The sequence below is a fragment of the Microcoleus sp. AR_TQ3_B6 genome, assembly GCF_036702785.1.
Lineage (GTDB): Bacteria > Cyanobacteriota > Cyanobacteriia > Cyanobacteriales > Microcoleaceae > Microcoleus.
The window spans coordinates 1-57,671 of record NZ_JAUBVJ010000045.1 but is presented as its reverse complement, the minus strand read 5'-3'; the positions used below and the strand labels follow the sequence as shown (position 1 = coordinate 57,671).

General features: G+C 45.5%; 48 protein-coding genes and 2 pseudogenes (1 of these 50 running past the window's edge). 22 read left to right on the top strand and 28 right to left on the bottom strand.

Annotation, left to right across the window (positions count from 1 at the left end):
* On the top strand, nt 1-590 hold the 3' portion of the coding sequence (locus QUB56_RS20995; RefSeq protein WP_332957813.1) for a hypothetical protein. Its footprint begins 172 nt before the window's first position; 590 of the gene's 762 nt are visible here — the last part of the coding sequence; the start codon falls outside the window, past its left edge; it ends in the stop codon at nt 588-590.
* Nucleotides 591-881: 291 nt separating this feature from the next.
* Here QUB56_RS20995 and QUB56_RS20990 read toward each other — a convergent pair whose 3' ends face one another.
* The 9 genes and pseudogenes from QUB56_RS20990 to QUB56_RS20955 all read right to left on the bottom strand — a co-directional run bounded on the left by QUB56_RS20990 (nt 882) and on the right by QUB56_RS20955 (nt 13,951).
* Nucleotides 882-3,794 (bottom strand): NHLP bacteriocin export ABC transporter permease/ATPase subunit, encoded by a 2,913-nt coding sequence (locus tag QUB56_RS20990; RefSeq protein ID WP_332957812.1) that lies wholly within the window; start codon nt 3,792-3,794, stop codon nt 882-884.
* Between the two features lie 2 nt (nt 3,795-3,796).
* Nucleotides 3,797-6,055, bottom strand: coding sequence for an NHLP family bacteriocin export ABC transporter peptidase/permease/ATPase subunit (locus QUB56_RS20985; RefSeq protein ID WP_332957810.1), 2,259 nt, complete (start codon nt 6,053-6,055; stop codon nt 3,797-3,799).
* Complete coding sequence (locus QUB56_RS20980) at nt 6,042-7,490, bottom strand: NHLP bacteriocin system secretion protein (protein WP_332957808.1); 1,449 nt, start codon at nt 7,488-7,490, stop codon at nt 6,042-6,044. The genes QUB56_RS20985 and QUB56_RS20980 overlap by 14 nt, the downstream gene beginning before the upstream one ends.
* Before the next feature lie 110 nt (nt 7,491-7,600).
* Complete coding sequence (locus QUB56_RS20975) at nt 7,601-8,485, bottom strand: GNAT family N-acetyltransferase (protein ID WP_332957806.1); 885 nt, start codon at nt 8,483-8,485, stop codon at nt 7,601-7,603.
* Nucleotides 8,486-8,545: 60 nt separating this feature from the next.
* Nucleotides 8,546-8,995, bottom strand: a pseudogene (locus QUB56_RS20970) (aspartyl/asparaginyl beta-hydroxylase domain-containing protein); the annotation flags it as partial.
* A gap of 244 nt (nt 8,996-9,239) precedes the next feature.
* Nucleotides 9,240-9,539, bottom strand: a complete 300-nt coding sequence (locus QUB56_RS20965; protein WP_332957804.1) for a Nif11-like leader peptide family RiPP precursor — start codon at nt 9,537-9,539, stop codon at nt 9,240-9,242.
* 258 nt (nt 9,540-9,797) lie between these two features.
* Nucleotides 9,798-9,959, bottom strand: a pseudogene (locus tag QUB56_RS20960) (IS701-like element ISPlag1 family transposase); the annotation flags it as partial.
* A gap of 305 nt (nt 9,960-10,264) precedes the next feature.
* Nucleotides 10,265-10,375, bottom strand: a complete 111-nt coding sequence (locus QUB56_RS37350) for a transposase (RefSeq protein WP_445243377.1) — start codon at nt 10,373-10,375, stop codon at nt 10,265-10,267.
* 210 nt (nt 10,376-10,585) lie between these two features.
* On the bottom strand, nt 10,586-13,951 hold the full coding sequence (locus QUB56_RS20955; protein ID WP_332957803.1) for a type 2 lanthipeptide synthetase LanM family protein: 3,366 nt from the start codon (nt 13,949-13,951) through the stop codon (nt 10,586-10,588).
* A gap of 557 nt (nt 13,952-14,508) precedes the next feature.
* Here QUB56_RS20955 and QUB56_RS20950 point away from each other — a divergent pair.
* Complete coding sequence (locus tag QUB56_RS20950; RefSeq protein WP_332957801.1) at nt 14,509-15,942, top strand: transposase; 1,434 nt, start codon at nt 14,509-14,511, stop codon at nt 15,940-15,942.
* Nucleotides 15,943-16,025: 83 nt separating this feature from the next.
* Here the strand turns inward: QUB56_RS20950 and QUB56_RS20945 are convergent, their stop codons facing one another.
* Nucleotides 16,026-17,195 carry a DUF7005 family protein gene (locus tag QUB56_RS20945; protein ID WP_332957799.1) on the bottom strand — a complete coding sequence of 390 codons (1,170 nt, stop codon included), beginning with the start codon at nt 17,193-17,195 and terminating at the stop codon, nt 16,026-16,028.
* 210 nt (nt 17,196-17,405) lie between these two features.
* Here QUB56_RS20945 and QUB56_RS20940 point away from each other — a divergent pair, with 210 nt between their 5' ends.
* The gene (locus QUB56_RS20940) at nt 17,406-17,726 is read left to right on the top strand and encodes a ParB N-terminal domain-containing protein (protein ID WP_332957823.1); all 321 of its coding nucleotides are present in this window, start codon (nt 17,406-17,408) and stop codon (nt 17,724-17,726) included.
* Nucleotides 17,727-17,964: 238 nt separating this feature from the next.
* Here QUB56_RS20940 and QUB56_RS20935 read toward each other — a convergent pair whose 3' ends face one another.
* The 4 genes from QUB56_RS20935 to QUB56_RS20920 form a co-directional block, all read right to left on the bottom strand.
* Nucleotides 17,965-18,627, bottom strand: coding sequence for an AraC family transcriptional regulator (locus QUB56_RS20935; protein WP_332957797.1), 663 nt, complete (start codon nt 18,625-18,627; stop codon nt 17,965-17,967).
* Between the two features lie 281 nt (nt 18,628-18,908).
* Complete coding sequence (locus QUB56_RS20930) at nt 18,909-19,208, bottom strand: hypothetical protein (protein ID WP_332957795.1); 300 nt, start codon at nt 19,206-19,208, stop codon at nt 18,909-18,911.
* Between the two features lie 333 nt (nt 19,209-19,541).
* Nucleotides 19,542-20,006 (bottom strand): MgtC/SapB family protein, encoded by a 465-nt coding sequence (locus QUB56_RS20925; RefSeq protein WP_332957794.1) that lies wholly within the window; start codon nt 20,004-20,006, stop codon nt 19,542-19,544.
* 37 nt (nt 20,007-20,043) lie between these two features.
* Nucleotides 20,044-20,700: a hypothetical protein gene (locus QUB56_RS20920; protein ID WP_332957793.1), complete on the bottom strand. Its 657-nt coding sequence runs from the start codon at nt 20,698-20,700 to the stop codon at nt 20,044-20,046.
* A gap of 47 nt (nt 20,701-20,747) precedes the next feature.
* Between QUB56_RS20920 and QUB56_RS20915 the strand changes: the two genes are divergently transcribed.
* Nucleotides 20,748-20,900 carry a hypothetical protein gene (locus QUB56_RS20915; protein WP_332957791.1) on the top strand — a complete coding sequence of 51 codons (153 nt, stop codon included), beginning with the start codon at nt 20,748-20,750 and terminating at the stop codon, nt 20,898-20,900.
* Between the two features lie 185 nt (nt 20,901-21,085).
* Here the strand turns inward: QUB56_RS20915 and QUB56_RS20910 are convergent, their stop codons facing one another.
* Both QUB56_RS20910 and QUB56_RS20905 read right to left on the bottom strand, forming a co-directional pair.
* Nucleotides 21,086-22,054 carry a BadF/BadG/BcrA/BcrD ATPase family protein gene (locus tag QUB56_RS20910; protein ID WP_332957790.1) on the bottom strand — a complete coding sequence of 323 codons (969 nt, stop codon included), beginning with the start codon at nt 22,052-22,054 and terminating at the stop codon, nt 21,086-21,088.
* Between the two features lie 72 nt (nt 22,055-22,126).
* Complete coding sequence (locus QUB56_RS20905) at nt 22,127-22,483, bottom strand: zinc ribbon domain-containing protein (protein WP_332957789.1); 357 nt, start codon at nt 22,481-22,483, stop codon at nt 22,127-22,129.
* Nucleotides 22,484-22,696: 213 nt separating this feature from the next.
* Here QUB56_RS20905 and QUB56_RS20900 point away from each other — a divergent pair, with 213 nt between their 5' ends.
* Complete coding sequence (locus tag QUB56_RS20900) at nt 22,697-23,023, top strand: phasin family protein (RefSeq protein ID WP_332957788.1); 327 nt, start codon at nt 22,697-22,699, stop codon at nt 23,021-23,023.
* 256 nt (nt 23,024-23,279) lie between these two features.
* Nucleotides 23,280-23,876: an FKBP-type peptidyl-prolyl cis-trans isomerase gene (locus tag QUB56_RS20895; protein ID WP_332957786.1), complete on the top strand. Its 597-nt coding sequence runs from the start codon at nt 23,280-23,282 to the stop codon at nt 23,874-23,876.
* A 344-nt stretch (nt 23,877-24,220) separates the two neighbouring features.
* Here QUB56_RS20895 and QUB56_RS20890 read toward each other — a convergent pair whose 3' ends face one another.
* From QUB56_RS20890 to QUB56_RS20875, 4 genes are all read right to left on the bottom strand, one after another.
* Entirely contained in the window at nt 24,221-26,833 is a 2,613-nt protein-coding gene (locus tag QUB56_RS20890) for a replicative DNA helicase (protein WP_332957784.1), read from the bottom strand.
* Nucleotides 26,834-27,416: 583 nt separating this feature from the next.
* The gene (gene rplI / locus QUB56_RS20885) at nt 27,417-27,875 is read right to left on the bottom strand and encodes a 50S ribosomal protein L9 (protein ID WP_332957781.1); all 459 of its coding nucleotides are present in this window, start codon (nt 27,873-27,875) and stop codon (nt 27,417-27,419) included.
* Between the two features lie 33 nt (nt 27,876-27,908).
* Nucleotides 27,909-28,070: a hypothetical protein gene (locus QUB56_RS20880; protein WP_332957779.1), complete on the bottom strand. Its 162-nt coding sequence runs from the start codon at nt 28,068-28,070 to the stop codon at nt 27,909-27,911.
* Nucleotides 28,060-33,165, bottom strand: a complete 5,106-nt coding sequence (locus QUB56_RS20875; protein WP_332957778.1) for a PAS domain-containing protein — start codon at nt 33,163-33,165, stop codon at nt 28,060-28,062. The genes QUB56_RS20880 and QUB56_RS20875 overlap by 11 nt, the downstream gene beginning before the upstream one ends.
* A gap of 640 nt (nt 33,166-33,805) precedes the next feature.
* Between QUB56_RS20875 and QUB56_RS20870 the strand changes: the two genes are divergently transcribed.
* Nucleotides 33,806-34,645 (top strand): glycosyltransferase, encoded by an 840-nt coding sequence (locus QUB56_RS20870; RefSeq protein ID WP_332957777.1) that lies wholly within the window; start codon nt 33,806-33,808, stop codon nt 34,643-34,645.
* A 2-nt stretch (nt 34,646-34,647) separates the two neighbouring features.
* Here the strand turns inward: QUB56_RS20870 and gloB are convergent, their stop codons facing one another.
* A complete protein-coding gene (gene gloB, locus QUB56_RS20865) occupies nt 34,648-35,421 on the bottom strand; it encodes a hydroxyacylglutathione hydrolase (protein ID WP_332957774.1) in 774 nt (257 codons plus the stop codon).
* Between the two features lie 227 nt (nt 35,422-35,648).
* Between gloB and QUB56_RS20860 the strand changes: the two genes are divergently transcribed.
* The 13 genes from QUB56_RS20860 (at nt 35,649) to QUB56_RS20800 (ending at nt 49,543) form a co-directional block, all read left to right on the top strand.
* Nucleotides 35,649-35,852, top strand: coding sequence for a hypothetical protein (locus QUB56_RS20860; RefSeq protein WP_332957773.1), 204 nt, complete (start codon nt 35,649-35,651; stop codon nt 35,850-35,852).
* A gap of 200 nt (nt 35,853-36,052) precedes the next feature.
* Nucleotides 36,053-37,054 (top strand): UDP-glucose 4-epimerase GalE, encoded by a 1,002-nt coding sequence (gene galE / locus QUB56_RS20855; protein WP_332957770.1) that lies wholly within the window; start codon nt 36,053-36,055, stop codon nt 37,052-37,054.
* A gap of 91 nt (nt 37,055-37,145) precedes the next feature.
* Nucleotides 37,146-38,069: an alpha-1,2-fucosyltransferase gene (locus QUB56_RS20850; RefSeq protein WP_332957768.1), complete on the top strand. Its 924-nt coding sequence runs from the start codon at nt 37,146-37,148 to the stop codon at nt 38,067-38,069.
* 31 nt (nt 38,070-38,100) lie between these two features.
* Complete coding sequence (locus tag QUB56_RS20845) at nt 38,101-38,937, top strand: hypothetical protein (protein ID WP_332957765.1); 837 nt, start codon at nt 38,101-38,103, stop codon at nt 38,935-38,937.
* Nucleotides 38,938-38,943: 6 nt separating this feature from the next.
* Nucleotides 38,944-39,183: a hypothetical protein gene (locus QUB56_RS20840; RefSeq protein ID WP_332957763.1), complete on the top strand. Its 240-nt coding sequence runs from the start codon at nt 38,944-38,946 to the stop codon at nt 39,181-39,183.
* Between the two features lie 38 nt (nt 39,184-39,221).
* Nucleotides 39,222-40,379, top strand: a complete 1,158-nt coding sequence (locus QUB56_RS20835) for a glycosyltransferase family 4 protein (RefSeq protein ID WP_445243378.1) — start codon at nt 39,222-39,224, stop codon at nt 40,377-40,379.
* 86 nt (nt 40,380-40,465) lie between these two features.
* On the top strand, nt 40,466-42,556 hold the full coding sequence (locus QUB56_RS20830) for an ABC transporter ATP-binding protein (protein ID WP_332957758.1): 2,091 nt from the start codon (nt 40,466-40,468) through the stop codon (nt 42,554-42,556).
* 99 nt (nt 42,557-42,655) lie between these two features.
* Nucleotides 42,656-43,852 carry a glycosyltransferase family 4 protein gene (locus QUB56_RS20825; protein ID WP_332957755.1) on the top strand — a complete coding sequence of 399 codons (1,197 nt, stop codon included), beginning with the start codon at nt 42,656-42,658 and terminating at the stop codon, nt 43,850-43,852.
* Between the two features lie 214 nt (nt 43,853-44,066).
* Nucleotides 44,067-45,041 (top strand): glycosyltransferase family 10 domain-containing protein, encoded by a 975-nt coding sequence (locus tag QUB56_RS20820; RefSeq protein WP_332957751.1) that lies wholly within the window; start codon nt 44,067-44,069, stop codon nt 45,039-45,041.
* A 128-nt stretch (nt 45,042-45,169) separates the two neighbouring features.
* A complete protein-coding gene (locus tag QUB56_RS20815) occupies nt 45,170-46,207 on the top strand; it encodes a DUF2278 family protein (RefSeq protein WP_332957748.1) in 1,038 nt (345 codons plus the stop codon).
* Nucleotides 46,208-46,416: 209 nt separating this feature from the next.
* Nucleotides 46,417-47,391: an Npun_R2821/Npun_R2822 family protein gene (locus tag QUB56_RS20810; RefSeq protein ID WP_332957746.1), complete on the top strand. Its 975-nt coding sequence runs from the start codon at nt 46,417-46,419 to the stop codon at nt 47,389-47,391.
* 99 nt (nt 47,392-47,490) lie between these two features.
* On the top strand, nt 47,491-48,363 hold the full coding sequence (locus QUB56_RS20805) for an Npun_R2821/Npun_R2822 family protein (RefSeq protein WP_332957821.1): 873 nt from the start codon (nt 47,491-47,493) through the stop codon (nt 48,361-48,363).
* A 157-nt stretch (nt 48,364-48,520) separates the two neighbouring features.
* Nucleotides 48,521-49,543, top strand: a complete 1,023-nt coding sequence (locus QUB56_RS20800) for an Npun_R2821/Npun_R2822 family protein (protein WP_332957744.1) — start codon at nt 48,521-48,523, stop codon at nt 49,541-49,543.
* Between the two features lie 3 nt (nt 49,544-49,546).
* On the opposite strand, the gene QUB56_RS20795 is transcribed toward QUB56_RS20800, so the two are convergent.
* The 6 genes from QUB56_RS20795 to QUB56_RS20770 all read right to left on the bottom strand — a co-directional run bounded on the left by QUB56_RS20795 (nt 49,547) and on the right by QUB56_RS20770 (nt 54,858).
* Nucleotides 49,547-50,497, bottom strand: a complete 951-nt coding sequence (locus QUB56_RS20795) for an NAD-dependent epimerase/dehydratase family protein (protein ID WP_332957743.1) — start codon at nt 50,495-50,497, stop codon at nt 49,547-49,549.
* Between the two features lie 212 nt (nt 50,498-50,709).
* Complete coding sequence (locus tag QUB56_RS20790) at nt 50,710-51,084, bottom strand: hypothetical protein (protein WP_332957742.1); 375 nt, start codon at nt 51,082-51,084, stop codon at nt 50,710-50,712.
* Complete coding sequence (locus QUB56_RS20785) at nt 51,051-51,281, bottom strand: hypothetical protein (RefSeq protein ID WP_332957740.1); 231 nt, start codon at nt 51,279-51,281, stop codon at nt 51,051-51,053. The genes QUB56_RS20790 and QUB56_RS20785 overlap by 34 nt, the downstream gene beginning before the upstream one ends.
* A gap of 58 nt (nt 51,282-51,339) precedes the next feature.
* The gene (locus QUB56_RS20780) at nt 51,340-53,016 is read right to left on the bottom strand and encodes an AarF/ABC1/UbiB kinase family protein (RefSeq protein ID WP_332957738.1); all 1,677 of its coding nucleotides are present in this window, start codon (nt 53,014-53,016) and stop codon (nt 51,340-51,342) included.
* 76 nt (nt 53,017-53,092) lie between these two features.
* On the bottom strand, nt 53,093-53,215 hold the full coding sequence (locus tag QUB56_RS20775) for a hypothetical protein (protein ID WP_332957737.1): 123 nt from the start codon (nt 53,213-53,215) through the stop codon (nt 53,093-53,095).
* Between the two features lie 485 nt (nt 53,216-53,700).
* Complete coding sequence (locus QUB56_RS20770; protein WP_332957735.1) at nt 53,701-54,858, bottom strand: DegT/DnrJ/EryC1/StrS family aminotransferase; 1,158 nt, start codon at nt 54,856-54,858, stop codon at nt 53,701-53,703.
* Nucleotides 54,859-54,985: 127 nt separating this feature from the next.
* Here QUB56_RS20770 and QUB56_RS20765 point away from each other — a divergent pair, with 127 nt between their 5' ends.
* Together QUB56_RS20765 and QUB56_RS20760 are read left to right on the top strand one after the other, a co-directional pair.
* Nucleotides 54,986-55,765 carry an ABC transporter permease gene (locus QUB56_RS20765; protein WP_332957734.1) on the top strand — a complete coding sequence of 260 codons (780 nt, stop codon included), beginning with the start codon at nt 54,986-54,988 and terminating at the stop codon, nt 55,763-55,765.
* A gap of 171 nt (nt 55,766-55,936) precedes the next feature.
* The gene (locus QUB56_RS20760; RefSeq protein ID WP_332957732.1) at nt 55,937-56,584 is read left to right on the top strand and encodes a Uma2 family endonuclease; all 648 of its coding nucleotides are present in this window, start codon (nt 55,937-55,939) and stop codon (nt 56,582-56,584) included.
* 304 nt (nt 56,585-56,888) lie between these two features.
* Here the strand turns inward: QUB56_RS20760 and QUB56_RS20755 are convergent, their stop codons facing one another.
* The gene (locus QUB56_RS20755; protein WP_332957730.1) at nt 56,889-57,359 is read right to left on the bottom strand and encodes a hypothetical protein; all 471 of its coding nucleotides are present in this window, start codon (nt 57,357-57,359) and stop codon (nt 56,889-56,891) included.
* Nucleotides 57,360-57,671: the final 312 nt, after the last annotated feature.

Below are 57,671 nucleotides of genomic sequence, written 5' to 3'. Positions count from 1 at the left end.
GCAATGCTAACTTTACTCAACTCGAACAAGGAATAGCTCATGACCAATTTATCCAGCAGATCTTGAACGAACAACTTGAGGGTTCCGCAATTTTTGTCGATCCAGATATATGTTTTTGGGAGAATGTAGAAGGATGGAGTTTTGAACAACTTATGGCAGGGCGACTAATTCCCAAGTATGCCTGCGAGTATACTGGTTGCATTACGCATCTTCGACTGCATACTTCTTTCTTGTGGATATCCAATGTGTGCGTTTTGCGCGAGCAGTTAAAAAATCTGCGTTCTCAGTACTTTGAGTTCGAGCCTTTCCGTCCAGTGATGTTTAAAGCAGAGGGCATTTGGCAACGTTTTGATACTGGCGGAACTCTGTACGCTGCCCTATCAGAGCAAATGTATGCCTTTACAGAAAAAGAACTCCAAGCTTATGACCATCTCTTTTGCGGAACTCACTTCCAAAGGGTTGCCTCAAAACTCAATCCTTACTATGCCTTCATGCTTATAGGACTACACAAAGCGGTTCAGCAGGATCACACCAAACTAAAGGATGCTTGGAAAATGCAAGATGATTACTTTAACTCTCTAGCAGTTTGAGAATTAGTGCTAAGCCGATGGTTAAAAAGTTAAACTATTTTTACTCGATTCCTCCTAGTTTTCTTAAAAAAGGGGAATTCGGCTCAAACTTCCTTTTTTAAAAGAGATTTAGAGAGATTTCAGCAGAACTTACATAGATGCACGATAGGTAGGCTGCCTTGCAAAACAGCCTACTCTATAAAGTGCGTTTAACGGCTTCTTTTACCTCAGTCCGGCTCCTCTAACCTTAACGAGAAATTTAGAAAAAAATGTCTAAGTTTGAAAACCGCGCATCCCCACGCACAACACCAGCTACACCATCTGCCGAGCCATCAACTGGGCGAACAGCCCCTCCTGAGAAGCCAGTTCCTCAAAACTGCCCTGCTGCACGAGCCGACCGGCTTTGAGTACATAGATGCGGTGAGCATTGCGGATTGTACTCAGCCGATGGGCAATCACTATCCGGGTAACTTGCTGCTTATCTAAACTTTCACTAACAATTGCCTGGGTTCTGTTATCTAGAGCGCTGGTAGCCTCATCAAATAGCAAAATGCGGGGTTTCAATGCCAGAGCACGAGCAATGAGCAGCCGCTGCCGTTGTCCCCCAGAGATATTGCCACCGCCTTCACTAATCACAGTATGCATTTTCATTGGCATGGCTGCGATCTCATCAGCTAACCCAGCCATACGAGCGGCTTCCCAGGCTTCATCCTGTGTAATCTGAGCACCGCAAGCGATATTCTCGAAAATGGAAGTTGATATAAGCCGACCATTTGGTAAGACGACGCCCATCTGTCTGCGTAGTGCCTCAACATCTAAGCTAGACAGGTCTTGACCATCGTAGTAAATCGCACCAGCCTCGGGAATTTCAAACCCCAGTAGTAATCGGAAGATGGTCGATTTACCACTTCCAGAGGCTCCTACAAGTGCAATAAACTCCCCAGGCTCCGCATAAATACTTACGTCATCCAGGGTCAGCGGTCCATCACTCCGGTAGCGGAAGGTAACATGCTCCACAACAATTCTGCCTATGAGCTTGCCAGGATTCGCTTTACTTAGATCTACTTCCGGTAGGGTTCTCAGAATTGGCTGGGTGCGTTTCCACTCAGGGATTACTTGCATAGCTTCAGTAGCTGTATTGCTCAGGTCTGTGGCTCCTCTAATAAAATTGCCAAAGGCTGTGTTGAAAGCCAGGAAAGTGCCAAGAGATAGTCCGGTAGCTCCTGAAGTCTGAGTCTGATCGAACAGGCTAATAGTAAACCAGAAGAGTACTCCAGAAGTCAGCGTGGGCATCACTGTATTGAACAGCGCAACACCATCTTCAACTTGCTGCTTACTGAGTTCGAGCTTAACTTGCTGACTGTAGTTTTTACTCCAAAAGGCGAAGGCACGCTCCTCAGCACCAGCAACACGCAATTTGGAAATCCCATTGACTAACTGCACCGTCTGTCCAAAGATATTTCCCCGTACTTCCAGTAGCGGACGAACCTTTCCGAGGACAAGTACACCAAAGACTGTGGTGACTGCGATCGCGACTATTGCGACACCAACAGCAACTAGGGCTAATTTGACGTTGTAGTAAAACAACTGCCCCAAGTAAAACAGTGCGAAGAGGCTGGTAATGAGATTTATCAGAGTCTTGCCACTGAGTTGGCGACGGATTGTACTAATTGATGATACGCGGGATTGAAGGTCACCTGTTGTGTACTTCCGGAAAAAGGATATCGGCAGCTTCAGCAGCCGATCCCATACTGCAGCCTGAGTAGAAGCGTCCCCAGCCGTTTCTATCCGCAGCATAGCGAACCCCTGAGCTAGTTGAAATAGCGCCGCCCCCAAGGCAGCAACCAACAGCCCCAATCCAACTTGCAGCAATAGCCCCCTGTCGCTATCTGGAATCGCGTTGTCAATTATAATCGCAGTAGCTTGGGGGGTGAGCATTCCTAGAAGTGTGACAGCAATGCCAGTAAATAAAATGACAAGCAAGTCCCTCGCACGTCCTTTGAGTGCGAACCGGAGTAGACCCAAAGCTGTGAGGGCTTTATCGGGTAAAGAGCGATAAAATGTGTAGGCAACTGGAACCAGTGTCGAGGCTCTATGCTCATCTACAGGAACGCGGGTTTGCTCGACAGGGTCAAAGATTTCATAGCGAGTCGCAGAAACTGGCAGCAGCGCTACTGGTTGGTTGTCCTGCTGCGTGTAGGCGACTAGGGGACCACAATCCTTTTCCCACCAGTTGTCCCGTAACAGAACCTGCCGCATTCGGATGCGTGAAGCTCGTACAATTGCCTCTAAGGGCTCCTTTACCCGCTTGAGGTCTTCTGACCTAGCCGGGGGTTGGATTTTCACCCCCATAACCCTTCCCACCGCACCAGCAGCGACCAACAAAGGCGAGCCTTCTAGGATAAAGTCCTCGTCTTGGGAATTCAGGCTCGATGCTAGTTCCCCTAGAGCCTCGGCTGTGACTTGATGATTGAGACGTTGGCGATCGCGCAACCGCTGCTGTTCTTCCTCTGCTTCCTGCCGATCTAAAAGGTCAATGCACCGCATGAGTTGAGTATGAAGCTGGGACAACCCCCCAAACAGAATATCTAGGTTCCGGAAATCGGTTGTGGTTTCCGTGACAAGCTGAACTTCCTCCACGGCTTCTAGCCACATTCTGTCACTGAGGGGAAAAGTTCCTACTGCGGTTGTCAGAGTCAGTTCTTCAAACCCCATCCAACGGACAGTCCCTTGCTGAATCTGGACCCAACAAATAACACCTGATTCAGGCTGGAAAGTCTGACCATTGCTCAGAGAAAATTGTGCCCCTCCCTCAGCCCTCACCTGAATCGCTGGCGTTGCAATATCAGAGAGTACTGTACCGAGTTGCCCAAGCCAACCTTCTACCCAGGCGATCGCTCTAGCATCGACCTTGGCTACTAACTCGCCGAAACATTCCTGATTAACCTGGAATACTTCTGTCTCCCCGATCGGCACTGCCAAAATTTGGCGGTCTTCATTAAAATCGTTGACACATATGCCAAAAAATGCATTTCCCTCGCTAATACTGAAGAGATAACGGCGAGTCCCCTCTATAACACTATCTTTAACCGTGACGGCAAACAACGCCATAGAGCCAGACTGAACCAACCAAACCTTCTGCGGGTCATCCAGCAGTATCGGCTCATTGCCCTTAACTCGGTACAGTTGACCTTGTAAGTCTTTAAAATTAGCTTGATTAACCATCTCTATGCTTCCTGGAGTGCTTCACCTTCAGTGCTGATCAACTGCGAGTACACACCTTCCACTTGCCACAATTCTTGGTGGGTGCCTCGTTGTACCACCTTTCCTCGTTCCAGGACGATGATTTCATCACAGTCCCGAATCGTGCTTAATCGGTGTGCCACAATTAAGCAGGCACATCCCCGTCGCCGCAGATTCTCGTCAATTATTTTTTCCGTCTCCGCATCCAGGGCGCTGGTGGCTTCATCCATGATGAGTATGGAGGGGTTGTTCACCAAGGCTCGGGCTATTTCCAGCCTTTGTCGCTGACCCCCACTCAAATTGGCCGCACCTTCTATCAGCTCTGCATCATATCCCCCAGACATCGAGACAATCACATCGTTAATCGCCGCATCCTGGCAAGCTTGCATCAGGTTTTTATCCGGTACTGTGGCATCCCATAGAGTTAAATTTTCCCTGACGGTTCCGCCAAACAGCAGAATATCTTGCTCCACCATGGCGATGGAGTTAGTGAGTACCTGATGCGGAATCTGGTCCGTGGGTTGACCATCAAAACGAATTTGTCCCACCCACGGTTCATAAAGTCCGCTTACCACTTTGGCAATGGTGGACTTGCCACAACCGCTCCTACCTACCAAGGCTACTCGTTCTCCGGGTTTAATGGAAAGGTTAAAGTTTTCAATCAGGGGAGGCTCTTGGCGGCTATAGCCAAATGTGACGTTTCGCAACTCGACATATCCTTGCAGACGTGAAGAGGCAAATTCAATTGTTCCATTCTGCTCCTTCTGAATTCTGCCTTCTACTTGCGGATCGATCGGGTTTCGCAATACGTCATCCAAGCGAATCAAATTGCCCTCCAGTTCTTGAAGGGTACTACCGAAACTGACGAGATTGTTGACAGGCTGCTGGAAGCTCTGCATCATACCTTGAAAGCCTACAAGCATGCCGATGCTGAGATGCCCATCCATCACCCGCAAACCGCCCACAGCTAACAAGAGCATAGACGAAAGGGCGGACAAAAGCGCGGGTAATACTGAGAAGGTCTGGTTCGTAACCTGCAGTTCCTGCTGAGAATTGATAGCCTTGGTGTAGTAACCTGACCACCGGGAAAAGAACTCCGACTCTAACCCAGATGCCTTAATAGTTTCTATATTTTGGAGAGCGGCAATGGACACGCCCGCAGCTTTGCCATAGTCTTGTATCAATCGCTGATTAGCGTCTACTCGCTGACGGGAGATTAACTGCAAGGTTAAGATATTCACGACACCAAAGCTGACCACAATCAACGTCAGTACCCAGTCATACTGGAGCATGACTACGGCGTAAAAAAACACCATGACCGCATCAATCGAGGTAGTCACCAAGCGCCCCGATAGGACATCAGCGACTTGGTCGTTGAGACTGGCGCGATTGCTGATTTCTCCAGCAAATCGTTGGGCGTAATAACTAACAGGTAGGCGCAGGATGTGCCAGAGAAAGCGGCTGGACATCCCTACAGCCAGCTTGATCTTCATACGGCGCAGGTAACGCAATCGCAGTAGCGTCAGCCACCCCTGGAGTACCGCTGTAATCGCCATTCCCAGGAGCAGAGGACGCAGCCACTGTTCCCGTTGCTGCACTAGGATTTCGTCTACAAATACCTGGCTGAACACGGGTACCGCCAGCCCGACAAGGGCCAAGAAAAATCCTGCAATTACGCAGTAAATCAAGGCACCAGTAGTGCCCTGTAGCCGTTCCCACAACGATAGAATCAGGCTAGGCTTGCGACCCCCTTTCTTGAACTCCAAGCTGGGTTCCAGGACCAGCACCACTCCGGTATACCCCTCGTCAAATTCCTGTAAGGAAACAGTTCGAGGCCCACTGGCTGGGTCATTGAGATAAACCCGCTGTTTGCGAAATCCCTCCACGACCAGGAAATGGTTGAAGTTCCAGAAGACAATATAGGGAGGGCGCAAGTCTTGCAGTTGCTCCAGTCCCTTCTTATAACCTTTCCCCTCAAGTCCATAGGCTCTGGCAGCTTTCACGATGTTGGAAGCCTTGCTGCCATCGCGGGAAACTCCGCACTCTCGACGAAGTTCTAGCAGGGGTACAATCTGACCGTAGTAACCCAAAATAATTCCTAAGGCAGCGGCACCACATTCTACTGCTTCCATTTGGAGGAGTGTGGGGGTTTTTACCTGCCGCCCACTTTGGCTTTTGAGCAGTTTTTTTAGCTGCTGCAAAGGCTTAATTAGTGCCACTAATAAAGGATTAGTTGATTCCACTGGCAGACCTCAGTATAGGGAAAACATACGAGATGGGAGCCCGTTCTTCCACCTTGACTCGAACAACAGTGGTAGTTCCTGAAGAGATTTTCAAGTTCGGTCCCCTGGAAGAAGACCACTTGTAGCCGGTAAAACTAGTGGGATCCAGCCCTAGGTCAGTTTCTACTTGTATTAGTCCCTTCTCCTTGTCAGACACCAGACCTTCTACTACTTCTGGGTTGCCCACGATAGTAGCGGCTGCTTCCTTTGTGACTGGAAATGATGAGACAGTCGTGACGCTGCCCAGGATGCCGCCGAAGCGTTCCCGCTTGACGGTATTGGGCGTAATTTGGAGCTTCATACCCGGTTGAATTTTCTTACCGTCCCCAACCGGAAAATAAGTTATACCAACCAGCTTGCTGGATGCATTCTCCTCCTCTATATTCCCCAAGCGGGTTCCCGCATCGACGACTTGGCCAGGCGTAACAGTGATTTCGAGAATGCGTCCGCTGTGTTGACTGATAATCTGGCTGGTATTGCCTAGGTCCAGTTCCAGCTTGCCAATCTCTCGCTTAACTTCTTGAATCTCTTTTTTCCGTGCAGTTAAAGTTTCTAAATCTTGTTGAGCCTGGGTAGCTTGTTTGCTGTCCAGTTCTTTCAATTGAGATTGGAGCTCGGAGATTGTACTGAGGTTTTCACGATAAGCCTTTTCTTGTTCAGCTTCTTTAACATCTAGTTGCTTTAACTGGGCTTGGATGTCAGCAATTTTTTCGAGGTTTTCCAGGTATTCCTGTTTTGCCTTCAGCGCATCATCACTTGTAATCGCTCCTTCTTTCTCGAAAAGCTGTCTGCGGATTTCCATTCTCTGCTTGAAAAGGCCAGTCAAAGCTTGGGTTTTCTGGAGGCGATCCTGCAAGCCTTGGCGTTCCTGCCCAATAGAGACATTGCCTTTGGCTTTAAGGACAGGCGTCACGACTTGAAGTTCGCGAATGCGTTGCTGAAGGTACTTGCGCTGCTGTTGCATCGACTGTTTATCCTCTTCGAGCCGTATACCTTGGAGCGAACCGGCTGCTTGGTTTTGTGAGTTTAGTTCCACCAGTTTTGCCCGCTGCTGTTGCAGTTGCTTTTGAAGTTCAGCTTGGTTCATCGTTCCCAGTACCTGACCTTTTTTGACGACATCCCCAACTTTGACATTTAGAGCCATTAACTGCCCTGAGCTTGTCGATTGCAGCGGTACAACTTTGCGCGGATAAATTAGTACCCCTTTACCCTCTACGGTAATGGGAATGCGGCCATAAACACTCCAGATCCCAGCTATCACTACTAAAAAACCCAAAGACGTTAGAGTTAGCCAGCTTTTGGGACTGACTACCTGCATTAGTTGGTCTAGTCTTTCAGGAGAAGATAAACGCTCGATTGATTCTTTTCGGAATAGACCGCGCTTTTGATTTAACATCTACTATTACGCTCGTGTTACTAAATTAATTTAATAATTGGGCTACTGGCAACGGATTTCTTATCCTTATTATTTGGATTTTGAGTTATGGCTAGCTATTGAGACGGTTCCTATTTCAATAATTTAAAAGTACCTTTGGTTTCGCCAATAGAAGCCAAATAAGGAGCCCACCGATGTTTTACAAAGTTCACCATAGACTCATGAGCTACTGGAACAGTCCAAATTACGTTGGAAATCTTTGCTTGCAATTGAAGTTTAGCAGCTTCAGCATATAGGGAAATAATCCGCCCCATTTTCTGCAAATCCTTCCTCACAAAACTACAGGTGTAGCGGATGGTGTCTGGGGAAAGGCGATGGTTAATCATCCATCCTACTACCTGCCCTTGATAACGTAAACCTAAGCTAGTTATGGGTTCCAAATCCTTTTCGTATTGGAAGGGAATTAGGTCTTCAGGAATCCAGGGCTGAGTTTCCTGCTGCTGTTGGATTGCTTGTCGCTCTTCTTGAGTGATTTCCAGCCAAGGGAATATACTGTATGAGGAAGGAATTTGACTGTATCTCTTCATCCAAGGTGCTTCTATTATTGTCTCTACTTGGCCTTTGCATATCAGCATCCGGGGGTGGGGATATGTCCAGTTGCATTTCTGGAGCAGGCGTTCTAGAGCAGGCGTTGTGGACTTTCCGGTGATGTAGGACAGCTTAGCTTTTGTACATCCTCTCTGGGATAGCTCTTCTTCTAAACGGGTAAGTAGAGCTGTTCCGATTCCAGCACAACGCTGTGCGGGTTCAACAAATATGGAGAGAACCTCGGCAAAGCTATCATCCTCCCGAATTCCAGCGAGGGCTAAACCAACGGGTTGCTCTAGGTAAGAAGCCGCGAGCGCAATAACAGACTTTTGTGAATCTATACTCCGTAGCACATACCGGAAGGCCGGGAAGGTGAATTTCTCATACTTGACTGCTGTTGAGTCATTCAAAACATTGAGTGTATACATTTTCTGCGTGTATTAAATAAATGTGGATTCACTAATACGCTAATAGAAGCAGTAAATCACTTAGTTGAGGCAACTTTGAAAGTTAGCCTTTTTGAAGTCAATCAGCCAAACTATTCTGGGATGGTAGCTGCGATTCCAAGCTTCATGCTCAACATTATCATCACAAATCAAGCACTCGCCTTCCGTCCAGTTCTTCGTTTGACTACCCACTCGGATGCCACAACCATTGGGAACAATTAAACCCAAATGACAACGGAGTACAAGTTTTGAGTATCCCTCATGAGGGACAATATGAGTTTCTGGTGCTAGGGAAGAAAAGGCTGCTGTGGTTATTCCAGGAATAGACTCTACTAACTTCGTTGTTTCTGGACACAAGCTGCAGTTATCCTCTACTTTCTTCCCAAAAGCATACAAACCAAAAACATTCCAGCCGTGGTTATAATGAAACTTTTCTGACCAAAGCATAAAGTTTTTTGGTTGCAGCCGGGTTAACTCTTCTTTAATAACTAGCCAGTTTGACTCTAGACTCTCTGTAAATTAAAAACCAGTAGTCTCGTAAAACATTTCTCTTTCCTAACCTGACCTTGAGCTGAAAACTCATCAAGTCCAATCATTAGTTTGCAGTTAAGGTAATGAGTAAATTACTTGGTGAAAATTACCAATAAACAAATTACCCATTACCCGATGCTATTTTCGCCAGGCTATACTAGAGCTCTTCACCCGTTATATTGGCAGGAGCAGTAAAAGGTTGACCCTAGCAAAGGGAATTCGTCCAACAATCCTTACTTATGATACAAATCGTGGTTAGGGCTCCCGGGCAGGGTTTCCCCCCAGCTACGGCTTCCAGCTCCTCGTTGCTGAGTTCGGCATTTTCCTCCTGACTCTTCTGATTTAGAAAAGCGTCAACATCCTTAACACTGAAGGTGTAGCCATTTTCTTGACCTAGCTGCACTGCTAGTTCATTAAAGCTTTCCCTGTCTTTAGCTGCCCCTAGCTGCTCTTGCAGTTGTTGATTAGTTTGTACAAAGGTGTAGAACTGTTCTAAGTTACTCATGATTTTTTAAGCCTCGTAAAGATTTTATTTTCCTAACAGCACAGAATCTAAAAAATCTAATTCGATATAGTCTTTTTTGTGTTCTCTGCTGAACTCCTAGCTTATATTAGTCAGGATTGTTTTATTAATCCATTACATATTTGTTGATATTAATCACATATCTGTTGATCTTTTTAGGAGCAGGACTTACGGAACTGTCACAGTAAGCGCCAGCTTAACTTACGCCGGGCTGATGGGTATGAACCAGTATTTAAGCTGCTAAATTAGGTAGAGCAAGAGGAATCCAGGCTTGAGTTGGTAGACAGTTTGCCCAGTTGTATAGGCTAAGTCTTTCAGCCGTAACCCAACCAGCATGGCGCAGCTAATGTGATTTCTCTGAATCTGTGCATTGCGACAATGGCAAGATTCCACGCCAGTTATACCAATTCTCTGTAAAGATGCGCTTAATAAATAAGTAGAGACAGTTTCAAGTGCCAAGGGCAATCACTCAAAACTGGGAAAGCGATCGCTTTCGGAGCCAAGCAATCCACGAAAACAGGGAAAGCGATCGCTTTTCGAGCCAGGGTAACCGCTGGCCGTCTAGGTGTGAGCGCCAGGATCTTAGCGATTTTCAATAGCTGAGCTACAGCCACTTAGAGCCGTTATGATGAAATCCCAACTGGTGAGGGAAGCAATGACAGTGGGGGGGGAGCTGTGCAAGGATGCCATAAACCTGGTGACGCAACTCATCCTGTGCTGTGACAGTTTTCCCAACGTAACTGAGCTTTGACGTACTCCCATAACCGCTCAATTGGATTGAGTTCCGGGCTGTGAGCTGGCTGGCAGATGGGAATCAAGTTTTCTGGCCAATCCAGTTAAGGAAATTGATATAACAAGGTGCTATTTCAAAACCAACTTCATACCTATCCCACCTGCTACCTGACCCCTAGTACTTGAGTGTTGAGCCCGTGTGATTTCAAAACCAACTTCATACCTGTCCGGTCTGCTACTCATGTGGCTGGGCTAGACTATTTTGTCCAAACTCCAATAACACTGGTGCAATAATTTTATTCCCATAGCAGGACAGAGGGCAGGGCTTCTGGGTAAGCTAACCGCAGCAATTGGTAGCCAATGCCAGCAGATCCTTGAAAGAAACAAGGACTAAACACAGAGTCTGGCATGTCACCAAACAACTGATACTTCCCTGTTTGTGTTGCTCGCTGCACCACCATAGCTGCGAGTTCCCGGGCAGTTTGATACCACTGGGGACTGTTAAGCTTTTGTCCCGCCACTAGGAACACTTCAGTACGCCCCAAATGGCCGCAGCAGAGATTATCTGTACCCTGCAAGCCAGTCTTGTGAGTAGTGCCCAAAGCAACTTCTATATCAGTGAGAATTTGCTCTGTCTGATAAATCGACACTCCCCCCAAGCGCCCTAAACCAATACCAGGAGCACCATGACACCAACTTGACCAAAAAACTGATGGTGAAGCAGACTCATAAACGACAGAGGCTTCCTGCCAGTTAAGAGCGGTAGGGTTAAAAAAACTATCTTCATAGACGATCGCATTACGAGCCGCATCTAAATAAGCGCTATCCTGGGTTACTGCATACAGACGCAACAATGAGTAGGCAATGCCAGCAGCACCGTGGGAGAAACCAGTCATGGGCTTGGGGGTTGCGGTTTTCAAGATATAGGCTTGGTGACAATAATCTAGTAAGTGCTGACCGCAGGTAATTGCTCGTTCCAAGACCGCTGAATTTTCTGTTTTTTGATACAGTGCCAATAGTCCTAAAATTGCTCCTGCTGAACCCCATAGGAGTTCAAACTTGTCATCGGCAGCAATCAATTCCCGTGTCATTAAGTTAGCAGCTGTTTGTGCATCTTCGTACAGCTGCGGTAACTCCAGGAATTGGCTGATTTTGACTAGAGAATAGATAATAGAAGCAACTCCTGTACCGCCACCAATGCCCATATCCTTAGCTGCGCTTTGGGCAGTCTGGGTATCGGACGTTTGCAAGAATTTTTGTAATGGCTGTATCGCTCTCAAAGCTAAATCCCGGAACTGGGTGTTGCGCGTAACTTTAGCTAAAGCTGCTAGAAATAAAGCAATACCGCAGTTGCCATCGTATAAACTATAGCCCAAGGGCATCACTTGGAAACGCAGGGCCTTGGGAACAAAGGTCAAATTAATCCAGCTAAGGCTGCCATCAGCACCAGTGATAGCTCGGTCTTGAATTTCAACAGCAATGTTCTGCGCCTGCTGTAGTAACTGTTCGGATGTCAAAAGGGAAGTGGGATACTTTCCTATATCTCCTGCGGTAGAGTTACCCGGAGCGGTTGGCTCAGCCCGCGCTACTCTTGCATAAAAAGCCAACTGAATAATCGCCACTTGTTGCGCCAAGTCAGTTTCATCCAACTGTTGCAGCTTAGTCAGGACTTGGGACAAGCAGGGTTCCTTAAAATACTCAGGTATAATTTGCTCTGAACTAAGGGGGAGAGCATCACTATCAGTCGTGGCACTAAAGTAGGGAATATCCAACTGTCCCATTGCCTTTAGTTCTGCTGACAAAATCTGCCAAGCCTTGGGTTTGTCCTCAGCCGTCAGAAAAGCCCGACTCAAAATGTCTACTTCCATACTCCAGGAAAGCCCATGTCGGAGAAATTCTGGAGCCATAGCCTTGTAGAGAACCTTACTATAAACTTTCGTAGGGCGAAAAAGGAATCGCACCTGCTGAGAGCCAAATGCAGCAAGGGGACTATCAGGCGCTAGTAGTGCTTTCCGCTGTTTCATCAGGAAGCGATACATCTGCTCAAACCCAGTGACTAACTCATCAATATAGTTGTTAGGCGACAGTGCCACCCCGTTCAAAACAGGTATATTTGCTGCAAGACGTCTGTGCATCTTCTCGTACCCCTGCTGCATATCATCCGTGTTGATAAATCTCCATACGGGCATCGGTATTGGTGCTGCCTGAATATCTACATTGCCCAAAGCGCTGAGATCGTAGGCGAGGGACGTATTGACACCAAATTCCCACATCGGTAACAGCCCTGTGCGTAGGACTGAATCAAATAGTTGATTCGTCGCCACTAAAACTGCGCTTTCGTCTAGGATATCTGTGATCGAGCTGGCTTCGTGCTGCATCACAGTTTCCATATCAACCAGCACAAAATGTTCGCCGCAGGCAATTAAATTATCACTGTGACAGTCATTTCCTCCCAAGATATATAGCAGGCACACCAACATCCCCGCTCGTGTGTAAAAACGCTGTGCTGCTCCCTCTTCCTCACAGGGCTGTTGCTCTACATATTCCACCCAGCCGTAGGTTCCTTGATTCAAAACCTTGATGACTTTGAAGGGTAAAGCAAGACGATCAAATCCTTGTGTTATTTCCGATGAAAAGTTTTCATTACACCACTCTAATAGCTGACAATATGTGACTTCTAAACCTAAATCTTTAGGTTTGTAGATTACCTTGAGACTTGATTCAAACGTTAGGGCAATAACTGAGCGTCCCTGATTGTGTACGTCAGACAGAGTCGATTTAATTTCTATTACTTTACCGGGCTCATTACGGATAATCTGCCCTTCAAGAGATTCCGAAGGAGTGAAGGCTTGTTGAATTAATGATAAATCAGCATTGAGTCTCTCCAAAAATTCTCCTGTTGCTTCTACCCAAAAATCTATGGCTGTTGCTATTAACCTGCCTAAAACAGGATATTTATGGAAAAACGCCAGCATTCCATCGGACAATAACCTCTGTACAAAAGCATTGTATAGGGACTTACTAGACGTACCTTCTGTCTTCTTTATTACTAGATTAAGTAAGCTTTGTCCCAGGGGACGAGAATGAAAGCATTCAAATTCCAAAACTTTTGCACTGATATGAGACAATCTTTGGAGTAAAGCCTCCTCCATACTCAGGTAGGCTGGTTCAATGAGCACTTTCAACGGTAAATAGTCTGGGGATAATGACACAGAACCCAGACGCTTGAGTAACTTCTGCCTCGCCACAAAAATCAGGGGTAGCAGTACATCTTCAAAGGGATAAGGATTTTCGGGAGCAATCGGGCTTGGGGATATATCGTTTAAGCTAAATTCTGAGACTGTTTGCACAATCTCAGTTAAAGTGGTTGCCCAATTTGGCAAGGCTTGACTATCCAAGACTGGCACTGTTCCTAGTACTTGACGCACTCTCTCAATATTCCACCCATTCCACTCGAGGCGCTTCTGAAATTTTTTCCAGTCCCCCTGGGCAACAACTTTACACCAGTGGGCTAGGCGTGTGTTAGCTTCCTCTTCATTCACTTGGGTGAAGTTTTCTTGGATATGCTCATCGCTGAGGCGTTCAAATAAAAACGATGCTTGGCTAACAATTTGTGATATGTCTGATTGAGTGGTTGTTGTCTTAGATGGAGTGGCTGTCACGTGTAAATTCTCCCTAACCTAGGTTGTACAATGCAAATCCCACCAGTTGGTTGATATATAGTTCAAGCTAATTTTACAGGGCTTAACTACTAAATGCTCTACTATTTAAGGATAGGAGGCTCAACATTTGAATACAATGGATAATTTTTCGGAGATACTCTTAATTTTTTCGATCTCTACAGTTTCCGCTTCCGTCTTGCCCGAAACGTTTCGGGTAATCTGGCCTTTTACCAGGTTAGTCTAATGCTTTGCTTGTCACCCCGTCAGCTTTTCAGGAGTTCCTGGGTAAACCGCGTCGCGTCCATTCAAGGGCGATCGCTTGTCTGGTTTTGACGAGCTGTTCAATTTCACAATTATTTAACTACCAGCCGGGAAGTCCCTCTGTGTATTTAGAGGGGATAAATCTGAGCGCTCTCGTTGTACCCCAAATAAATCACAGTAGGGATGAGAGGCGCGTCGGTTGTCGCGGCCGGAAACCGACAATTATATTGTAATTAGTATTGTGTTTTGTGCACAGGTTTACTATACTATAATAAGGTCGAAAAAGGAAGTTTCTGATGCAATTAACGTATAAATACCGCCTCAAACCCACAAAAGCCCAATTGACGACCATCGAAAAACATCTAGAACTCTGTCGTAGACAATACAATTATCGACTAGGCGAAAGATATAGGTGGTGGGAGTCTACGAGAACACCAATCAATGCTTGCCCTTTAACTGCATCTATCATCCCTATTGAGGAAATTTATCAAAATATTCCCTTAACTAGAACACAAACTAGAGATGGTAGAAAAAAAGATGAACAGGGCAATCCTTTGACTAAGAAAGGTGATGTTTTCTCAAACATTGAAGGCGGTTACGTTCAATGGCAAACGATACAACTATCCGACTTGAAAAATACTAAGAAACTACTTTCTGAATACAAAAGCTTGGATTCTCAAGTTTTGCAGGATGTGGTGAACCGAGTGGAAACTTCTTTCTCAAATTTTACAACACCGGACAAAAACGGTAATCGTAGGGGTAAACCAAAATTCAAAGGTTCCCACTACTATAAATCTTTTACTTATCCTCAATTAGATAATCTCGATATTATCAAGGATGAGCAAAATAGAATTTGTATTGACCTTGCGAAAATAGGTCAAGTACCAATGGTATTCCATCGTTCAATACCAGCAGGTTTCAAGGTTAAGACTGGAACGGTTATCCCAGAAGCGGATGGGTGGTATGTTTCCCTAACGCTAGAAGATAAAACAGTTCCAGTAACGGTTGTAGAAATTCAACCGACCGAAGAAAACAGTCTTGGTATTGATTTAGGAGTCACCAATTATGTCTACACGTCCACTGGCGAAAGGATCGAAAATCCCAGGTTTTTGAGGAAGTCTGCTGAGAAGTTAGCAAGACTTCAATCGAAGCTGGCTAATAGAGTCAAGAATTCTAAACCTTGGCAAATTATCAAGAGCAAGATTTCCAAACTCCATCAATTTGTAGCCAGGGCAAGGCTGGATTTTCAATTCAAGGCAGCACATGAACTTTTTGATAAGTGTGAGGTTTTGATTGTTGAAGATTTGAGCATTAAGAATTTGACTAGACGTGCCAAGCCGTATACCGCTTTTGATGAGGGAAATTTGGTCTACTTGCCAAATGGTCAAGCTGCCAAAAGTGGATTGAATAAATCAATGCTTGATGCTGCTCACGGTCAGTTCGCTACTGTTCTCGAATATATTGCTTGGAAACTAGGTAAAAGCGTTTTGTTTATCGACCCCAAGGGAACTTCTCAGCATTGTTGGAATTGCCTCAATAAAGTACCGAAAGAATTGTCGGAGCGGTGGCATTCTTGTCAGTGTGGAGAATCTTTGGATCGAGATGAAAATTCAGCCAAGCTTATCAAAAAGATTGGACTGAGTTACGAAAGTGGCGGGGGAACTTCGTCACTCAAAAAAGCCTTTGCAAAAAAGGAAAAAGAAGCCTGCGGTCTAACTGTACTCAGTTGACCGTCAGGTTCGTTCACACTCCGTATATTTTAAAGAGCAAAATAGGGCCTCCAATTGCCTCAAATTCCAAAATCTTGAGGCCTCTATGCACCCTTAGTTGTCTGCAATTGCTCTAAGGTTTTTTGGATGCGAAAGCTTGCTTCTTGGGACGCCAATTCTTCCAAAGTCAAGCCGATTAAGCTCATCAACATCAGGGGTTGAAAACTGGTCTCTCTCAACTCGCTTGTATGCTCAGCCTCAAAGCCCTCCAAATTTTCTGCGGCAACCTTTACCAAGGCCTGTAAAATCTTAAAAGCCCCATCCGAAAGCGGTGGCTCACCCCGGTAGTTTTGCAGCCTGCCTCCCTCTCGGTAATGGGGAAACGACTCTAACCCCAGGAAGCGTAAGAACCAGTCAGCCCGATAGTACCCTATGGCCGTTACAATACCCCTGTAGTCGGCGATCAGTTCATCGAGCAGATTGTTTCGCATCGAGTTAAACAAGCGACGTGTAAAGTAGTGGGTACATTCATGTTCCAGCCGAATCGCTAGAGATAAACGCTGCCACTCCGGTTCCTTTAGTCCCATGTCGCTGGCTGAAACGTCGCTATAAGGACTGTCACTCAAAATAATAAACCGATCCTGATAAAGCTCCTTCCGGGGGATAATCCGCTTAAACTCCTCTGCCCAACTACTTGCGGAGCAATTACCAGAATTTCGAGCTTCCCATTGTTGGCGATACTGGCGAATCCTGTCCCAGTTGTTGAACCCGCTTACTGTGCACGCTCCCATAGAAGCAGGGACAGGCTTAGGTTCATTGTGCATTGCGATCGCCTGTACCAGAGAAACAAAATCCTCCCGGTTCCCAGCAAGCACAACCGGGATGGCTCCAGCTAGGCTTTGATGCACCATCAACTGAAGTTTGTCAGGCTGCCTCAAAACTAAACCCGTCGCCTCTGCCATACCATCCACCGAAACCCCCCTACGAGTGGCAAAGCGATATGCCTCAGTCTGGCTGATACCCTCCTGGATGGCAAACCGAAGCTGCACCAGTTTCTCTGACAGCACCTCAAATACCCCTACAACTCTTGCTGCAACGGCATATTCCTGCCAGGCAGCCACATGGGCTTCGGGTGCAAGCGGAAACTTGACAGGATGTTTTAAACCACTGCGTTCAAAGACATTTTGATTGTAGGCAAGCAGTTCCTCTGTCTGGGAGGCACTCGCACCATAGGAGGCCAGCACACTTTTCCGAAATTCCTGTTGTTTGTTCATAGGCGATCGCCTGCCATGAGTACCTTTCTTATATCAAGCGACACCCCAACAATCTGCTCAGCAATTCCTTTCATCGTCTGACTGATAGGATGCTCAGAGTAGGGCAGGCAAAAGATACCGATAGAAATTAAGGTTTCTTCATTGAGATCGGGGTGAGTGTCAATGAACAAGTAATCCAACTTCAGACAGTCCCCTGCTGAGCACTCAAAGCTGAAAAATGTAGCTCTATTTGCTGAATCCGAGTCAGAGTCGGTTCCTTCCACGCTGCCCCTTGACAAAATTACTTGGCCCCAGACACAGTCTAGGCGTTACTTTGACCCCCAAGCAATGCAGTCTTTGGTGGAGTCGATTAAAAGCGAAGGCATTCTCCAGCCCCTATTAGTCCGACCTGTGGGTAAGAAGTATGAGGTAGTGGCCCGAGAGCGACGGTATCGAGCGGCTCTTGAGGCTGGACTAACCAAAGTGCCTGCAACTATTCGGGAGATGACTGATGACCAGGCAATTCAGTATGCCCTAGTTGAAAATCTGTAACGGGAGGATTTAAATCCCGTTGAGGAGACTGAAGGAATACTAAGCCTTCTGTCCCTCCGACTGCAATATGACATAGCAAACGTGACCTCGCTCCTCTACCGAATGGAAAATGAGGCTAAAGGAAAGATTACCCGAAACGTTTCGGGTAAGACGGAAACGGAAACTGTCGAGCAAGTATTTGCCTCTTTATTCATTTCTACCTATAAGTGTATAGAATACCTAAACAATTACCAATGTCTTATCTTTCGATCAGTTCTCGCTTATCTTTCGATGATTTTGTAGCAGCTAGGTAGTCATGAGCTGTGCCATCCTCGTCAAATCCTCCTATATAAAGCTTGATAGACTTAACAGTGTGAGAAGAATTAACGTAACTGCTATTGCTCTTCTTCCAAGCTTTCGGAGCCATGCCGTAAAGCTGGTGAAACTGACGGAAGAAATGACCCACATTCTGATAGCCCACTGCTGTAGCAATCTGCTCTACTGACTGGTCAGACTCTAGGAGTAAGGAGCGTGCCGCTGCCATTCGGCGATCGACAATCCATCGGTTCACCGTCTGTCCGGTCTGACATCGCACTAAGTTGGTTAAGTAAGCTGGGGAGTAACCAACTGCCTTAGCTACATCAGACAGCCCAATCGGTTGGTGATAATTTGCTTCAATAAAGTGGAAAACATCCTTCAGGTGAGGGCAAGCAGGAAAGAGCGACTGGAAACCTGGCGGTTTGGCTGTCTCACCAGGGAGTAGTGATGGAACTCGTTGGGACTCAATAGCGCACCCCTGTCTGAGGGCGGCTTGTTTTTCCAGTAGGTCTGCGATCTCTCTGAGTAATTCTTCAGCCGTAGAAGGTTTGGTGGGATAGTCATCTCCTTCCAAATCCATTTCTATCACTAAAATCTTTTTCATTGCCGCTCTTTATATAAGGATTTCACGCACCTTGACCTAAAGCTTAATTTAGCGACAAATTTTCTGTATCTGTCTCTGGTTTTACTCTCCTGGGTTTTACATGCAAGATTAAGTTGTTTCCCTGGGGGGGTGACAAAGATGGCTAATATCTAGACTAAATCAGACTTGTAGCTCTCATCCCCCGTTGATAAAATTGGCGCTTAGTCGGGGTTAATGTCATTAACTCTTGAACCTCTCCGGCATATTTTTCCAGGTATGTTAGCCATTATTGGCTATCTAAATCACTCCCAAAGGTACGCCATCGAGAATGCTTTTTTTTGTTCATTATCACGAAGAATATACTTTTTTACCTGTTTCATTTTCCGAGTTTGTCCTGGCACGAGCGCACTACTATAGGCTAGTGCTATTAATAAAAATAAGACCATCAGTCGCTGAGATTTTAAGCCTGTTCCCTCTAAATAATAGCCTCCACTTTTATAATCTCGGAACATTTGTTCAATTCCCCTCTGCTTCTGATAGGCAGCGTGAAGCGAAGCTATCCCGTAGGGAATCGCACTTGTGAGCGCTCCTAAATTCGTCATAAGAAAGGCTCCGTGTCCCTACGGCGGGGATAGAGCTAATATTATGTACCCTCAAGCGACCGCTATCAAATTGGTTCCTAGTGAGGACTTTAGTCCTCATAAAACTCCTTCGGACTTCCGTCGTCAGTACAAACTTTATAACGGTTATTTTACCAGACATTATATAATGACCGAAAGCATCCAGGATACAAGCCCCCCATTCATTCCTTCGCAGACTCAGGATCCAGAAATAAAAAACGTGTATCCGATGAAACTTGCCTAACGTATTTATCCGTAGGGTCAATGCTTCAATCTAAAATCTAAAATCTAAAATCTAAAATCGATTGACTGAGACTATTTCCGACTCCGACGCTCTAACTTTTTAATTACTCTCAGAACAAACAGCGACATTAAAGCGCCAATTAATGCCAGTTGCCACAACCCGCATCCTGCCGCAGTTCCTAAAGCTGCTGACACCCAAATAGCGGCGGCAGAGGTGAGGCCGTGAACTTCTACTTTGCCTATTTCCTGTTGACTTTGCCGCAGGATTTCTCCGCCTCCCAAAAACCCAATCCCGGCAGCAATGCCTTGAATTACGCGCTCTATACCATCTCGTCCGTTTTCATTTGTACCCATTGCCAGCGGTATTAAAACAAACAGTGCAGAACCCATACTTACTAGCATATGAGTTCTCAATCCCGCTGGTTTGTTTCTGAGTTGGCGCTCCCATCCAATAATTCCGCCAACAAACATGGCTAGGCACAACCTTAACAGTATGCCTAGCCAATTATCGGGAGACCACAAGTTAGCGATCGACAATGTTTTACTGCAAATAATTAATCAGAAGATCCCAATATTAGCGGAGTACGATGTCCGATCGCAATCTTACTGCCAAATCTTGTTCTGGGCGAATCACGATCACGTCAACGCTGCGCCGCCCCAACAATGCTCCAGCTAAAGCGCCAATCCCAGCGCCTCCCAATACTTCTTCAGTCGCGATCGCTTTGTCGCCGGTAATGCCTGCTAGTGCTGCTGCTGCTGCTGCACCCAATGCTGCACCTTGTGCTAATGAACCTGTGCTACTACCTTTTTGGACTCTTTCGGTTCTGGTAATAATTCCTGAAGTTCCGTCAATCCGATAGCGTTGGCGGCGGCTGATAATTAACTCTCTGGCAACAAATTGACTGCCAATTTGATTGCCTCTTCTGACAGGTTGCAATGCCCCGACTATCTGGCTGCCTGCTGGGATTAATACTCTGCCTCGATCTGTGCGGATGTCTCGCGCTACTGTTAAAGTTAAAGGTGCAGTTTCTTCGCGGGTGACAACTATTTTGTCTTTTTCATAGCTAACTGGAATTACACTGCCCGACGGAATTCGGATGCTATCAAATTGTGAAGTTCGTTGTTGAGCTTCTGCGGGATTAGCTACCACCAGCGGCGCGCTGGTTCCAACTGTAATGCCCAGTGCGAGGATGGCTGCTGTTGCTGAACGCCATGTGTGAGAAGTAATCATATGAATTGTCTCCTTGCTGCGGTTTTGGTTTACTTAGGAACGCACTAATGCTAAATTTGTTTCTGGTTTCGCATTCATCTGATGTTTTAATTATGGCAGGCTGGAATTCTACAAGTTGGGAAGATAAGGTAGATAATCCAGAAGTTGAAAATTTGGAAAAATCGAGAAAATCCGCAAGACAGGGGCGATCGGGAAGATAAGGTAGATAGTCAATCGATTTTAGATTTTAGATTTGAGATTTTAGATTGACCCCACGGATAAATGCGGGGGCTTGAGGATTTTCGATTTGAGATTTGGGATTGATTCCACGGATTTATCACGTGGCGGGTACCACCTTTGAAATTCGCTTGTCAACAGCCAGCAGTCAGCAGTCAACAGTCAACAATTAATTGTTGAGAGCGTTTAAGGCTAACAATCCAGCACCGAAAGCTGGTTCGTATCGGGGCGAAATTACCTTAGCTTTTGGGGCGTGAGCACTTATTGCTGCTTCAAACCGACCCCGGCAATTTGCTTCGCCACCCCACACACCTCCTACGAGCGCAATTTCAAATTCTTCTGTTTGGTTAAATAGCGCTGAAATGGCTATTTTTGTTGAAGAGGTTAATTCTGCCACAGCACTATTGATAATGCCGTCAGCGACGCGATCGCCCTCTGCTGCGGCTCGATCGACAATCGGTGCCAAAGCTGCAATTTCTTTCACTCCCCAACCGCGCCGGTAAACGATTTCTACCAATTCTTCTAGGTGATTTAGGCCTAAATGGTTTTGAAATTTTTCCGCAAGTGCTGTAAACTCTCCGCGTCCGTCATAGAACTTCAAAGTAGCTTGCAAACCCTGAATGGCGATGTCATATCCGCTGCCTTCATCGCCTAAAATATATCCCCAACCGCCGACTCGTTTAGTTTTACCTTGACTGTTTTGCCCGAAAACAATCGAACCGGTTCCTGAAATAACGGTGATACCCACTGGATAGCCGGTGCCGCCAGCAAGTGCGATCGCGCAGTCGCTGCAAATTACTATATTTCTGGGCAGGAATGATTGGGTTACTGGCAAAGTATTCGTCAACTGCAAGTTCTGCACTACAAATTGCACCATTTCAATATCTTTTGGACGCCCGACGCCTGCTAGTCCCAGACCAATTGCTTCTATGTTGAGGTTGCCTACAGCCTCGTCGATATTAGCGGACATAACTGCTCGTTCGATCGCCAATTGGAGCGATTGTTTTGCTGCCTCAATTCCCAGCGTTTGATAATTTGACGGCCCTGCTTCACCCCGTCCCAAAACAACGTGGTTTTCGTCCATTAAGATGCAGATAGTTTTAGTGCCGCCGCCGTCGATGCCCAATACGTAACTCATTAATAATTTACAGAATAATAGAGCAACCCAGATTAACAGAGATATCTCTATTCTACGCTTTGTACAATCCAATTAAATCGACAGAGCAATGCTAATAATAATTAAACCTAATAAAGCTAACCAAACGAGATGGCGCTGACACCAATTTTTGATTGATTGTGGCCAGCCACCGCTGATGTAACGGCTCGTCTGTGGCACAAGCGGCTCAGCTAGATCGTGATAAAGCGTGCATTCTTTGGCAAAGGGACGCTGGGGGTAGTTGCAAGTGTCGTCTTCGTGATAAATACAAGTAGTACACAGAAATTCTTCGGATTGCGATCGATAAAGGGGGATACCCGGATGACCGAAAGCCTTGAGAGGGGTTTTGCAGTGCGCACAGGCGATCGCTCGGGCGTCTACAGGTTGGTGACAGCGGGGGCAATCAGGCATAGACAGCAGGTGATTGGGTAATTTTGTCGGTAGCTCATTAGCGGGTTTACCGAACGCTGCTCGACACGCTCGACTCGCCATCAGGCGGCTGGATGCTCCAAAATAGAAAGGTAGGTCAGCGCTGATGTAACTTTAAGTGTACAGATGGTTTGGCAGCGACAGCAGGCGACCTGAGCCGATCGGGTATGAAGGGGCAAACAGTAGGAAAAATATATGGATAACAATAGCAACTTACTCAAACAACTGGTAATGTTCGGCATTGGTACTACCTCCCTGGTGGCCGAGAAATTGCAGGAAGTCAGCGAGCAATGGGTCAAAGATGGCAAAATCAATTCCGAGCAAGCCAAAACCTTTGTCGAGGACATGACCGAGCAGCTCAAGTCCGAGCAGGGCAATTGGGATACGCAGTTGCAGCGGCAACTACGGAATATGCTGCAAGATATGGGAGTTCCCCGACAGTCCGAAATGGATGAGTTGCGGGGAAGGCTCGATCGTCTCGAACGTCAGATGCGGGATTTAGAAAACCGTAACTGGCGCTGAGTTCGATCGGGCGGGACGCTTCGCTGCTATCTTGTGATAAGATTGTCACCCGAAGCCAGAAGCATCACAAAGGCACTTATGTAGAAGCCACTTATGTAGAATTACAAACATTCTGACTTCATACTTTTGCCTTTAAAATTATCTGACACCTGCCATTTTTTGGTGGAAAACTTCAGATAAATTTTGGTAGTTTTTGTTGTACTAGATGTCTTAGATATCTGAGATATCGCGGTTAAAAGTATCAGGAGGATTAATTTTGCGAGGAGTTCTAGTCAGCTTGGGGGTAATGCTGGTTTGCTTTGTGTTTTTGATAGTCGCTCAAATGGGCGGTTCAGGATCCCAAGCAGTTGCCGCCGAATTGAACAATCTTTTACCCGAGACTACTATTGAGAATTTGTCAGCGCCGTCTTTAAATGAAGATAGCTTGTTACTAGCTGATGCTAGTTTACCGGAGGTACCAGCTACTATCGCTGGCAATAACATGACTGATAATACTGAGAAAACTGATAATACTGTCACCACAAAATCAGGTCTGAAATATGTTGAATTGAAAGAGGGTAATGGGGCGACTCCAAAAACCGGGCAGAAGGTGGTGGTGCACTACACTGGAACTTTGGAGGATGGCACGAAGTTTGACAGTTCGCGCGATCGCAATTCTCCTTTTGAGTTCAAAATTGGCGTGGGTCAAGTAATTAAGGGTTGGGATGAAGGTGTCGGTACGATGAAAGTTGGAGAGCGCCGCCAGTTGATTATTCCCCCTGAACTCGGTTACGGCGCTCGCGGTGCGGGCGGAGTGATTCCTCCTAATGCTACGCTGATTTTTGATGTAGAATTGTTGAAAATCGCTGGCTAGGTAGCTCAACTTAATTAAACGTAAAACTTTTACGGTGTTTACAAACCCGGTTTTTTTAAGAAACCGGGTTTCTGTGTAATATCATTTCCGGTTACACCGGAATGATGTTGACTGTTGACCGTTGACTGTTGACAGTGAACAGTCAACCGTCAACTCGAATTTACTATTCCGATGCTAACGGATTTGATATAATATCACGTCTGGTAAATTAACTACAATATTTCTAGGGGCAGGTTTCACCAACAATATTTCATTCATCGAAAATATGTATAAACCCGGGTCCACTCGATCGACAAAATTTTATAACGGCCCATTCAACAAACATAATATAAGCCCTGGTTGATTTAAGATCGCTTCGGAGATGCCAGATTGCGAAAGCAGGTAAATTGGGGGTCAAATAATAGTTTGATGATTCCTGTCGGCCCGTTTCTGTGTTTGGTAATAATTACTTCTGCAATTCCGCGATCGGGCGAATCAGGGTTGTAATATTCATCGCGGTAGAGCATAATTACTAAATCTGCGTCTTGCTCGATCGAGTTGTGAACTATGATGTCATTAGCGACAAAATTATGCAGTGCAGGCACTGTTAAATCGTAAACCTCAGCTTCGCCATCAACTTCTATTGAGGCGATTTCATCCCAGTAAATATCGCTCTTAGATAAGAGGGCAAGCTCATTAGATTTAACAATTGTAGCTAATCTGAATGCTCGTTCCCGACCAAGGTTGTGTTTGTAAAGGGTTGTACCACAATATAAGTTGCCAAGCTGTGCTTGCATCTGGCGTGTAGTTAAACCAAATTGCTGCATAGCAGGAACAGCATACATTTTCCACACCTCACGCGGTATGACATCTCTATTAGTATTGCTAGAACGAATTTCAATGTATTCTGCAATTTCTGTCAGAGCTTGCTGTTTGTAGTTACCTACTGCACCAATCAAATGAATAAACTTATCTAAATCAGGTCTTCCAGTAACCCAAACTTGATGTTGATCTCGCCCTTTCCCTGGCTGGGGGCTTAAAAATAAGCGGGCATTGATACCAAGTCTGAGTAAGAGTGACTGAACATCTCTTGCCAATTTTTCACTACTGGAAGCATAGTAAACACTAGGGTAATGACATTTACCCCTACCTGTTTTTATGCAACCATCAGTACACCAAAGATGGCGTAAAAATAAAGCTATTGCTTCTTGAGGCTGCTCAAATATTTGATTAGGGACAAACTTCTGGTGAGAACGCAGACCAAAAACACCTAAAGCATCTAGCCATTCAGTTACAGGATTCCTCACATTATGTGTCAGATGATAGGCGGCAGGAAGATAAACTTGATACCAATCACGTTCTTTACAAATACGAGGTATGATTCGCTCTCCAAAGACTTCTATTGCAAGATTTGCCACTGTATTGGCTAAATCTTTCTCTCTAGTAGTGTATTGAATAACGTGTCGAGGTAGAGTACATCCGTCTCCAATCATGTGTCCTAGCAAGGCTATTTCGGCATTGTCCATCGATTGGATGAATGAACTTGATACGTATCTAGGTAGGGCAATGCGATCGCCTATTTTTAACTCGTCCAATCGCCGCCAGCCGTGAATGGTTAAGAACTTATGATTGCCAGTGGCTCTAATTGCTCGTCCCAAACGAGTTTGCAGTCGTAGTAAAGGCTTCACACCTGTAGCAAAGGCATTGCTAACAACAGCTTTTTCTAACTGCATGGTGGCTTCATTGAGCGCCCAAACTGTGAAGCCAGATTTTCCTACTAATTCACGAATGGGTACGCGCACACCAGTATCTGCTAGCATTACCAAACTATCACCTGTTAAGCAGCCGCTTTCGCGTAAATCAGACATCATCGGCCGCTTGTTTGTCCTCGCTTCCACACCCCGACTCAACTGAGATAAGGCAATAATCGGCACGTTGAGTTCCCGGGCTAAACCTTTAAGACTTCTGGTAATTCGAGATAGTTCTTGCACGCGGTTGTCGCTGCTACCCTCCATTAATTGCAGGTAATCTAGCAAGACTAATCCTAGGGTTCCGCCTTGTTCTGCTTGGAGGCGGCGGACTTTCGATCGTATTTCTGTGACGGTAATATTGGGAGTATCGTCAATAAATAGCGGCAGTTCTGATAAGTTGCCAATCGCTGTACTGATGGGTTCCCATTCATTTTGACTGATTCTACCCGATCGCAATCGGTTACTTTCTATTTTGGCTTCGCTGGACAGGATACGCTGCACTAGCTGTTCTTTCGACATTTCTAAGCTGAAAACGGCCACGGGCAATTTTTGCTGTCCGGCGGCGATGTGGTGGGCGATGTTGGTACAAAAGGCGGTTTTGCCCATCGCCGGCCTAGCCGCAACGATGATTAAATCCGATCGCTGAAAGCCTCCTGTCATAGCATCTAAGTCATAAAAACCGCAGGGAATGCCGGGAAGTGTGAGACCTTCATTGCGGTTTTCTAGGTCTTGAAATGTTTGGTTTAGCGTTTCGCCGATCGACACTAAATCCTGTTGCGGACGTTCTTGAGTTATGCTGAAAATTTCTTGTTCGGCGCGGTCTAAGACTGTTTCTAGCGGTGCTGCCGTTTCGTAGCCTAATTGTACTATGTTGTTGCCAGCTTCGATTAATTTGCGGCGCTGATATTTGTCTTCAACTAAAACTGCATATTGGTCGATGTTGACTGCTGAAACTGTGCGATCGACTAATTGTGCTAATTTAGTTATTCCTCCTACTTGCTCTAACTGGTTGCGGTCGGTTAGCCAAGTTGTTACCGTCATTAAATCGGTAGGCTGACCCTGTAAAAATAGGGTTAATGCCGATCGATAAATGACTTGATGAGCGGTGATGGCAAAAAACTCCGGCCGCAGAAGTTCGGCTATTCGGGAAATAGCTTCGGGGTCAATTAAAATCCCGCCCAAAATTGCTTCTTCTGCCTCTATATTTGTCGGCATCAAATCGCTCATTAGTCAATAGTCCCCAGGTCGATTTTAGATTTTAGATTTTATATTTTATATTTTAGGTTTTATATTTTATATTTTAGGTTTTCGGTTTTCGGTTGTAGATTTTATATTTTAGATTTTATATTTTCGATTTTCGGTTGTAGATTTTATATTTTCGATTTTATATTTTCGATTTTCGGTTTTATATTTTATATTTTAGGTTTTCGGCTGTAGATTTTATATTTTATATTTTATATTTACTGTACAGATGAATCTGGGAGCTTGAACAAGATCCTAAAATTTTAGGTTCGCCCATCAGGATCGTCGGGGCTTGTGTCCGTTTTTCCGGGGGGGGGGGGTCATTAGTTATTATTATCAGTGTCAGCTTTTATAGGAGTGCGATCTGTCGCGAGCTCGCGTTTATACCAGACTCACGCTCTCTCGAGCTCGCACCCCTGAAAAAATGCTTCTTACTCTCTGCACAGATGCTCCCGTTCTCAATCTGCAAGTTAGCGTTAGTGGGTTCTTACTTAGCAGTGCTTAGTTGTTAGCTAATGACTAATGACTAACAACTAATGACTGATGACTGATGACTGATAACTCTTAATTACATCGGAACAACTTGAATATCAACTTCAGCAGTAACTTCTGCGTGTAGTTTGATTTCAGCTTTGTATGTACCAGTTTGGCGAATTTCGGGTAGGGTGATGCCGCGCCGATCGACTTCTTGACTGGTAGAGTTGAAAATCAGTTCGGCTACTTCTTGGTTGGTAACTGTACCAAAAATCGCGTCTGCTTCGCCAACTTGCTTGGAGATGATGAAAGGTCCAGCCGATTCCAGGGCGGTTTTGCGGACTTCAGCTTGCTGCTTGAGCTCTAGCTGGCGCACTCTTTCTTCTTCACGGCGGCGCTCTGCTTGCTTGAGAATGCCCGGAGTGGCTCTAAATCCCATTCCTTGGGGTACTAGGTAGTTGCGGGCGTACCCCGGGGCTACTTCTACTACGTCGCCAGCTTTGCCGAGTTTGCTGACATCTTTATTTAAAACTAATTGGACGCGCTTGGCCATGATCGTTGATTGTGGGGTTTTAACTGCAACTTTTTATAATAGCGAAGTTTGAGGGGCGATCGCAAGGAAGAGGGTTGACTGTTGACTGTTGACTGTTGACTGTTGACTGTTGACAGGCATAATATCTTTTAACTGGCTCTTCAGTTGGAAATTGCGCCAAACGGGGAGGTGCTGCTCTTGAAGCTTACCTACCACTGTGTCGCGCTCGATCGCTCTCAACGCTCAATCGCGCTACCGTAGCAACTAACAGGGTCGGATCGATCGGCTTGGCTAAGTGTTTGTCAAATCCGGCTTGCAAAACTTGGCGCTCGTTCCCTTCTCCAGCATAGGCCGTTAAGGCGATCGCCAACAACTGCCGATACTCAGGCGCAAGCTGAGTGCGGATGCGATTTATCAACATATATCCGTCCATCTGGGGCATTCCGATGTCGCTAACGAGCAAATCCGGTGCAGTTTGTTCGATCGACTCTAGCGCCTCAGCAGCAGATGACAGCGAAATCACCTCTGCACCCGCTTCCTCAAGCACGAAAGCGACAAAATCTCGCGAGTCGAGTTCATCATCTACCACCAAAATTCTCAATCCAGCTAGCGGCCTGGGTGAGATCTCCGGACTAACAGCCCCATGACGTTCTTCCTCCTCCTGCCTTCTAGAATCATCATTTAATAGCGGTAATCTCACCGTAAACGTCGCTCCTTGACCAACTCCTGGGCTTTCTGCAAACACCGTTCCGCCGTGAAGTTCGATCAGTTGGCGAACGATCGCCAATCCCAATCCCAAGCCGCCAAATTTGCGAGTTGTGGCGCCATCTTCTTGTCGGAAATGGTCAAAAACATAAAGCAAGAAATCGGGAAGAATGCCTTTACCAGTGTCCGTGACTTGAATTTGAGCTTGGTGTTCGATTTGCCCTAATCTAACTTCAACTCTACCGCCTTCTGGCGTGAATTTCACCGCGTTTGACAGCAAATTCCAGACAATTTGCTGCAAGCGACTTGTATCGCCGACAACTTGCCCGACATCGGGACTTAAAATTGTTTTAATTTGAATTTTTTTTGCTTGGGCTGCTAATTGCACGGTTTCCACCGCAGACGGGATAATGGTTGCCAGATTCACCGGAGCGACATTCAATCTGAGTTTCCCTTGCAGAATCCGAGACACGTCAAGCAAGTCTTCGATTAATTGAGATTGCAGCCTGGCGTTGCGCTCGATCGTCTCAAAAGCTGTGGCACTTTGAGTCCTGTTCAGCTTGCCGCCGACGAGCAGTTGCGACCAGCCTAAAATCGGATTCAGGGGCGATCGCAACTCGTGAGAAAGCACCGCCAGAAACTCGTCTTTAATGCGGTTAGCTCGCTCGGCTTCCGCGCGGGCAGTTTGTTCTAATTGAAGAACCATATCGCGCTCGGTTTCCACTTGTTTGCGCTCTGTAATGTCGATAACAGAGCCGATATAACCCTCAAATTGTCCGCTTTCGCTAAATCTGGGAGCAGCCGCATCGATCGCCCAAGAATATCCGCCATCGGAGCGCCGGAGGCGAAATTCTACGCGGTACGGTTCCTGGCGTTCGTTTGCAGGCAAGAACGCATTTTTAGCCTGTTCTCGGTCTTCTGGATGCAGCGCGTTTACCCAACCCAATCCCAAACCTGTTTCCTCAGTTTGACCTGTGAATTCATACCAGCTTTCGCTCAAGAAAGTGCAATAGCCTGTGGAGTCTGTTACCCAGACCATAAAAGGAGAGTTGTTAGCCATATTGCGGAATCGTTCTTCGCTTTCTTGCAGCGCTGCTTCGGCTTGTTTGCGTTCTGTAATGTCCCGACAGACAATCACTCCGCCTTTGATTTGGCTGCTAACATCAACTACCGGATAACCGCTGATACTGATCCAGCGAGCTTCGGAATCTTCGCGGCGGACAAATACCTCTACATCATTGACATATTCACCTTTGATTGCTCTGGCTAAAGGTAGTTCAGCGGCGGGGAAGAAAGTTTTTTTGTCTGCCGCAAATAGTCCGCAGGTGCTCGACCATTCCTCAGAAGATTTTTCATTCGATAACCGACCGAATATGCCTGCGGCGGCTCGGTTAAACAGCACAAACTCCCCTTGTTGGTTTGCCAAAATTAAACCATCGCCAATGCTGTCAATGATGACTTGCAGTAACTTAGTTTGTTCTTGTAGGGCGACTTCTGCTCGTTTGCGATTTGTGATGTCGCTGGAGATGCCAATCAGGCCGATGACTTCTCCCGCCTGATTGCGGTAGGGAGCTTTCGTTACCAGAAATGTCCGAATGCCATCGTGAGATTCTTCGAGGACTTCTGTTTGTCCAGATTCCATAATGCGCCGATCGTTTTCCGTGACTCTGGCTGCAAGTTCTGTTACTGGGTATAAATCCAGATCGCGACCACCAATTACTTCAGAAGCAGGTTTGCCCATTATTTGCAGCGTGGCTGGATTGGCATAAATAATCTGTCCTTCTCGATTTTTGACAAAAATTGGCGTGGGCGCTGACTCGTTAATCACGTTCAAAATCGCATTCTTTTGCCGCAGTTCTTCTTCAGTGCGTTTGCGATCGCTAATATCGCTCCAATAAGCCGTAAGTCCTTCTGCCGCAGGATAGGCGCTCACTTCTATATACCTCTGGAGCGAGGGCGAAAACTCTTCAAATTTGACAGAAACTTGCTCGTTAACGACTCGATGAAATTCTTGATATGCCCTTGAATTTGATTCTTTCTCGGCGGGGAATACCTCCCAGACCGATCGACCTAACAAGTCGGCTCTCGATCGAGAAAGCAGTTTTTCTGCTGTGGCATTAACGTAGGTATAGCGCCATTGTGAATCGATCGCGATAAAGGCATCGGTAATACTTTCTATAATATTGCTGACTTGCTGGGAGGCAGCTTGCACGGCGAGTTCAGCGTTTTTGCGCTCGGTGATGATTTCGCAAAAAAGCATGATGCCGCCAATCTCATTGGTATTGGTTCGCCAAGGATGAATTTCCCAGCGCACCCAGTCGATCGAGCCATCAGGGCGGGGAACCCGATCTTCAGGGCACATTTCAACTGCTCCCGCCAGACAGCGCTGGTGGATTTGTTTCAAACGATCGGGCAAATTGGGAAAGATGTCGTAGTGCGATCGGCCCACAATGTTTTGAGTGCCGAGTCCGTAACTTGCCAGCCAGCGGTCGCTCACCAGCATATACCGCATCTGGCGGTCAAACATCGCCACCCCCGCAGGCGAATGTTTGACGAACAGCCGCAGTTGCTCTTGCTGTTGTCGCAGGAGATTCTCCGACTGTTTGCGCTCGCTGATTTCTTTGAAAAGTAAGGCGACTTTTCGGCTCTGCGGCTCAGGAGTGCGGAACGCCGAAACCTCAAACCAGCGGTTCATGGCTTCCGAGCCGTGCTCGAAGCGCAGGGGTTCCCCCGTCAGCGCAACTTTGCCGTACAGCTCAAACCAATAATCTTCGACATCCGGAAGGAGTTGTCGCGCCGTTTTACCCGCGGCTTGTTCGAGTCCGGTTTGTTTCAAGAAAGCCGGATTGACTTCCAAAAAGCGGTAATCGATCGGCTTTTCGTTGGCGTCAAACAGCATTTCGATGATGCAAAAGCCTTCGTCCAGGCAATCAAACAAAGTGCGATAGCGTTCCTGGGAGCGGTGCAAAGCAGCAAGAGCTTGTTTGCGATCGCTAATATCCATAAACGCTGCCACAGAACCGCGAACTGCGCCCTGCTCGTCAAATAACGGCACCGCATTCACCAACCAATCAAAGGCTACCCCGTCCGATCGCACCATTTGAATTTCCACATCTCGCACTTCGACGCCGTTGGCCACCGCCAGTTGCATTGGCAGTTGTTCTCCCGGAATTTCCTGTCCGTTGCGGAACCGTCTAAACGGAAGGGCCCCGGCTTGCTCTCCGGTTCCAGAAACATTGGTATCGGGCGGCACTATCAACATCGACTGGGCAAACCGGTTAGCGCGAATTACTTTACACTGTGGGTCGTTGGCGATCGTAATGCCAACGGGTACAGCATCAAGTATCGATTGCAGTTCATTAACTCGTCGCTCTAGTTCCTGGTTGAGCCGTCGAATTTCTTTTTGGGTAGCTTTGCGATCGGTAATTTCATCCACCGTCACATTCACGCCCAGCACGCGATCGTCCTCGGCCCTCAGCGGATAGAGACTCAACAGCCAATCCTGTTCGACTCCCGGCTGTGCTGAGTTCGTCCTGCGAACTTCGAGCTGTTGGAGTGGAACTTTAGTTTCAATAACTTGTCGGTAAAGCGGCTCTAAATCATCTGCCATTTCTGGCAAGATTTCGCGCAATGTTTTGCCGATGTGGGCGGCGGCTGGAACTCCGTTAATTTCTGCTAGCCGATCGTTGAGGCGGACAAACCGCAACTCGGTATCGATAAAGCAAAGTCCGATCGGCGCACTAGCATAAATCGCCTCGATTTCTGCTAGTTGTTGGTGTGCCGTTTGCGCTTGTTTGATATAAGCAGCCCGAGCCGCCTTCTGCTCGGTCACATCTTGAAAATAAACGGCTAGTCCCGATGGAACCGGATACGCTCGTACCGCATACCAAGCATTGAGCGGTGGATAAAAAGATTCAAAACTAACCGTAACTTGGAAGGTGGCGGCGTGGCGATATTCCTGTTCAAACAAACTGCCCACTGATTCGGGAAACTCTTCCCAAAGGCTGTTGCCAATCAAATCTTTCGACGATCTATTCAGCCACCGCGCCGCTTGCGAATTGACGTAGGTAAATCGCCAGTCTCGATCCAAAGCAAAGAACCCGTCCGAAATACTTTCGAGGGTGTCTGACAGTTGTGGCGCGGGCGCGTTACCAACTGGTTCGGGCTTTTGTTGAGCGAGCTCGGTGAAGGTTGTAACTACCGCTACGGGAGTCGATCGATCTCCCTGAAATAAAGGTTCTGAATTGAGCCTCAACCAAATCAATTTTCCCTGTGGCCGATCGAAGCCCATGATGACATTGGAGCACGATCGCCCGGTTTGCAGCGCCACAATCGCCGGATGCGTCTCCCCGGGAAAATCCGAGCCATCTTCACGCACAGTATGCAGCAGACTATTTATTGAAGTGCAGCCCTGCATCTGTTGTGCTGTCATCCCCAACAGCTCCTGGGCGTGAGAATTGCACCCCTGAATGCTACCATCTGCTAATTGCAGGAGCATCCCTACATCTGTTGGCAAAGGCGCGCCTGGGTAGAGCGGTTGGTTAGAATCCGTTGAAACAGAGGGGTCGATTTTCGGTTGGAGTTCAGTATTGCGTGGATTTTGCATCGGTTTCAACGCTCGTTTTACTTTTGGCAAAGCCAATCGCGCTCATCAATAATATGGAAATAACCCGAGGAAATTTTGATTTAATCAGGGTGACAATTCAAACCTAAGAGGGATGTCGAGGGTTCTGCTGGAATGTCAATCTTAGGACAATTCATTTTATCGTAGAGTCCCACGTCTTAACCAGTTGCGAGCGAGATTCAGCAGAGGCGACGGATCCATTTCTTGCTGTTTGAAATGCAAGGTCAGTCAGTCTCAGCAGTTTCCCGCGTTGCTGCATATTACCGACGGCTGTTGCTGGTTTTAGGGCGCGAACAGATGAAACTTGCGCACAGGTAAATAAGTGGATGAAGCTGGGAAATACATTAGCCCTCTCTTGCAGCGAGAGAAACGAAGCAATCCCTATTGTTACGCCTGCCTTACCTTCTGTTACATTGTAAACTTTATAGGCGCCTGCCTACTTAAAAAGCCCGTTTCTTTGTGTAAACCAGATCGTAAATTTAGGCAAGGTTATGTTCGTCTCAACGGTAAACGGACGAGCTTGTTTACCCAATATAGGGTCGCCTGCTTTCTGCCGTGCCGGCCTTTGTCTCAAGTTTGACCGCGCGCCTTTTACCTTTGTTCATTTCACCAACTTAATCCTATGCACATATTCACAGCCGCCAATAGCAACTATATTCTGGGTTTAGCAGCACTTATTAAGTCTATAGATCTCAATGTTACTAAATCTAGACACGAGCAGGTAAAAATTAGCATTGTATCTACCGACATAGATCCAGAGCAAAAGGTACAGTTACAAAATTGCTGCAAATACCAGCTTGAATGGCAAGAATTGCAATCAAATTACGACCAACTTCTTTCCCTGTCAGGTTCTAAACTTGCCTACGCTAGATTGGAGCCGGAAAAATATACCAAGGAAACAGAAAGGCTGATTTGGCTCGACAGCGACGCGATCGTTCTCGGAAGTTTAGAGGCGCTGTGGAACCTAGATATTAACCCAATGCCGATAGCAGCCGCACCCAATATGTGGGGAAATCCGAACAATTCTCAAGATCGAAACCCTTATTTAAATTCTGGCGTTTTACTTTACAACATGAAGCTTTGGGAGGAAGAGCAACTGTCCGAAAAGTTGATCGAGAACGCTCGATTAAACCTTTGGGCGGATCACGATCAGGGTGCATTAAATTCATTTTTAGGGGAAAGGTGGAAGCCATTAGACCAAATATGGAACAACCCCAATACTGAAGATATGTCAACTAAAGTGATGCACTTTATATCGAGACCGAAACCGTGGGAAAGCTCAGCCCCCAACCCATTATGGCTCGATATGTTGTCTCAAACACCGTTTAAGGACGAAGTGGAAAAAATTCCAAATAAGCTTAATGCGATGTCGAGCTTTCAGCTAAAATACAGAAAATTGGACCCGTGGTTGAGGGAACCGGTACTCAAGTTTAAGAGTTACGTGAAGAAACAAACACGTTAAGGTCAAAATCGGTCTTTCATGCCGCGCAATCGAGCGAAGGTTTGCACTGGATCGCGGGTATTGGCGGCTGATTGGAGGTTGGGACAATCCCAGCGCAAAAATGGGTTTGTGCTTTTTTCCAGACCGATCGATGATGGTATTGTAGGTTGCGATCGACGGCGCGCTTCCTTGACTTCGCCCCAGCGCTGCTGCAGAGCGGGATTGTCGCCATCTACGCTGATGGCAAATTGCAAGTTTTTCAGCGTGTATTCGTGGGCGCACCAAACTCTTGTATTGTCGGGCAAGTTTCGCAGTTGCTCGAGGGAGGCTAACATTTGAGTGGGAGTGCCTTCAAATAGTCTGCCGCAGCCTCCAGCAAATAAAGTGTCGCCGCAGAACAATTCGCCGGTTTCCCCTGGATTGCTGGGGGGGAAATAGTAGGCGATGTGAGCTTTTGTGTGGCCGGGTACGAAGAAAATTTCGGCGCTTCTGCCTGCAAATTCAACGCGCGAGCCCGCTTGTAAAAACACTTGCTGTCCGGGTATTCGGCCTCTGTCTTCTGCGCCCCCGTAAACTTTAATTTGGGGAAAGCGATCGATCAGTTGCTGGTTGCCTCCTACGTGGTCGCTGTGGTGGTGCGTATTGAAAATTGCTGTTAATTGGGCTCCGAGCGAGCTCAGTTGCTGCAAGACGGGCTCTGAAGCGGCTGGATCGACGACGGCTGCTGTGCCGCGATCGGGGTCGTGCAGCAAGAAAATGTAATTGTCCGACAGTACCGGAAGCCGATAAACCTGCATAAAAAACTGCCTCTCTAGGAAAAATATTATATAATTAGATTAGTCTGAACGCTATCGGAAGACTTAATGCGGAATTATCAAGTACCCACATCTATCTTGGGAAGTAAAACTCTGATAGGTTATTTGTGCTGTTGAGCAAATTGATTTGCAGTCGGGTACGCATCATTATTTTTGGGTCAACAACGGCAATCTACTTTAACTATTGTGACATAAAAGCGATCGAATAAATGCGAACATCTCACAACAAATCGAACTTAACAATTTCTCAAATGGTCGAGCGGATTGTAGCGTCTGGCAAGCTCACTCGCCGGGAAAATTTAGTTTTGACTTCGGCTCTCCTCTCAGATGATAAAATTTCAGAAGAGGATCGACATCAAATCAATCGGATATTTGATTATATCCAAATTGGTCGCCTCAAGTTTATTGACTGAACAAAAAGACTTGCTCCCTCAGTATCTGTCTGGAGTGTAAAAAGCGTTTTTTAGGAGTGCGAGCGTCCCGTCGGACACAGCAAAGCCTATATATTGCGCTTGAATTCTCCGCATCACGCCGAGTGTGAAAGCGTCAAATGTGGAAGTCTCAAATTAACAAGGCTCTTAGCAATTCCAGCTACAAAAACAGGCAGAATAAAATGAGTGAAGAAAAAGAAACTATTTTGGTGACGGGTGGAGCTGGATATATTGGTTCTCACGCGGTATTAGCACTGAAAAACGCCGGTTACGGTGTGGTGATTTTGGATAATTTAGTTTACGGTCACCGAGATATAGTAGATCGGGCTTTGCAGGTCGAGTTGGTAGTTGGCGATACGAGCGATCGCACTCTTCTCGACAACCTGTTCGCTAAGCACAAAATAGATGCGGTAATGCACTTTTCTGCATACGCCTACGTGGGCGAATCTGTTACCGACCCAGCTAAATATTACCGCAACAATGTCATCGGCACTATTACCCTTTTGGAAGCAATGATTGGTGCTGGGGTGAATAAATTGGTGTTTTCTTCTACTTGCGCGACTTACGGCGTACCGCAGAAAATTCCGCTCACAGAAGACCACCCACAAAACCCGATCAATCCCTACGGTGCTACTAAGTTAATGGTAGAACGGATTTTGTCGGATTTTGACGCTGCGTACAATTTCAAGTCTGTTTGTTTCCGCTATTTTAACGCGGCTGGCGCCGATCCGAACGGGTTGATAGGAGAGGATCACAATCCAGAAACTCACCTGATCCCCCTGGTGTTGTTCGCTGCTTTGGGTAAACGAGATTCGATCGCGATTTTTGGCACGGATTACGATACTCCTGACGGTACTTGCATTCGGGATTACATTCACGTTAACGATTTGGCATCTGCTCACATTTTGGGATTAAAATATTTGCTAAATGGTGGCAAATCTGATTTCTTTAATTTGGGCAATGGCGGCGGGTTTTCGGTGAAAGAGGTGATAGAAGCCGCTCGCCAAGTGACGGGCAAAGAGATTAAGGCTGTTGAGTGCGATCGGCGTCCGGGAGACCCGCCTGCTTTAGTTGGCAGCAGCGAGAAAGCCATCAAAACCTTGGGTTGGTCTCCAGAATATCCCGACATTAAGAACATTATCTCCCATGCTTGGCAGTGGCACCAAAAACGCCACAACTCTTAGTATGTAGGGTGGGTATTGCACACCTTACCATTACAGCAAAGTTTGATTGAATTCTTGTGGGGCGGGCGTCCCCCCGCCCCAAAAATACAATATGCTAATAATATCTGCTAAATCGGGACAACTCGGCAACCGGCTCCTGCTTTTTGCTAATTTCATTGCTTGGGGGATAGAGCATAATTTGACTGTTCTCAATCCTGCTTTTGACGAATATGCAGAATTCTTTGTGGGAACCGCTGGGGATTTTTTGTGTTGTTATCCTCCTCCATATTTTACCGCAGCAGGTAACAATTTTGTCAGAAGTAAATATTATAATTTTATTAAGTATTTAAGCAACAAAAAAATATTAAAAACGCAAGAAATAACCCGAAAACAACCTTTTAGTTGGCTAAAATATCAGGAGAACGAACAAATCAAGCACGGTTCAATAGTGTGTTTTCAAGGCTGGCTATTTCGAGATGGCTGGTTTGTAGAAGATGTCCCCAAGTTACACAATTATGCCGACCCGATTAGAGCCTACTTGGCACCATTAGAGCGATATAGAATCAATGTAGATCGTTTGATATTGAATTTAAAAAATAACTCCGATCTGGTCGTCGGAATTCACATCCGTCAAGGGGATTATGCTCAGCATCAAAAGGGGAGATACTTTTACACAATTGAGCAATATTTAGAAGTCATGAATTCTGTGGTCAGGCTATTTGAAGGAAAAAAAATTAAGTTTTTGATTTGTTCTAATATTCCGCAAAATCCGAGTTTATTTGATAAGTTTAACTGTGGATTTGGCAGCGGTCATTTAATTGAAGATATGTATGCTCTGGCTGAGTGCGACTATGTTGTCGGGCCGCCTAGCAGTTATACTATGTGGGCTTCTTTTTATGGAGATAAACCTCTTTACATGATCCGCAATGTCAATAAAACAATTAACCTGAAAGATTTTGTACATTTTTATGAATGGCAAGGAATTTATCACGAGCGAGATGACTGGAGTGAGAGCTTTTGGGAGTGGACTCACTGAAGGAAATAAGTCAATCAATAAGTAAAAATTAATGAATTCAAATAAATTAGCAGTTAAGGGATTTATCACTATTTTAACTGGTCTTTACTCTTTCCAGGATTGCATTCATTTTCTGGCGTCTGTCAGGAAGTTTCACCGGGAACCAATTATTATTTTAATAGATAGAGTACCTCTAATTTTATATCCTTTACTTCAGGTGTTCGGAAATGTCATATTGAAACCTGCACCTTCTCACGAAAATCCTGTTTTAGCGTCGCGTCTAGCTAAGCTGGCTTTGTACCGGGAATCTCTGTTTGAGAAAACTATTTATATGGATTGTGATATTTGTTTGCTGTCGCCAATAGATGAAGTTTTTGATTTTCTTGACGGGGTGGATTTGTTGGTGACGGAAGATGTGCAGCCTGCGATTGCTAAAGCTGCAAATTTATTAAGAGTCAAGCAGGATATTCTCTCCACTTTGCAGTCTGTCGGGTTGCCGCTAAATGAAAATAGCATTCAATACAATGGCGGATTTATCGCTTTTACGAAAAGCAGTAAAACTCAGGAATTGTTCACAAACTTTAAGAAATATTTCGAGATAGTAGTAGCACATCAAAATGTGCTACTCTTAAAAGACCAGGGTGCTTTTGCGGCTGCTGTTGCATCTGTGAAACCGAAAATGACAACTTTGTCCCCTGTTTACAACTACTTGGATAAGTGGAAGGAAATGTATGCGATCGACAAACCGATTAAAGTAATGCACTGCACTTATCCTTACCGCCCTCAGTACGCCAAGAACGTGACGCGATCGCTCTTTACTAGAATAGTCGATCGCACGGCTAAAATATTTTTACCAAATCAACTTAACAATCCTTGGCGTTTAAAATAATTAAAGTTGGTTGACAAACTCCATCAAAAGCAACAAAAATCAGGCAACAATACAAAAAAAATTAGCCTCAAGATATCCCAAAATTTACCTCTCATAAGTATTGCTGACTTGAATAACAGTCCTAGGTGCATCACTGGTTTATTTTTACCAAAATACTTCCTTGCTGCCCTTTTCCTTGGTGAAAAACCCGGTTTTTTTGCAAGGCGAGCGCGCAAGTCCCGCTCGTTTTCACAAAAGCTCGGTTAAGCAGGAAAATCAAACAAATGTTTTCAACAAAATCCTTAGTGAAAGTTTCATTAGTAGTGAGCGATTTGTCAGGAGGAGGTGCAATTCGTGCTTTTCTTTTAGCTCAAGTCCTGATCCAGCTTAAATGTGATGTAGAAGTAGTGGGATTCCAGTTTGGCAAAGACTTGTATGCTATTCCTCCCAGAGACATCCCGGTATGTGCGATACCGGCTCAAAATTATCCGGGGTTTTTGATGGATGCTCAAAAACTTTGGAAAAAAATAGATGGGGATATTATTTATGCAGTCAAACCTAAACCTACAAGCTTGGGTTTATCGCTGCTAAAAAAACTGGGGAGTCGCCACTCTATAATTTTAGATATAGACGACTGGGAACTGAGCTGGTACGGTGGAGATGAATGGCAATACCGTCCCTCTTTCAAACAACTTTATCGAGATATTTTTAAACACAACGGCCAATTGAGAGAACCAGATCATCCCCTCTATCTCAAGTGGATGGAAAGTCTAATCCACTGTGCTGATGCAGTCACCGTTGATACTGAGTTTTTAAAACAGCGTTTTGGTGGTATATATATGCCTAATGGCAAGGATACTGCAATGTTCGACCCTGCTAAATACAATCCTGAATTGAGCAGACAGCGTTACGGCTTGTCCGGCTATAGAATCTTAATGTTTCCCGGTGCACCGCGGCCTCACAAAGGTGTTGAGGATGTTTTGATGGCCCTCGAACAGTTAAATGAACCCGATTTAAAATTAGCGATCGTTGGCGGAAGCCCTTATGATGATTATGATGATAAACTTGTGAAACAATGGGGGCGTTGGATTGTTAAACTGCCAAGATTTCCAGTCGAGATGATGCCGTCCGTTGTAGCGGCCGCTCACGTTGTAGTTGTTCCTCAGCGAGAAACTCTCACAGCCGTGGCTCAGTTTCCGCTGAAGCTGACAGATGGTATGGCAATGGCTAAGCCTGTTTTGTCTACGCGAGTGGGGGATATTCCCACAATTTTAGGGGGAACCGGTTATTTAGTCGATCCGAGTTCTCCCGCTCAAATTGCACAAAAAATTCAATGGATATTTCAAAATTTGACTGCCGCGAATTTGCAAGGAATGAAAGCTCGGGAAAGATGTGTGAAAAAATATAGCATTCAAGCAATGGCACCGATACTCTCAGATATAATTGCAGGTATCTCAAGGTAATTTTAAATCGACTCAATGGAGGAAGAAAAACAGGCTGTCATTAAAGAATATTTTGAGATGTCGTATTGTTTAGCTGGGAATGCTTTATGTCTGCCAATAAGCTACTCCTAAAATTTGCCAGACGATATCCCAGCAGAATTATCTTAACTGTGATGCTGGGCTTTTCTGGGGCTTTATTTAACGGTATCAGCACTACTCTAATTGTACCAGTGCTTTTAAGTTTTTTAGAGGAAGCTATCGATCTGCGCGGCGCTCCACCTCTAATTAAAACTTTGATGTATCCCTTTGAGGGAAGGCCCGAAAATCAGCGTTTAATGTTGATGACCGGGGCGATTGTGCTGGCAATTTTTTTGAAAAATGTTACGAATTATATCAATACTTTAGTAGCTACTTCTCTGACGCGCTCTCTGACTTCTGATTTGCGAGAAGCAGGTGTGTGGTTGTTGTTAAAAGTAGATTTAGAGTATTACTCTCAAACTAAAGTCGGGGATTTAATTAATAGATTGGGCGGAGAGATTGGTCGGACTGCTAGTGCAGTTAGCACGGCGATCGCAATGTTTACTACCTCAATGACTGTTTTGGTGTTTGTGGGTCTGCTGCTTTCTCTCTCGTGGAAACTGACGCTGACAGCTACAGTTTTGCTGGCGTTAGTTGCTTGGGCAAATCAATATATTATTAACCGTTCCAAGCATTTTGGCTCCCAGCTTTCTGAAATGTCGAAAGATTATTCGGTTAGGGTGCTGGAAACCCTTACTGGGATTCGGCTGGTCAAGTCAACGGGGAACGAGGAAAGGGAGTATGAGCGGATCAAGCATTTAATTCAAAGGCGAGAAGAAGCGGATTTTCAAGCTCAGGTAAATTATGCGGCGATCGGTCCAATTAACGAAGTGGTTAATTTAATAGTTATAATTTTGATTGTATTTATAGGTCGCACAATATTTACGAATGAGATAGAGTCTATCTCTACAATTTTATTAACCTATTTATTGGTACTTTTTAGGTTAATTCCTTTAATTTCTCAGTTGAATAGCGGCCGCAGTCAATTTGCTAATACATCGGCTAGTGTAGAGGTGGTTAATAATTTTTTGAGGAGCGAGGACAAGCCCATTATGCGGGACGGTTCTGTGGAGTACGCTCCAAAGAAATCTTTGAAATCGGGAATTCATTTTAATAAAATATCTTTTAGTTATCCTAACAACGAAAATTTTTTACTTAAAGAAGTTGATTTATTTCTACCTCGCGGTACTACTTTGGCTTTGGTAGGAGCTTCGGGTTCTGGCAAGTCAACTTTGGCAGATTTACTGCCGAGATTTTACGATCCTACTGAAGGTAATATCTCGATCGATGGTAGGGATTTGCGCAAATTTAAGCTGAAAAGTCTGAGAAAAGCGATGGGTATTGTTAGCCAAGATACGTTTTTGTTTAATGCTTCAGTGCGCGAAAATATTGCTTACGCTAACCCCGATGCGACTGAGGAAGAAATTCTGGAAGCGGCGAAGGGAGCGAATGCTTACGAGTTTATCGAAAAGTTGCCGCAGAAGTGGGATACTCAAATTGGCGATCGGGGCCAGATATTATCGGGAGGGCAGCGTCAGAGAATTTCAATTGCTAGAGCTTTGCTGCAAAACCCGGAAATCTTAATTTTAGATGAAGCGACGAGTTCGCTGGATACGGTTTCGGAAAAATATGTGCAAGCGGCGATCGATAAATTGAGCTGCGATCGCACAACCTTGGTCATCGCCCATCGCCTCTCCACAGTCCAAAAAGCCCACAAAATCGCCGTGATCAAGGACGGACAAGTAGTAGAAATGGGTTCCCACAAAGAATTGCTAGCAAAAGGAGGTGAGTACACTAAATTGTATTCAGTGCAATTTGCCGAAGATAGCGCTCGCGATGAAGCTCTAATTAGAGGTTCTTACGAAATTCGCACTAGCCTGAATTTCATGATAAATTTCCTCACAGTGCTAGTAGATGAAATGGGAGACTCTTCGGAAGAAAGAGACGAGTTAATCAGTAAATCATATGAGTCTGCTGCTAATATTGTCAAGACTTTAGAATCTCTAGAATATATTATTAAACGTCAGGGTGTTAAAAAGGAGTCAGAAGAAGGAAGAAGGAAGAAGGAAGGAAGGAAGAAGGAAGAAGGAATGAAGGAAGGAAGAAGGAAGGAGTCATAAGTCATATCATGTCCGGTTGATTCAGCCTTCCCGGCTAGATCTGGGAATACAAATCGGTCGGCTGTGCCTCCCATTACCAATTACCAATTACCAATTACGATGTCTAAATATTATGTATTTTTTACCAGAAATATCTTGCCGCAACCCAATGTAGCGAGTTTAGTTCAAGTTGCGCACTCTGCCAATGCCGCAGCAAATCTCGGTTATCCAGCAGTTTTGGTATACCTCCGCAAAGGCTGGAGTGCTTGGAATCCGGTTGATTTGCTTTTTCCTTTTCAACCGAGGAAACCGGATGACAAATTTGCCAAAATTTACAATATTCAGGAAAAATTAAAAGTAGCAGATTTGCCCATGCCTTGGCCGATCGACCTTTGGGATAACAAGTGGACGAGTGCGAGTACCATAGTATCAAAATACTATTTACCGATTCACCTGCTTAAATCGACTCAAATAGTCCATACCCGGGACTGGAACTTTGTCAAAGCAGCAGTTAAAAACGGAATTCCCGCTATCTACGAACAGCACCACCATGAAAACAAGCAATTTGAATCAGAAATTGTCCGCAATCCTCTGTTTCAGATTTCCGTAACTGTTGCCGATACAGTGCGAGACAGCATGATTTTGAATGGGATGCCGCCGGAAAAAGTAATTACGCTGCACAACGGTTTTAACCATTTGTTTCTCGCGAGACAAACAGAAGCTGCCCAGAATTGGCGACAGAAATTATTAGAAGATGACAGACAGCATTTAGCAGTTTATGCAGGGGGACTTTACCCGTTTAAAGGTGTCGATATGCTAGTGGATGTGGCCGCTTTGTTGCCGCGAGTTCAATTTGCGATCGCGGGCGGTGATTTATCCCAAGTAACAGGCTACCAGCAGTTAGCCAAATCCAAGCAAGTTAACAACATTAAATTTCTCGGCTACCTGCCTCAAAATCAACTGGCTAGCTTGCTGCAATCAGCCGATATTTTGACTCACCCGCACTGTTTGACAGAGGCCGCGACGTTCACATCTCCTTTAAAGTTCTTTGATTACATGGCATCGGGAACCCCGATTGTAGCGACGGAGATTGCATCTTTAATGGAATTTAAATCGGGAAATATAGCAGCAACTTGGTGCGAACCGGATAACCCGCACCATTTCGCGCAAAGCATTCGAGATTGTTTAACCAAATATCCGAGGAAAATCGAAGGTTATGCAGAAACATTGAATTTTGTCAAGCAATTTTCCTGGGAAAATAGGATAGAGAAAATTTTGAGTTATAGCAATCCTAAATCAGTTTCAATAACTGGTTAACTTCCAGGCTAAACGCCTCTTAATCAATGTCCCGAGGCTCTGCCTCGCGAAAATCGAGGCTCTTCCTCCGGATCTGCGTTACCAGGCAGAGCCTGGTAACGAGTAGAATCATTTTTAAAATCCGTAGGGGCAGGTTTTACCAACAATCATCGCCTAAAACTAATAATCTCATAAACCGCCCCGCCACACGCAAAAACCAGATTTATTATTAGATATGAACCCAAAAATCATCGGCACAATCACCACCTATCCAGGCATGAACCAAAGCGACTGGCTGTGGCAACAAACCCCCCACAACTTCGGCAAATGGGGCAAAATTCAAATGCTCGCCCACCACCCAGAACCAGACTTTTTACTCATGTATCAATTCGACTTTCCCAAACCTTCCAAAAAGCAATCGTGGATCGACAAAATCCGCCGTCCAAACCCCCAAAATCCCGAAAATGACATTCGAGAAAAATTGCGCGGTGTCCCCAAGGAACGCATAATTTACCTGATCCGCGAGCCACCATTACCAGAAGTTATTGAAATTACCAAAGCCAATTACGAACAAGCCAAACTTTATTGCGGTTACGTTTCCGGACCCGACGATTTCGCACCCAAACCCGATTATATGCCCGCGATTTGGTATCACTCTAACTCGTTTCGAGAACTAGATGAAATGCCTGCACCGCCGAAAACTAAATCCTGTTCTTGGATTACTTCAGGTGTTAGCCGCAGCGCCAATCACCGCCACAGATTAGACTTTATCAAATTGCTGCGATCGCAAAAATTGGATTTTGACCTTTACGGGCGAAACTTGCCAACTTGGGCCCTGGGGAATGGGACTGTGAACAATAAATGGCACGCCGTCGCGCCATACTATTACAACTTAGCTATTGAAAATTATGCCGAAAACGATTGGTATGTCAGCGAGAAGCTTTGGGATGCTTTGTTAGCTTGGTGTTTGCCAATTTATTACGGCGGTTCGGCGGCGGATAAGTTGTTGCCGGCGGGGAGTTTTCTGCGGCTGCCGAGTTTGGATGAGAAAGGAGTAGAATTTATTAAACAGGTTGTGGCTACGGCAGATTATTGGCATGAAGCGAGGGAGAAAATTGCCGAAGCCAGACAAATCATTCTCCATGAATTAAACTTGCTCAATTGGCTGTCTAAGTTTGTAGATGGGGAAATAAATGTTAATGATTCGTAAAACAAGAACCCTGATTTCTATGATAACTTCTTGGGGCAGGGGTGACAGGATGAAGGGGCGGCTTGACTGGCGAGTACGATCGCTCCTGTAGAGTATGTTGTATATTTTGAACTACCGAGGAGAAGCTTGTGGCTTTAAAGAATTACGGTGTTTTAAAAGGTCGTCCTGTGGGACGGCGTTTGGGGATTACGTCTAATGCTCATTACCAAGTTCACTTAGTTTCGGAAGATACAGACTACCGAATTGCTATCAACGTAAAATCGCAGGTAGAACCGTCGGAATTAGAGTATTTGGTTGATGAAAATTTCTCTTATCCCATTTTGGCAGATTTGGCAGATTTGCCTTTGGGCTTCAAGGAACTGGAGAGAAAGCCCGGTGGTTTGGCACTTGATTTTATTCGCGGTAATTTGTTCGATCGCACTAAAATGATACCTCTACCCTTCGATGTACCTGGTGCGGATAATGACTTAAACGAGAAAATTGATAAATACGTGCAGCGGGCAATGTCGGATGAATCAGCTCATATCTATGCTTTCGGCGAGAAATGGGGGCCGGAAACCATCAAAGACAAAATCTTCGGTTTTTCGCCCGGTAACGGCATTCACGACATCCACATGAATCAGGGGAATGCCGGCCAGTTTGCCAAGGATAACGGCGTTTGGCAAGACGGCGGAATGCTGGTACACTTCCCGTCAGAGAACCGCTGGATAGGCATTTTCCTGAAGTTTCAATCGCAAACTTGGCACACTGATGACAATTCGGGACAGCCCATCGACACTATACCCTCACCCGTTATCGGCAAACCTCCTGTCAAACCTGTCACAGGAGGTAAAGTTCTAGAACCTGAGTATATTGTCAGAATTGTGGCGGCGTTAGCAAGTCCTGTGGGTGAAGATGCTGGAAAGGAAACCGTAACGCTGCTGAATGCTTCACCGGATGCAATCGATTTGACTGGATGGTCGATCGCAGATAAGTTAAAAAACAAGCATAGGCTTTCCGGTACGGTTGCTGCTGGTGCTACTGTGGTCGTTACCTTGCCACGAAACGTGCAGTTGAGTAAAAAAGGTGGCTTGATTACGCTGCTAAATCAAGAAGGTTTGAAAGTTGACGGCGTGTCGTACACTCAGCAACAAGCACAGCGCGAAGGTTGGACGATCGTGTTTTAATTAGTTCTGGACGCACGGGTGGTCAGAAACCGGGTTTTTTTCCCAGAAGACGCCATGCAGCCGACAGTAACAGCAAAAAACCCGGTTTCTTTGATAGTCCTGGACGCACAGGCGGTCAGCCGTTGTAGGGTGCCTCGCTACCAACAATTCTTGCTACTTACAAATATGCGACAAGCGACGCACCCTACCACAAAATTTATTCACTAAATATGAATGGAATTTGCACGCTTGCCAACGATACAGTTTACGACCAACTAATTGCTTTGCTCAACAGTATTGAAGTTATCTTAGGGTCAAATACTCCTGTCTGCATTTATCCTTTCGACGACCAGATAGAGCAAATCAAAGCTGAAATTGTTAACCGCCCCAATGTCTTTATTTATGAAGATAGCCCATCTATTCAGCGATGGGACAAATTCATGGAAGCAGCCGCACCCGAGCGTTTGAACCGCAAAAAATTCCGGCTTTACGGCGCACATCGGCGCTTTTGCGCTTTCGACGGCCCGTTTGACAATTTTATCTATATGGATGCGGATACTTTGGTGATGAATTCCCTTGATGCGGTTTTTCAGAAGTTAGAGAAATCGGATTTTGTGGTTTATGATTTTCAATTTCGCGATCCAACTAAAGTATACAATATTCACTCGCCAAAACTCCTCGAAGTTTTTGATCGGTATCGGATAGACTCGGAAATATTTTGTTCTGGATTTTACGCCAGCAAGCAAGGATTGTTTGAGCAAGATACTAGGGAATGGCTGTTAGCTCAACTGCACTCTGGCGAGGCGGAAATTCTCTATGAAGGTGCGGGAGAACAGCCGTTGCTCAATTATATGGTGATGAAAACGGGGATGAATAGCTATAACTTTGCTTACAGTCTCCCGGATGGCGAAAAAACTGGGTGCAGCGTCACTTCTAAACATTTTGAAGAGCAAGATAGGATTTTGTACGACAAGGGAAACCGACTTACTTACATTCATTATATTGGTGTGCCGCCGGATTTAATTCGGAGAGTTTGTGCGGGCGAAAATATTGAGTTTCCCTATCGCGATTTGTTTCTGCATTACCGCTATCTCCGCGAACCGTCCAAGCAGCCAATTTTTGCCCAACCGCCAAAGTCTTATAGTGAGGTTTCTGGGGCGAATTTGTTAACCAGGGTATTGAGAAGGTTGAGGATAAATGTTTGATGTAGTTGGGATTTTTTTATGATTAAACCACAGAGTACGCTCCAGAACGCAGAGTTAGAGAAGAGAGAGATGAATTATTCTGATGTTAAGGGATTTGATGTGAGTCGCGGTATTTATATTGTGGCGAATGATAAGGTGATGGAAAGTGCGATCGCCCTTTTAAACAGCATACGTCTGTACAATTGTCAAGTGCCTGTTTTTCTGATTCCCTTCGACGACAATTATCAGCAAGTAACAGCCGCACTCAGCCGTCTCCACGGGGTGCGATTGTTCCCAAATCTGGAGTTTGTGGAACAGTTTACCAGAGAAATTGGCCAAATGTTCGATCGCAACTTTTTAGCCCTCCCCAACAAAATGCGAAAACTCGCCGCCTGGTTTGGCCCCCTTGACGAATTTCTGTACATCGATACCGATATCATCGTCTTTGAAGACATCGCAGCCAACTTAAACAAACTATCAGAAGTAGACTTTTTTTGCTGCGACTACCACCACCTCAGCGAAAAACTGCGAAATGTATTTTCACCCGCTGTAAAAGAACAGAATATCTTTACTGAATCACAGCTTCAAGATGTCTTTAACAGCGGTTTTTGGGCCTCCCGAAAAGGAACTATTACAGAATCGCAAATGTATGAAATTTTGCGAGAATGTTCGCAGCATCGAGAATATTTTGACTTTACTCAAAATGTCACCGACCAACCTATACTAAATTATATCATTCTTAAGCTGATTCCCAAGCGCTGCAATCTTGTTAAAAATTCAGCAACCGAACCAGGAAGCTGGGCTGGTTCCAAGCATTTTCAAGAAATAGATTATGTTCTTTATGACAAAGGCAAAAGGTTAAAATATATTCACTGGGCTGGAATCCCAATTAAATCGGGTAGTCCTTATTGGAAACTTTGGAAACATTATCGTTATCTCAATGAGGAACAACCAAATTTAATGCAAAAAATATTTAGAGAGTTGCATGGATAAATAATATTGTTTGTAGTCACAGGGCGATTGAAATCTCTAGAAACGCAAGCACACAAACAAAGTCCACGCGGCATAATAAATTAACTGTTTCCAGACCTAGCCTAGTAACGAGTTGAATTCTTCAATCTAAAATCTAAAATCTAAAATCTAAAATCCGATGACTGATGGCATTTATATTCTAGCAAACGATGTTGTGCTCGACCACTTAGTGGCTTTATTAAACAGTCTTGAAGTCAACGGGGCAAACAATATTCCTGTTTGTATAATTCCCTATGATAATCGACTGAAAAAAGTGCAACTAGAAATTGCAACTCGTCCTCATGTCACCTTGTTTGAAAATAGCGATTCAATAATTTTCTGGGAAGACTTTGCGACTCAAGTTTGGAAAACTCATGCAAAAGCTCAAAAAGTTTGGCAATCAAAAGGTTTAAAACCTGTTCAATGTTTGGAAATGCACCGGAAATTATGTTGTTTCGACGGCCCTTTTGATAAATTTATCTATTTTGACGCAGACACTCTGTTAATGGGTTCTCTAGATTACATTTATCAAAAACTAGATGAATTTGACTGGGTAGCAAACGATTTTCAATACAAATCAGACCTCAATTATATATTTGATTTGTCCTCCCCAAAGTTACCTCAAATTTTAAATATTGACGAACTGCCATCTCATACTTTTTGTGCGGGTTGGTTTGCGTCAAAAGCCGGGGTTTTCAATCGAAATAATTGCTCTCAATTTCTAGATAAATTAACATCAGGAGAAGCGGAAATTATGTCGGTTCGGGGCGCGGACCAATCTTTACTTAACTATTTAGTCGCCCGCAGCAAAATCTCTTTTTACAACTTTGCATACGCTCAACCCCAACAGGTAACGGGAAATCATTGGTCTTCTCAATTTGATGTGATAGATAATGTTTTATATGATAAAGGACGGCGGCTTACTTATTTGCATTACATGAGTATTTCGGCTGCCAAAATTAATCAATTGTGTGCTGGTGAAGATGTTGAGATTCCCTACCGAGACGTATTTCTGCACTACCGCTATTTGAATTCGCCGGAAACACAACCAAAACTCGCACATCCAAATTTGTTGGTTCGCTTGCAGAGAAATCTCAAAAGTTGGGGAATTCAAAAAGTTAACAATGTTCAATTTAAGTTGCGGAATTTCTGGGATAAATAGTATCTAACTGTACAAAGACTGAATCCACTCCCATTCGCGCCTTAAACCTTCTTCTAAAGCAACCTGCGGCTGATAACCTAAGATTTTCTGGGCTTTAGACACATCCGCGCTAGTGTGCCGCGCGTCTCCCGTCGCAGCTTCGGTAAAATCTATCCGAATAGGTCGATCGACTATCCTCTGTATTGTATCAATAACTTCTTTCAAAACCACCCGACTTCCCCCACCAATATTAAAAACTTCCCCTGCAGCTTCCGGAACCTCAGCCGCCGCTAAATTCGCAGCAACGCAATCGCTGATAAACGTAAAATCCCGCGTTTGCAATCCGTCGCCGAAAATTGAAATCGCCTCGTCAAACAAAATCGACTTAAAAAACTTGTGAAAAGCCATATCGGGGCGCTGTCTCGGCCCGTAAACAGTAAAATAGCGCAGGGAAGTAGTCGGCACGCCAAAATTTTTGTAATAAAGTCCGCACAAACGTTCACCGGCTAACTTCGTAATTCCGTAGGGAGAAACTGGCTGCGGACAAGCGTTTTCCTTCGTGGGGAAAGCTTCAGCATTTCCGTAAATTGAAGACGATGATGCATACACAAATCTTTGTAAATTGGGCGCATCTTTTGCCGCTTCTAACAATACTTGGGTAGCGTTAATATTGCGTTCCGTATAACTGCGGAAACCATCGCCCCAACTGGCGCGGACTCCCGCTTGCGCCGCCTGGTGGAAAATTCCCTCTGCATCGGATAAAAGACCTCGCCAATTCAGAGATAAAATATCCCCCTCAATCAATTCAAAACCGGGATATTTTTCTAAATGTGCAGTATTTTTTCGCTTCAAGGCCGGATCGTAGTAATCGTTGAACTCGTCAACACCTATCACCGTATCGCCTCGATTTAAAAGAGTTTCTACTAAATTAGATCCGATAAATCCTGCTGCACCCGTAACAATAAAAATACCCATTTGATTTGATACTTTAAATTTTAAATTTTAAATTTTAGATTTTATACAGAAACTACTGCCACAAAAATTACTGCATAAGTTATGAGTCTCTTTTTTCTTTCTCTCTGCGTTCTCTGTGTCCTCTGCGGTTCGTTCAAACAGCGTCAAATATGATAATCATCTATAACTATCAACCCCATTCCTGCTCAGAAAAGAGGGTTGACAGTTAACTTTTATTGTTCAAAAGAATCCAGATCCAGCGCTTGAGAACCTCCGCGTTCCAGCTCTATTAAAAGCTTGCCCAACTGAGTCCAAACTAGCCAGCCCGTGAGTAGCGTCAGCGGCAAAGCTAGCGCATAACAAAGTAGTTTTGGGAAGCCAAAAATCTCCATCCCCGAAGCTAAAAATACACAAATTCCTCCGGCCATTCCCAAAAAAGGTATGACCAATTGCAGCCTTGGCAGGTTAGCCAAGGTGCGAGTAGAACGATTTTTAGACCACTGTTGTACGGCTTGTTTGAGAGTTGCTTCAAATGCTACGCCGGAGGCCATACCTGCTAGTAATCCCGCCGACATTAAAAAATAGGGAGGCTCTGGAAAATAATACACGAATAATTCCTTAATTTTGGTAATTGGAAGTTGGTAATGGGGAATGGGGAATGGGGAATGGGGAATTGGGAATTGGGAATTGGGAATTGGGAATTGGGAATTGGGAATTGGGAGTTGGCAACAGTAGAATTATTTTTCTTCCTTCTTCCTTCTTCCTTCTTCCTTCTTCCTTCTTCCTTCTTCCTTCTTCCTGACATCCGTTACATCCGTTGAGCGAATCCGTTGCCGAACTTCCTTCTTCCTTCTTCCTTCTAATTAAAATCGAGTTAGCGTGGCTGCTCCTGCTGTGGAAAACTCAGCCAAAGCGCCTAGAGCAACGTTGAACAGGCGACCTGGTTGCAAGTCTTCCTTGACTAAGTTCCACAGGCTGCGAACTTCTTCGGTGTGAAGTCGATCGTCCTCAATCAAAGCTAAGATTAGCTGGCGTCTCAAAAACGACCCTTCCTCTGACAGCAAAAATTGCAAGCCTAGTTGAGCCGTGGGGAGCAAGTCGAAACTGCGATCGGACCTAGCGATCGCGATCATGTCCTCTAACCTGTTCCACTGGAATTTGCCATCTTTGAATAATACCTCAATCAGACGCCGCCGCAGTGCCGGAGATTCTCCGTTCAACAAACGCCGCGCTACATAAGGATACGCCACCTCGACTATCTTGAAATTGGGATTCAGCGTCAGGGCCAAACCTTCTTCTGTCACCAGAGAGCGAATAATTAAGGCAAATTTCGCCGGCACCCGGAAAGGATAATCGTACATCAACTCCGAAAACTGGTCTGTAATCGTCTTGAAGTTAAAATCTGACACCTTTTCGCCGACGATATCACCCAGTACAGATTCCAACGCCGGAACGATCGGCATAATATCTGTCTCTGGTGTCAAAAAGCCCAGTTTGACAAAATCCTTGGCTAACTCTAAGTAATCTTTGTTGATCAAATGAACCACAGAATCAACCAAAGTTTCTTTAGTTGTTTCTTCCATCTGATCCATCATCCCAAAATCAATGTAAGCCATGCGGCCGTCCGCTAAGGCAAACAGATTTCCTGGATGGGGGTCAGCGTGAAAAAATCCGTGTTCCAGCAACTGCCGCAAGCCGCTGCGGACTCCGACTTCAATTAAACTATCGGTATCCAAACCTGCGGCTTTAACACGTTCTATATCTGTGAGCTTGATGCCCTCAATCCATTCGAGAGTCAGAACGCATTTTGAAGTATAACGCCAGTAAATACTCGGAACTTTTACTGTCGGGTCGTCGGCAAAATTTGTAGCAAATTTCTCGGCATTCCGTCCTTCATTGATATAATCAATTTCCTCGAACAATTTGATACCGAATTCATCGACGATCAAACAGAGGTCGTGACCGAGATTCAGCGGCAACAAGGGGCCCAACCATCCAGCGGCCCAGCGCATTAAATAAAGATCCAGGCTCAAGACTGGCAGCAAATTCGGTCGCTGAACCTTGACTGCTACTGCTTCCCCGGTGAGGAGGCGAGCTCGGTAGACTTGACCGAGACTTGCCGCGGCGACAGGTTCGGGGGAGATTTCGCTGTAGGTTTCGCTAATTTTGCGATCGAGTTCCGCTTCAATAATCTCGAAAGCGCGCACCGAGTCAAAGGGCGGCAATTGATCCTGAAGTTTGATCAATTCTTCGAGAAAGTCTTTGCGGATCAAATCCGGTCTGGTAGAAAGGGCTTGGCCGACTTTAATGAAAGTGGGGCCCAAGCGAGTGAGTATTTGTCGCAGGTGGGCGGCCCGTTCCGGCTGGTGTGCTGCGACTTCGTGCTGCCAACTGTCCCACAGCATCCCCAGCACGAAGCCTGCAAAAAACCAAATAACGGTAATTGCGCGCCAAATTGCTTTCCAAGGACGGTTGCGGTAATACTGAGCGATCGCTTGTGGATCGTAGCGTCTAGCCTGAGTGAATTGATACTGAGGCACTCGTTTATTTTCCTCTTATCTTATGAAAATTACAGGTTAAATTGAGAATTGGGCATCAGCCATCGGGCATCGGGCATTAGGCATCAGGCATCGGGCATCGGGGATTGGAAGTCGAAAGTTCAAATATTCTTCGTTCTTCCTTCTTCCTTCTTCCTTCTTCCTTCTTCCTTCTTCCTTCTTCATCATTGACCGATCGCATTCCAAGTTTTAGGCGAGCGGAAAATGCACCCGTTCGAGGCGGATTGCTAGCCTAAATTTGTTTCTTTTCATTAAATATAGTACATAAAAGTACAAGTGATCCGTCAAAATACTTAACCTTTCTCCCTGACAAGGCCCAAAAACGGATACAAGCCCCCGATTTAAGTCGTGGAAAGATAAAAATTTTAGACCCTAGTTCAAGTTCCCAGATTTATCTGTGGGGTAAATCTCAAATCTAAAATCTCAAATCTCAAATCGACTGACAAGGCCCAAAAACGGATACAAGCCCCCGACTTAAGTCGTGGAAAAATAAAAATTTTAGACCCTAGTTCAAGTTCCCAAATTTATCGGTGGGGTAAATCTCAAATCTAAAATCTAAAATCTAAAATCTAAAATCGACTGGCCGCTGCACATTCTCACAACCCTGCAACCCTGCAATTCTTTTATCCTCCTGCGTTTGCCGTAGCTGTTGCCCTCGCGCCAAAGCTACCGGATGCGATCGCTATGAGCCAAGCAATCTTTGAGTCCATAAATCGTCCGCTCTTGTTGATCCCTCGACAGTTCCGGAAACATCGGCAAAGACAAGACTTCGCGGCAAACTTGCTCGGCCTGTGGCAACTGACCGACAACATAGCCCAAAGATTTGTAAACAGGTTGCAGGTGCAAAGGTAACGGATAGTAAACCATCGAACCGATGCCGCATTCCTGCAACTGAGCTCGCATCGAATCTCGAAAATCGCCAGAGGGATTTGGCGCGTCTTCTGGACTTGTCAAGCGGATCGTGTATTGATTCCAAACTCCTTTTGCCAAGGGCAATTCTTTGGGGACGGCTACTCCGGGCACGCGGGAGAGAAATTCGCTGTAAAGTGTGGCGATGGAACGTCGCTGGGCGTTCCAACTGTCGAGATATCGCAATTTAATGCTGAGAATCACCGCTTGCAGGGCATCTAAACGGCTGTTGTATCCGATTTCTTCGTAGAAATACCTAGAGGACTGTCCGTGTTCTTTGAGCATTCGCATGGATGCTGCGAGGGCTGGATCGTTTGTCGTCACCGCGCCACCGTCACCGCAAGCGCCTAAGTTTTTGGTCGGATAAAAACTGAAGCAGCCGACATGGCCGATGCTGCCGACTTTTCGAGACTGCCACTGGGCACCGACCGACTGGGCGCAATCTTCAATTACGGCTAAATTGTGTCGAGTCGCAATTTCCATCAACCGAGTCATGTCTACCGGTTGGCCGAAGATGTGTACTGGCATAATTGCTTTGGTTTTGTCGGTAATTGCCGCTTCGATGAGCTCGACATCGAGATTAAAAGTCCCGCTGTCAATATCGACAAATACTGGAGTTGCGCCGACGGCGCTAATTACCTCAGCCGAAGCAAAAAAGGTAAAAGGAGTGGTAATGACTTCATCGCCGGGCCCAATTTTGAGAGCACGCAAAGCCAAAATCAGGGCATCGGTGCCGGAGTTGCAGCCAACGCACTCGGAAACGCCGATGTAGTCGGCGAACTCTCGTTCAAAACTCTTGACGGCCGGGCCGCCTACGTAGCCGCCAGAGGCAAGCACTTTTTGCACCGCGGCGGTTATCTCGTCGCCAATCTGGGCGTATTGGCGGGTTAAGTCGAGGGGGGGAACATTATTCACTCTTCACACCACAAATTTCAAGCATTATCAAAGCAAATTCTTGCAGCAAAACTGTTTTCCAGAAACGTTTATTCAAATATCTTATATTTGGACAGGCAAACAATCACGTTATCGAAAGGGTGGACTGGTGTTAATTGAGCTAGATTTTATAGATTTGGGTTGGGCTTTGGGGATGGTGGCGATCGCGATCGGGCTTTCGGCGTGGCAGGGATTGGGGTTGGAGGGGGCGATCGCGATCGCGGCGGGGCGCACCCTGATCCAGCTAATCTTGGTCGGGTACGTGCTCGCAGTCGTATTTGACCCGGAGGGGAAAAATCCTTGGCTGGTTTTAGCAGTTTTAGCAATCATGCTGACAACTGCTAGCATGGTTGCCAGCAACCGCATCAGCAAAAAAATCAAGAACTTACTGCCCTTAGTTTGGGGTTCAATTTTTATCAGTACGGCCTTGACTCTCGCCTATACAAACTTGCTAATTTTGCAACCTGACCCTTGGTACGAACCGCAATACCTGATTCCTTTAGCGGGTATGATTTTGGGCAATGCTATGAACTCCGGGGCGATCGCGGGCGAAAGACTTTTGAGTACAGTTAATAGCAGCCAGTTAGAAATAGAAACCCATTTAAGTTTAGGTTCGACGCCGCAGCAAGCAGTAAAACAGTACCGCAAAGATGCGATCAAAGCTGGATTAATCCCGCTCTTAAATACAATGACGGTGGTAGGAATCGTAAGTTTACCCGGGATGATGACTGGTCAAATGCTGAGCGGTGTCAGTCCTCGCGATGCAGCATCTTACCAGATTTTGATTATGTTTGTGTTAGCGCTGGCAACTGTAATTTCAACTCTGCTGTTGACTGAGGGATTGTCGCGGAAGTTTTTCAATCAAGACGCACAATTGATCAAATGGTAATTGGGAATTGGGCATTGGGCATTGGGCATTGATAATTGGTAATATCATGTAGGTAAGAACTTACATTTTGCAGTATTTTTATGAACAGGCAAGATGCCTGTTCCACAAAGAGTGAGTTATCTTGTGGGGTGGGCTTCTAGCCCGCCCTAGTCATCACTAAGGAGAATAGCCATGATTCAAACAGCAACTAAACCGCTAACTTTTGAAGAATTTGCGGAATGGAAGCCAGAAAATGCACGTTATGAACTGCACAACGGAGAGATTGTTGAAATGTCACAGCCATTAGGAAAGCATGAGAAAGTTATAGGTTTTTTAGCCAAAAAATTGACCGCGCAATTCGATCGATTAAACCTTCCGTACTTCATCCCGAAACAAGCATTAGTTAAGTCGCCCGAAAACGAATCAGCTTATTCCCCCGATGTTCTGATCTTAAATGAAACCAATTTAGCATCAGAACCTCTTTGGGAAAAGTTCTCCACTGTGACTCAAGGCGCATCAATTCCGCTCGTTGTTGAAGTAGTTAGCACTAACTGGCAAGATGACTACATCAGGAAGGTGGGCGAATACGAACTAATCGGCATTCCCGAATATTGGATTGTGGATTATCTCGGTTTGGGGGGTCGCAGATTTATTGGCAATCCCAAGCAACCGACTATTTCGATTTATCGGTTGGTTGATGGTGAGTATGAAGTTAGTCAATTTCGGGGAGATGACAACATCGAATCCGCAGCTTTTACCGAGTTGAAATTGACGGCGCAACAGGTTTTTCAAGCGGGATTGACTGCGGATGAAATTGCTGGAAATACTGATATCGGGTAGGGACACGGCAATGCCCATAGGTGTCAACTTAAGCTGTCAGCCGGCCCACCCGGTAGTCCGCCAGGGAATGAATTCCACGGGGCTTATAGCTAAAGTCCTCGCTATGAGGACTAATGAGTTTAAAAATTTTTCTTTTCAGTCCTCTTGAGAGGACTTTAGCTTTGAGGCAGGGGTTTCAACCCCTGTCGGACTATCGGTTTAACGTGTTTGTTGACACCAATGGGCATTGCCGTGTCCTCTATTTCATCGCCGTATCGTGTATTTTATCCGGCCACTGAGATCGCCTATGAAACTAGGCCTATTTCTAGGCTTTGCCCGATCGCCGGATCAGGACACTGACAACTTGTCCCGGCTGTGGACCTCGCTGCAACTTACTCCAATCCCCGACAGGGGCAAATCCCAGCTTGTACAAAGTGTGGATGGTTTCTAACACGCTTTTGCGGGAACCGACAACCGATATCCGCACGACTTCTTGTTCGGATAATGCTGAGTCGGATTTTGGACGATCGTCTGGGAGGGCCGGGCTAACGAACGAGTTATCCTCAGGCACGAATTCCTGTGACATAATATGGTCTCCTGGTTTTTGGTTTTCGAGGAAAACCCAAAAACCCAGCCGCCCCGCACGGTAACGACAAGCAGGGCGGCTGCAGAGAATGCTAAGATTCTCGATCAGCCTCCACACTGGCGCGAACAGTTTGGCGGTTAGCTGTCCATTGCTGCTGCTAACAGCTTTGGGCAGTGCAACTAGATTTTCGGGCGACGCGGGCTGCTTCATCTTCACTCAAAGCAACCTTAATTTCACAGCGTAGCCGCAAGGGGGGGCCGCCGTCAATGGATTTTAGATTTTAGATTTTAGATTTTAGATTGTGCTCGAACAACTCGGAGACTCTCGGGATTTTAGATTTTAGATTTTAGATTTTAGATTGTGCTCGAACAACTCGGAGACTCTCGGGATTTTAGATTTTAGATTTTAGATTTTAGATTGTGCTCGAACAACTCGGAGACTCTCGGGATTTTAGATTTTAGATTTTAGATTTTAGATTGTGCTCGAACAACTCGGAGACTCTCGGGATTTTAGATTTTAGAT

Coding starts and splice junctions, on each gene's coding strand:
- QUB56_RS20990 (WP_332957812.1), bottom strand. CDS start 3,794: ATGGTTAATCAAGCTAATTTTAAAGACTTACAAGGTCAACTGTACCGA.
- QUB56_RS20980 (WP_332957808.1), bottom strand. CDS start 7,490: ATGTTAAATCAAAAGCGCGGTCTATTCCGAAAAGAATCAATCGAGCGT.
- QUB56_RS20975 (WP_332957806.1), bottom strand. CDS start 8,485: ATGTATACACTCAATGTTTTGAATGACTCAACAGCAGTCAAGTATGAG.
- QUB56_RS20965 (WP_332957804.1), bottom strand. CDS start 9,539: ATGAGTAACTTAGAACAGTTCTACACCTTTGTACAAACTAATCAACAA.
- QUB56_RS20950 (WP_332957801.1), top strand. CDS start 14,509: ATGCAATTAACGTATAAATACCGCCTCAAACCCACAAAAGCCCAATTG.
- QUB56_RS20945 (WP_332957799.1), bottom strand. CDS start 17,195: ATGAACAAACAACAGGAATTTCGGAAAAGTGTGCTGGCCTCCTATGGT.
- QUB56_RS20935 (WP_332957797.1), bottom strand. CDS start 18,627: ATGAAAAAGATTTTAGTGATAGAAATGGATTTGGAAGGAGATGACTAT.
- QUB56_RS20930 (WP_332957795.1), bottom strand. CDS start 19,208: ATGACGAATTTAGGAGCGCTCACAAGTGCGATTCCCTACGGGATAGCT.
- QUB56_RS20920 (WP_332957793.1), bottom strand. CDS start 20,700: ATGATTACTTCTCACACATGGCGTTCAGCAACAGCAGCCATCCTCGCA.
- QUB56_RS20915 (WP_332957791.1), top strand. CDS start 20,748: ATGCTAAATTTGTTTCTGGTTTCGCATTCATCTGATGTTTTAATTATG.
- QUB56_RS20910 (WP_332957790.1), bottom strand. CDS start 22,054: ATGAGTTACGTATTGGGCATCGACGGCGGCGGCACTAAAACTATCTGC.
- QUB56_RS20905 (WP_332957789.1), bottom strand. CDS start 22,483: ATGCCTGATTGCCCCCGCTGTCACCAACCTGTAGACGCCCGAGCGATC.
- QUB56_RS20900 (WP_332957788.1), top strand. CDS start 22,697: ATGGATAACAATAGCAACTTACTCAAACAACTGGTAATGTTCGGCATT.
- QUB56_RS20890 (WP_332957784.1), bottom strand. CDS start 26,833: ATGAGCGATTTGATGCCGACAAATATAGAGGCAGAAGAAGCAATTTTG.
- rplI (WP_332957781.1), bottom strand. CDS start 27,875: ATGGCCAAGCGCGTCCAATTAGTTTTAAATAAAGATGTCAGCAAACTC.
- QUB56_RS20875 (WP_332957778.1), bottom strand. CDS start 33,165: ATGCAAAATCCACGCAATACTGAACTCCAACCGAAAATCGACCCCTCT.
- QUB56_RS20870 (WP_332957777.1), top strand. CDS start 33,806: ATGCACATATTCACAGCCGCCAATAGCAACTATATTCTGGGTTTAGCA.
- gloB (WP_332957774.1), bottom strand. CDS start 35,421: ATGCAGGTTTATCGGCTTCCGGTACTGTCGGACAATTACATTTTCTTG.
- QUB56_RS20860 (WP_332957773.1), top strand. CDS start 35,649: ATGCGAACATCTCACAACAAATCGAACTTAACAATTTCTCAAATGGTC.
- galE (WP_332957770.1), top strand. CDS start 36,053: ATGAGTGAAGAAAAAGAAACTATTTTGGTGACGGGTGGAGCTGGATAT.
- QUB56_RS20850 (WP_332957768.1), top strand. CDS start 37,146: ATGCTAATAATATCTGCTAAATCGGGACAACTCGGCAACCGGCTCCTG.
- QUB56_RS20845 (WP_332957765.1), top strand. CDS start 38,101: ATGAATTCAAATAAATTAGCAGTTAAGGGATTTATCACTATTTTAACT.
- QUB56_RS20830 (WP_332957758.1), top strand. CDS start 40,466: ATGTCTGCCAATAAGCTACTCCTAAAATTTGCCAGACGATATCCCAGC.
- QUB56_RS20825 (WP_332957755.1), top strand. CDS start 42,656: ATGTCTAAATATTATGTATTTTTTACCAGAAATATCTTGCCGCAACCC.
- QUB56_RS20820 (WP_332957751.1), top strand. CDS start 44,067: ATGAACCCAAAAATCATCGGCACAATCACCACCTATCCAGGCATGAAC.
- QUB56_RS20810 (WP_332957746.1), top strand. CDS start 46,417: ATGAATGGAATTTGCACGCTTGCCAACGATACAGTTTACGACCAACTA.
- QUB56_RS20800 (WP_332957744.1), top strand. CDS start 48,521: ATGACTGATGGCATTTATATTCTAGCAAACGATGTTGTGCTCGACCAC.
- QUB56_RS20795 (WP_332957743.1), bottom strand. CDS start 50,497: ATGGGTATTTTTATTGTTACGGGTGCAGCAGGATTTATCGGATCTAAT.
- QUB56_RS20785 (WP_332957740.1), bottom strand. CDS start 51,281: ATGTCAGGAAGAAGGAAGAAGGAAGAAGGAAGAAGGAAGAAGGAAGAA.
- QUB56_RS20775 (WP_332957737.1), bottom strand. CDS start 53,215: ATGCGATCGGTCAATGATGAAGAAGGAAGAAGGAAGAAGGAAGAAGGA.
- QUB56_RS20760 (WP_332957732.1), top strand. CDS start 55,937: ATGATTCAAACAGCAACTAAACCGCTAACTTTTGAAGAATTTGCGGAA.
- QUB56_RS20755 (WP_332957730.1), bottom strand. CDS start 57,359: ATGAAGCAGCCCGCGTCGCCCGAAAATCTAGTTGCACTGCCCAAAGCT.